At 70.7% G+C, this 55,862-nt stretch carries 55 protein-coding genes (2 of these 55 only partly in view); 34 read left to right on the forward strand and 21 right to left on the reverse strand.

Annotated features, from left to right (window positions below):
• The 4 genes from AC2D10_RS13570 to AC2D10_RS13585 form a co-directional block, all read left to right on the forward strand.
• On the forward strand, nt 1–745 hold the 3' portion of the coding sequence (locus AC2D10_RS13570) for a substrate-binding domain-containing protein (protein WP_484708421.1). Its footprint begins 257 nt before the window's first position; the window shows 745 of its 1,002 coding nt (coding positions 258–1,002); its start codon lies beyond the left edge, outside the window; its stop codon occupies nt 743–745.
• 154 nt (nt 746–899) lie between these two features.
• Nucleotides 900–1,280, forward strand: coding sequence for a hypothetical protein (locus tag AC2D10_RS13575; protein WP_484708422.1), 381 nt, complete (start codon nt 900–902; stop codon nt 1,278–1,280).
• Nucleotides 1,280–1,477 (forward strand): hypothetical protein, encoded by a 198-nt coding sequence (locus tag AC2D10_RS13580; RefSeq protein WP_484708424.1) that lies wholly within the window; start codon nt 1,280–1,282, stop codon nt 1,475–1,477. Before AC2D10_RS13575 ends, AC2D10_RS13580 begins: the two co-directional genes overlap by 1 nt.
• 77 nt (nt 1,478–1,554) lie before the next feature.
• Nucleotides 1,555–2,082, forward strand: coding sequence for an RES domain-containing protein (locus AC2D10_RS13585; RefSeq protein ID WP_484708425.1), 528 nt, complete (start codon nt 1,555–1,557; stop codon nt 2,080–2,082).
• Between the two features lie 150 nt (nt 2,083–2,232).
• Here the strand turns inward: AC2D10_RS13585 and AC2D10_RS13590 are convergent, their stop codons facing one another.
• From AC2D10_RS13590 to AC2D10_RS13620, 7 genes are all read right to left on the reverse strand, one after another.
• Nucleotides 2,233–2,529, reverse strand: coding sequence for a putative quinol monooxygenase (locus tag AC2D10_RS13590; protein WP_484708426.1), 297 nt, complete (start codon nt 2,527–2,529; stop codon nt 2,233–2,235).
• A gap of 97 nt (nt 2,530–2,626) precedes the next feature.
• Nucleotides 2,627–3,604: a phosphotriesterase family protein gene (locus tag AC2D10_RS13595; protein WP_484708427.1), complete on the reverse strand. Its 978-nt coding sequence runs from the start codon at nt 3,602–3,604 to the stop codon at nt 2,627–2,629.
• Nucleotides 3,601–4,533, reverse strand: coding sequence for a shikimate dehydrogenase family protein (locus AC2D10_RS13600; RefSeq protein WP_484708428.1), 933 nt, complete (start codon nt 4,531–4,533; stop codon nt 3,601–3,603). Before AC2D10_RS13600 ends, AC2D10_RS13595 begins: the two co-directional genes overlap by 4 nt.
• The gene (locus tag AC2D10_RS13605; RefSeq protein WP_484708429.1) at nt 4,530–5,495 is read right to left on the reverse strand and encodes a phosphoglycerate dehydrogenase; all 966 of its coding nucleotides are present in this window, start codon (nt 5,493–5,495) and stop codon (nt 4,530–4,532) included. The genes AC2D10_RS13600 and AC2D10_RS13605 overlap by 4 nt, the downstream gene beginning before the upstream one ends.
• Nucleotides 5,495–6,985 (reverse strand): xylulokinase, encoded by a 1,491-nt coding sequence (xylB, locus tag AC2D10_RS13610; RefSeq protein ID WP_484708431.1) that lies wholly within the window; start codon nt 6,983–6,985, stop codon nt 5,495–5,497. The genes AC2D10_RS13605 and xylB (AC2D10_RS13610) overlap by 1 nt, the downstream gene beginning before the upstream one ends.
• Nucleotides 6,986–6,994: 9 nt before the next feature.
• The gene (locus AC2D10_RS13615) at nt 6,995–7,573 is read right to left on the reverse strand and encodes a glucose-6-phosphate isomerase family protein (protein ID WP_484708432.1); all 579 of its coding nucleotides are present in this window, start codon (nt 7,571–7,573) and stop codon (nt 6,995–6,997) included.
• 304 nt (nt 7,574–7,877) lie between these two features.
• Nucleotides 7,878–8,414, reverse strand: coding sequence for a CGNR zinc finger domain-containing protein (locus AC2D10_RS13620; RefSeq protein WP_484708433.1), 537 nt, complete (start codon nt 8,412–8,414; stop codon nt 7,878–7,880).
• A 39-nt stretch (nt 8,415–8,453) separates the two neighbouring features.
• On the opposite strand from AC2D10_RS13620, the gene AC2D10_RS13625 reads away from it, so the two are divergent.
• From AC2D10_RS13625 to AC2D10_RS13645, 5 genes are all read left to right on the forward strand, one after another.
• The gene (locus AC2D10_RS13625) at nt 8,454–9,407 is read left to right on the forward strand and encodes an EamA family transporter (RefSeq protein WP_484708434.1); all 954 of its coding nucleotides are present in this window, start codon (nt 8,454–8,456) and stop codon (nt 9,405–9,407) included.
• 55 nt (nt 9,408–9,462) lie between these two features.
• Nucleotides 9,463–10,125 carry a GntR family transcriptional regulator gene (locus tag AC2D10_RS13630; RefSeq protein ID WP_484708435.1) on the forward strand — a complete coding sequence of 221 codons (663 nt, stop codon included), beginning with the start codon at nt 9,463–9,465 and terminating at the stop codon, nt 10,123–10,125.
• A gap of 1 nt (nt 10,126) precedes the next feature.
• The gene (locus AC2D10_RS13635) at nt 10,127–11,653 is read left to right on the forward strand and encodes an MmgE/PrpD family protein (protein WP_484708436.1); all 1,527 of its coding nucleotides are present in this window, start codon (nt 10,127–10,129) and stop codon (nt 11,651–11,653) included.
• A gap of 145 nt (nt 11,654–11,798) precedes the next feature.
• On the forward strand, nt 11,799–12,707 hold the full coding sequence (gene prpB / locus AC2D10_RS13640; RefSeq protein WP_484708437.1) for a methylisocitrate lyase: 909 nt from the start codon (nt 11,799–11,801) through the stop codon (nt 12,705–12,707).
• A gap of 77 nt (nt 12,708–12,784) precedes the next feature.
• On the forward strand, nt 12,785–13,975 hold the full coding sequence (locus tag AC2D10_RS13645) for a bifunctional 2-methylcitrate synthase/citrate synthase (protein ID WP_484708439.1): 1,191 nt from the start codon (nt 12,785–12,787) through the stop codon (nt 13,973–13,975).
• A gap of 136 nt (nt 13,976–14,111) precedes the next feature.
• Here AC2D10_RS13645 and arfA read toward each other — a convergent pair whose 3' ends face one another.
• From arfA to AC2D10_RS13670, 5 genes are all read right to left on the reverse strand, one after another.
• Entirely contained in the window at nt 14,112–15,647 is a 1,536-nt protein-coding gene (gene arfA / locus AC2D10_RS13650) for an arabinosylfuranosidase ArfA (protein WP_484708440.1), read from the reverse strand.
• A 47-nt stretch (nt 15,648–15,694) separates the two neighbouring features.
• Nucleotides 15,695–16,606, reverse strand: coding sequence for a carbohydrate ABC transporter permease (locus AC2D10_RS13655; protein ID WP_484708442.1), 912 nt, complete (start codon nt 16,604–16,606; stop codon nt 15,695–15,697).
• Nucleotides 16,606–17,565, reverse strand: coding sequence for a carbohydrate ABC transporter permease (locus tag AC2D10_RS13660; protein WP_484708443.1), 960 nt, complete (start codon nt 17,563–17,565; stop codon nt 16,606–16,608). The genes AC2D10_RS13655 and AC2D10_RS13660 overlap by 1 nt, the downstream gene beginning before the upstream one ends.
• Complete coding sequence (locus AC2D10_RS13665) at nt 17,562–18,899, reverse strand: extracellular solute-binding protein (RefSeq protein ID WP_484708444.1); 1,338 nt, start codon at nt 18,897–18,899, stop codon at nt 17,562–17,564. Before AC2D10_RS13665 ends, AC2D10_RS13660 begins: the two co-directional genes overlap by 4 nt.
• Nucleotides 18,900–19,437: 538 nt before the next feature.
• Nucleotides 19,438–20,484 (reverse strand): LacI family DNA-binding transcriptional regulator, encoded by a 1,047-nt coding sequence (locus AC2D10_RS13670; protein ID WP_484708445.1) that lies wholly within the window; start codon nt 20,482–20,484, stop codon nt 19,438–19,440.
• A 78-nt stretch (nt 20,485–20,562) separates the two neighbouring features.
• On the opposite strand from AC2D10_RS13670, the gene AC2D10_RS13675 reads away from it, so the two are divergent.
• Nucleotides 20,563–21,822, forward strand: a complete 1,260-nt coding sequence (locus AC2D10_RS13675) for an FAD-binding protein (protein ID WP_484708447.1) — start codon at nt 20,563–20,565, stop codon at nt 21,820–21,822.
• 450 nt (nt 21,823–22,272) lie between these two features.
• Here the strand turns inward: AC2D10_RS13675 and AC2D10_RS13680 are convergent, their stop codons facing one another.
• Nucleotides 22,273–23,118, reverse strand: a complete 846-nt coding sequence (locus AC2D10_RS13680; RefSeq protein ID WP_484708448.1) for an NAD-dependent epimerase/dehydratase family protein — start codon at nt 23,116–23,118, stop codon at nt 22,273–22,275.
• A gap of 57 nt (nt 23,119–23,175) precedes the next feature.
• Here AC2D10_RS13680 and AC2D10_RS13685 point away from each other — a divergent pair, with 57 nt between their 5' ends.
• The 5 genes from AC2D10_RS13685 to AC2D10_RS13705 all read left to right on the forward strand — a co-directional run bounded on the left by AC2D10_RS13685 (nt 23,176) and on the right by AC2D10_RS13705 (nt 29,283).
• Nucleotides 23,176–24,180: a LacI family DNA-binding transcriptional regulator gene (locus tag AC2D10_RS13685; protein WP_484708450.1), complete on the forward strand. Its 1,005-nt coding sequence runs from the start codon at nt 23,176–23,178 to the stop codon at nt 24,178–24,180.
• Nucleotides 24,181–24,456: 276 nt separating this feature from the next.
• On the forward strand, nt 24,457–25,176 hold the full coding sequence (locus AC2D10_RS13690; protein WP_484708451.1) for an L-ribulose-5-phosphate 4-epimerase: 720 nt from the start codon (nt 24,457–24,459) through the stop codon (nt 25,174–25,176).
• The gene (locus tag AC2D10_RS13695) at nt 25,173–26,756 is read left to right on the forward strand and encodes a xylulokinase (protein ID WP_484708452.1); all 1,584 of its coding nucleotides are present in this window, start codon (nt 25,173–25,175) and stop codon (nt 26,754–26,756) included. Before AC2D10_RS13690 ends, AC2D10_RS13695 begins: the two co-directional genes overlap by 4 nt.
• 11 nt (nt 26,757–26,767) lie before the next feature.
• Nucleotides 26,768–28,291 (forward strand): L-arabinose isomerase, encoded by a 1,524-nt coding sequence (gene araA / locus AC2D10_RS13700; RefSeq protein ID WP_484708453.1) that lies wholly within the window; start codon nt 26,768–26,770, stop codon nt 28,289–28,291.
• Nucleotides 28,291–29,283: an aldose 1-epimerase family protein gene (locus tag AC2D10_RS13705; protein ID WP_484708454.1), complete on the forward strand. Its 993-nt coding sequence runs from the start codon at nt 28,291–28,293 to the stop codon at nt 29,281–29,283. Before araA ends, AC2D10_RS13705 begins: the two co-directional genes overlap by 1 nt.
• Before the next feature lie 278 nt (nt 29,284–29,561).
• Here AC2D10_RS13705 and xylB (AC2D10_RS13710) read toward each other — a convergent pair whose 3' ends face one another.
• Nucleotides 29,562–30,872, reverse strand: a complete 1,311-nt coding sequence (xylB, locus tag AC2D10_RS13710) for a xylulokinase (RefSeq protein WP_484708455.1) — start codon at nt 30,870–30,872, stop codon at nt 29,562–29,564.
• 7 nt (nt 30,873–30,879) lie between these two features.
• Entirely contained in the window at nt 30,880–32,070 is a 1,191-nt protein-coding gene (xylA, locus tag AC2D10_RS13715; RefSeq protein ID WP_484708456.1) for a xylose isomerase, read from the reverse strand.
• Between the two features lie 127 nt (nt 32,071–32,197).
• Between xylA and AC2D10_RS13720 the strand changes: the two genes are divergently transcribed.
• Nucleotides 32,198–33,400, forward strand: coding sequence for an ROK family transcriptional regulator (locus tag AC2D10_RS13720; RefSeq protein WP_484708457.1), 1,203 nt, complete (start codon nt 32,198–32,200; stop codon nt 33,398–33,400).
• Nucleotide 33,401: 1 nt separating this feature from the next.
• On the opposite strand, the gene AC2D10_RS13725 is transcribed toward AC2D10_RS13720, so the two are convergent.
• Complete coding sequence (locus AC2D10_RS13725; protein ID WP_484708458.1) at nt 33,402–33,986, reverse strand: antibiotic biosynthesis monooxygenase; 585 nt, start codon at nt 33,984–33,986, stop codon at nt 33,402–33,404.
• A gap of 450 nt (nt 33,987–34,436) precedes the next feature.
• On the opposite strand from AC2D10_RS13725, the gene AC2D10_RS13730 reads away from it, so the two are divergent.
• From AC2D10_RS13730 to AC2D10_RS13755, 6 genes are all read left to right on the forward strand, one after another.
• The gene (locus tag AC2D10_RS13730; RefSeq protein WP_484708459.1) at nt 34,437–35,063 is read left to right on the forward strand and encodes a response regulator; all 627 of its coding nucleotides are present in this window, start codon (nt 34,437–34,439) and stop codon (nt 35,061–35,063) included.
• 723 nt (nt 35,064–35,786) lie between these two features.
• Complete coding sequence (locus tag AC2D10_RS13735; protein ID WP_484708460.1) at nt 35,787–36,971, forward strand: thiolase family protein; 1,185 nt, start codon at nt 35,787–35,789, stop codon at nt 36,969–36,971.
• A gap of 305 nt (nt 36,972–37,276) precedes the next feature.
• Nucleotides 37,277–38,776 carry a CoA-acylating methylmalonate-semialdehyde dehydrogenase gene (locus AC2D10_RS13740; RefSeq protein WP_484708461.1) on the forward strand — a complete coding sequence of 500 codons (1,500 nt, stop codon included), beginning with the start codon at nt 37,277–37,279 and terminating at the stop codon, nt 38,774–38,776.
• An 11-nt stretch (nt 38,777–38,787) separates the two neighbouring features.
• On the forward strand, nt 38,788–39,966 hold the full coding sequence (locus AC2D10_RS13745) for an acyl-CoA dehydrogenase family protein (RefSeq protein ID WP_484708462.1): 1,179 nt from the start codon (nt 38,788–38,790) through the stop codon (nt 39,964–39,966).
• A complete protein-coding gene (gene mmsB, locus AC2D10_RS13750; protein WP_484708463.1) occupies nt 39,963–40,850 on the forward strand; it encodes a 3-hydroxyisobutyrate dehydrogenase in 888 nt (295 codons plus the stop codon). The genes AC2D10_RS13745 and mmsB overlap by 4 nt, the downstream gene beginning before the upstream one ends.
• A gap of 58 nt (nt 40,851–40,908) precedes the next feature.
• Entirely contained in the window at nt 40,909–41,685 is a 777-nt protein-coding gene (locus tag AC2D10_RS13755) for an enoyl-CoA hydratase (protein ID WP_484708464.1), read from the forward strand.
• Between the two features lie 113 nt (nt 41,686–41,798).
• Here the strand turns inward: AC2D10_RS13755 and AC2D10_RS13760 are convergent, their stop codons facing one another.
• Genes AC2D10_RS13760 through AC2D10_RS13770 form a run of 3 tightly spaced genes read right to left on the reverse strand, consistent with a single transcriptional unit; the run spans nt 41,799 to nt 43,247 of the window.
• On the reverse strand, nt 41,799–42,242 hold the full coding sequence (locus AC2D10_RS13760; protein ID WP_484708465.1) for a YdeI/OmpD-associated family protein: 444 nt from the start codon (nt 42,240–42,242) through the stop codon (nt 41,799–41,801).
• Nucleotides 42,239–42,709, reverse strand: a complete 471-nt coding sequence (locus tag AC2D10_RS13765) for an SRPBCC family protein (protein ID WP_484708466.1) — start codon at nt 42,707–42,709, stop codon at nt 42,239–42,241. The genes AC2D10_RS13760 and AC2D10_RS13765 overlap by 4 nt, the downstream gene beginning before the upstream one ends.
• Nucleotide 42,710: 1 nt before the next feature.
• Nucleotides 42,711–43,247 carry a MarR family winged helix-turn-helix transcriptional regulator gene (locus AC2D10_RS13770; protein ID WP_484708467.1) on the reverse strand — a complete coding sequence of 179 codons (537 nt, stop codon included), beginning with the start codon at nt 43,245–43,247 and terminating at the stop codon, nt 42,711–42,713.
• A gap of 140 nt (nt 43,248–43,387) precedes the next feature.
• Between AC2D10_RS13770 and AC2D10_RS13775 the strand changes: the two genes are divergently transcribed.
• From AC2D10_RS13775 to AC2D10_RS13785, 3 genes are read left to right on the forward strand one after another with little or no spacing between them, the layout of a single operon-like run.
• Nucleotides 43,388–44,164 carry an electron transfer flavoprotein subunit beta/FixA family protein gene (locus tag AC2D10_RS13775; RefSeq protein ID WP_484708468.1) on the forward strand — a complete coding sequence of 259 codons (777 nt, stop codon included), beginning with the start codon at nt 43,388–43,390 and terminating at the stop codon, nt 44,162–44,164.
• Nucleotide 44,165: 1 nt separating this feature from the next.
• Nucleotides 44,166–45,137 (forward strand): electron transfer flavoprotein subunit alpha/FixB family protein, encoded by a 972-nt coding sequence (locus AC2D10_RS13780; protein WP_484708469.1) that lies wholly within the window; start codon nt 44,166–44,168, stop codon nt 45,135–45,137.
• A 2-nt stretch (nt 45,138–45,139) separates the two neighbouring features.
• Nucleotides 45,140–46,894 carry a cytochrome b/b6 domain-containing protein gene (locus AC2D10_RS13785; protein WP_484708470.1) on the forward strand — a complete coding sequence of 585 codons (1,755 nt, stop codon included), beginning with the start codon at nt 45,140–45,142 and terminating at the stop codon, nt 46,892–46,894.
• Between the two features lie 210 nt (nt 46,895–47,104).
• Here the strand turns inward: AC2D10_RS13785 and AC2D10_RS13790 are convergent, their stop codons facing one another.
• Nucleotides 47,105–47,611, reverse strand: coding sequence for a GNAT family N-acetyltransferase (locus AC2D10_RS13790; protein WP_484708471.1), 507 nt, complete (start codon nt 47,609–47,611; stop codon nt 47,105–47,107).
• 130 nt (nt 47,612–47,741) lie between these two features.
• Here AC2D10_RS13790 and AC2D10_RS13795 point away from each other — a divergent pair, with 130 nt between their 5' ends.
• Together AC2D10_RS13795 and AC2D10_RS13800 are read left to right on the forward strand one after the other, a co-directional pair.
• Nucleotides 47,742–48,302 carry an acyl-CoA thioesterase gene (locus tag AC2D10_RS13795; RefSeq protein ID WP_484708472.1) on the forward strand — a complete coding sequence of 187 codons (561 nt, stop codon included), beginning with the start codon at nt 47,742–47,744 and terminating at the stop codon, nt 48,300–48,302.
• Nucleotides 48,303–48,367: 65 nt separating this feature from the next.
• Nucleotides 48,368–52,057: a proline dehydrogenase family protein gene (locus tag AC2D10_RS13800; protein WP_484708473.1), complete on the forward strand. Its 3,690-nt coding sequence runs from the start codon at nt 48,368–48,370 to the stop codon at nt 52,055–52,057.
• On the opposite strand, the gene AC2D10_RS13805 is transcribed toward AC2D10_RS13800, so the two are convergent.
• Nucleotides 52,041–52,925, reverse strand: a complete 885-nt coding sequence (locus tag AC2D10_RS13805) for a LysR family transcriptional regulator (RefSeq protein ID WP_484708474.1) — start codon at nt 52,923–52,925, stop codon at nt 52,041–52,043. The genes AC2D10_RS13800 and AC2D10_RS13805 overlap by 17 nt on opposite strands.
• 116 nt (nt 52,926–53,041) lie before the next feature.
• Here AC2D10_RS13805 and AC2D10_RS13810 point away from each other — a divergent pair, with 116 nt between their 5' ends.
• The 7 genes from AC2D10_RS13810 to ddaH form a co-directional block, all read left to right on the forward strand.
• Nucleotides 53,042–53,368, forward strand: coding sequence for a heme-binding protein (locus tag AC2D10_RS13810; RefSeq protein WP_484708475.1), 327 nt, complete (start codon nt 53,042–53,044; stop codon nt 53,366–53,368).
• Nucleotides 53,287–53,463, forward strand: a complete 177-nt coding sequence (locus AC2D10_RS13815; protein WP_484711851.1) for a heme-binding protein — start codon at nt 53,287–53,289, stop codon at nt 53,461–53,463. The genes AC2D10_RS13810 and AC2D10_RS13815 overlap by 82 nt, the downstream gene beginning before the upstream one ends.
• Nucleotides 53,460–53,768 carry a putative quinol monooxygenase gene (locus tag AC2D10_RS13820; RefSeq protein ID WP_484708476.1) on the forward strand — a complete coding sequence of 103 codons (309 nt, stop codon included), beginning with the start codon at nt 53,460–53,462 and terminating at the stop codon, nt 53,766–53,768. Before AC2D10_RS13815 ends, AC2D10_RS13820 begins: the two co-directional genes overlap by 4 nt.
• Nucleotides 53,769–53,920: 152 nt before the next feature.
• Entirely contained in the window at nt 53,921–54,355 is a 435-nt protein-coding gene (locus tag AC2D10_RS13825) for a hypothetical protein (RefSeq protein ID WP_484708477.1), read from the forward strand.
• The gene (locus AC2D10_RS13830) at nt 54,355–54,570 is read left to right on the forward strand and encodes a helix-turn-helix transcriptional regulator (RefSeq protein ID WP_484708478.1); all 216 of its coding nucleotides are present in this window, start codon (nt 54,355–54,357) and stop codon (nt 54,568–54,570) included. Before AC2D10_RS13825 ends, AC2D10_RS13830 begins: the two co-directional genes overlap by 1 nt.
• A 1-nt stretch (nt 54,571) precedes the next feature.
• A complete protein-coding gene (locus tag AC2D10_RS13835; RefSeq protein ID WP_484708479.1) occupies nt 54,572–55,579 on the forward strand; it encodes an NAD(P)-dependent alcohol dehydrogenase in 1,008 nt (335 codons plus the stop codon).
• Between the two features lie 195 nt (nt 55,580–55,774).
• A protein-coding gene (gene ddaH / locus AC2D10_RS13840; RefSeq protein WP_484711852.1) for a dimethylargininase crosses the window boundary here: on the forward strand, nt 55,775–55,862 show its 5' portion. It continues 788 nt past the right edge of the window; the window shows 88 of its 876 coding nt (coding positions 1–88); it begins with the start codon at nt 55,775–55,777; the stop codon falls past the right edge of the window.

Raw genomic sequence — 55,862 nt, forward strand, 5'->3', positions numbered from 1 at the left:
CGAGATCGCACAGCAGCTCGAGATGCTGACGACCGCGATCGACAAGAACCCGAGCGCCATCGCCTACGCCGCCCTCGACCCCGAGGCGTGCGTCGCCCCGCTCGAGCAGGCCAAGGCGAAGGACATCCCCGTGGTCTACTTCGACGCTCCGTGCGACGGCGACGTCGGCCTGAGCCTCTCGGCGACCGACAGCAAGGTCGCCGGCGCGTTGGCTGCTGAGCACATGGCCGAGCTGATCGGCGGCGAGGGCGAGGTCGCGATCGTCGGTCACTCGAACATCAACTCGACCGGTGTCGAGCGTCGTGACGGCTTCGTCGAGAAGATCGAGGCGGACTTCCCCGACATCAAGATCGTCGACATCCAGTACGGCGACGGTGACCACCTGAAGTCGGCTGACATCGCCAAGACGCTGATCGCGGCGCACCCCGACCTCAAGGGCATCTACGGCACCAACGAGGGTTCTGCCATCGGTGTCGTGAACGCGGTGAACGAGCTCGGTCTGGAGAAGGGCAAGCTGACGATCGTCGGCTTCGACTCCGGAGCAGCGCAGATCAACGCGATCAAGGACGGCACGATGGCCGGCGCCATCACGCAGGACCCGATCGGCATCGGCGAGCAGGTCGTGCAGGCCGCGTTCGACGCCGCCAACGGCGACACCGTCGACGAGTTCTACGACACCGGTTCGTACTGGTACGACAAGACCAACATCGAAGACGAGGACATCGCCGCGGTCCTCTACGAGTGATCCGCTGACGAATCGACGAAGCCCCTCACCTCTCCGGTGGGGGGCTTCGTCATGTGCGGCGGGGTTGGGGCTGGCATCCAGGGTGGGATGGTTGACATGGTGGACATGGTCGGTGAGACTGGTTGACATTGTTGACACGGAAAGGATGCGTCTGATGAGTCTCGTCTCGCCCCGGCGACAGTCCCGCCCCGCGGTGCGCCCCGCGACGCGCCCTTCGGACCAGGAGCTCGCCGTCCATCTGATCGTGCAGGCGCTGGAACGCCGGCTGCTCACGCGCGTCGATGAAGGGGCCGAACTGACCGGTCTCGGTGATGCCGGCGAGGTCGCCGACCGGATCATCGAGCGTCTCCCCATCGCCGCGAACCCGTGGCCGCAGGTCATCGGACCCGTGTACTCGAGCGGTTCCCTGCAACGCGAACTCGGCGTCGGGCGTCAGGCGGTGTCGAAGGCCGTCGCCGAACTGCGCCTGCTGCGTCTCACCACCGCCGACGGGCACACCGTGTACCCTCGTTCCAGGTCCGGGACGGGGCCGTAGTGCCCGGCATCCGTCCTGTGCTGTCGGCGCTTCGACGGGGGATCGACGACCCGTGGACCTGGGCGCAGTGGCTCGCGGCCCCGGTGGCACGCGACGGGCACGAGTCCGCTCGGCGGAACATCGATCGACTCGCCACCGGAGACCTCGACGCCGTGGTTCGCGATGCCGAACGCACCGCGGCGAGTTGGGCGGCATGACCGCAGTGCAGGGGCCTCCCGAGCCTGGGATGTCGTATCGGTCCTTCCCTGAGAAGAGGATCGCAAGCGGCACGGAGATGTATCGTGCCCACAGCGTCGGGCGTGCCGCGTGGTGGTTCGACGGCGGGCTCCTGGGGCGCTTCAGCCTCCCCGCGCCGCGCGGCACCTGCTGCACCGCCACCCGCGTCGAGACCGCCGTCCGCGAGAAGGTACGCGACGAGGTCTGCGCGACAGGGCTCGTCTCGCGGGCCTTCGCCGACTCGTTCCGGGTGTCGGCCGTCTCCGCGCCGCAGGAGTATCGATGCGCGGCGGTCAGCTCCAGCCGCGCTGAACGATTCTCGGTCGTGCGTGCCCTCGTGACCACGGACGACTACGCGCTCACGCAGGCGTGGGCGGGGGCGTTCGCCGAAAACGGATTCGGCGGGGTCTTCCATGCGTCGGCGTGCACGACCGGCCGCCCCTCGGCGCTCGCACTGTTCGGCAATGCCGGCGCAGCGGGTGAAGGCTTCGCCGCCAGAGAGCATCTGTCGGGGGTCGCGGCCTGTGCCGCAGCGGGGATGACGGTGATCGGACCGCCGCGGCTGAGTGCTCTCACGGTGATCTGACCCGGCCTGCGAGTTCCGCGCGCAGCAGTCGATACACGGTTGCCGGGGAGAGGGGGGATCTCCCCGGCAACCGTGCTGTGCCCCGGGTTCCGACACGGAGGGGTGTGGTGACTCCGGGGCGGGGCTCGACGACGGATCGCCGTCGAGCGGTCAGATGCGCCGCAGGAAGGTGAGCTGAGAGGTCGGCTCGACGATCAGCTCCTGCAGCTCAGCGTTGAAGGGAATGCCCGCCGGCGACGACAGGTGGGCCTGGAAGGCCTCGTCGTCGCGGTACACCTCGTACACGAAGAACCGGTCGGGATCGTCGGACAGGCGGGAGGCGTCGAAGACGATGTTGCCGTCTTCCGTGCGCACCTCAGCGGCGAAGTCCCGCAGCAGCGCCACGACGCGATCGGCGGCCCCGGGGCGCGCCGTGAAGGTCGCGTGCAGGATGGTCGGCTCGGTCATGGGGCTCCTTCGGGGGCTCTCATTCAGTATGGCGCGAGAACCGGGGCAACCGGAATTCCGGCCCCGGTGATTCCCCGCGGAATCAGTGCGAGAGGAATCAGGGGGAGAGGGCGAGCAGTCGCGCGGGGTTGGCGACCAGCATCCGCTCCACGGCGGCATCGCCGACCAGCGCGCGCAGCCGAGGCAGGTAGCGCTCGCCGAGGTAGGCGAGCCCCGGCATGCCGCCGTAAGCGATGTACCGGGTACGACGGGCCACGTCGCCGCCGAGCAGGATGCGATCGCCGGCGCCGCGTGCGACGACCTCGGCGGTCAGTGCGAGCAGCTCGGCGTCGGATCGGGTGCGCGGGCGAGCCACACCGTCGTAACCGAGGTACGCCCCACGCTGGGCGAGGGAGGCATGCAGGCCCGCATCGGGATCGCGGTCGGCGTGGGCGAGCACGACCCGATCGGCGGCCACGCCCTCGGCCTCCAGCAGGTCAAGCACCTCGTGGGCGGCGGTGCAGAACTCCAGGTGCACCATGATCGGGACCGCGGTGGCGCGATGTACGGCGGCCAGTGCGAGCAGCGTCGTGCGCTCGAAGTCGCTGATGCGCCAGTAGTCGATGCCGCCCTTGAGGAGTCCGGCACGCACCGGCGAACCCGTGGGATCGAGGGCGATCGGCGCACCCGCCGCGGGCGTCTCGGCCGCGGGCGCGACATGGGCATCGTCGACCGGCATGCCCTCGACGATGTCGTGCACGAAGAGCGCGGTCAGCTGGGCGACGCCGGCCTGGCGCGTCGGATGCTCGGGGGCGTAGTGCGCCTCGCGATGCCGCCCGGTCGCGGCCACGATGCGCAGCCCGGTCGCGGTGCTGATGCGCGCGAGGGCCTCGGGGTCGCGTCCGAGGCCGAAGGGGGTCGCATCGATCATGGCCGCGAAGCCGCTGCCCCGCAGCAGGGCGGCCTCGGCGCCGGAGCGCTCCTCATCGTCGAGCTCGTCACCGGGCAGTAGCGGGCTGACCTGGAACAGATGCTCGTGGTAGTCGACCGTGCCGAGCTGGGCTGGATCGATGTCGCCGAGGACGGTGCGGATCATCGGCGTGCGAACTCCGCAGCGTCGGCGAGCTGCTCCACGATCGCAGGCGTCAGCTCGAGTTCGAACACGTCGGCGACCACCTGCGACCACCCGTGGATGAAGTAGCGCCAGCCGTCGACCACGTGCAGCGAACGCGCGGCCTCCTGCGCGCGCGCCTGGTGGAGGAACTCCAGCGATCCGCGGTAGTTGAACTCCCACACGAACGCGTCCTCGGGGAACACCACGTCGTCGGGGAGCGGCGAGCCCGGGCGGTCCTTGCCGAGCCCGGTGGCGTTCACGATGAGGGAGCCGGCGGGAGCGGCCGCGACGAGGGCGGCGGCATCGGCTGGGCTATCGGTGCGCACGTACCGGATGAGGTCGCCGGGCGTGCCGTGCTGCGCGTGCACGGCGCGCAGGTGCTCGAGCGCATCGTCGGTGAGGGCCGTGACGGTCACGCGCGCCGGTGCATCCTTCCGCTCGGCCAGTGCCCAGCTGAGGGCGGTGCCCGATCCGCCGGCGCCGAGAATCACGACCTCGGCTCCCGTGCGCCCGAAGTGGTCGGGCGGCAGGAAGTCGTTCAGGGCGAGATCGACCGTCAGCGGATCCTTCGCGCGCCCGATCAGACGGTCGCCGCGCTTCGAGATGCTCGAGACCTCGCTGCACGACACCGCGAACGGGTCGAGCTCGTCGAACAGGTCGGATGCCGCGGCGTACACGTTCATCTTGTGCGTCGTGACGAGGGCCCCGCGGTGATTCGGGTCGTCGCGGATCTGCTCGACCATCGCGCGGTACTGCTGGGGCGTGGCATCCATCGGCAGGTCATGCCCGACGAGCTCACGCGTGGGCAACCCGAGCACGTCGGCCCAGCGGGGGAACACCGGCATGATCGAGGATGACGCGGTGCTCACACCGACGAAGCCCATGTATCCGGAGGGGGGTGTCGAGGTCATCGGGTCTCCTGGGGGACGGCGACGGGGTAGGCGGGCTCGGCGCCCTTGAGCACGGCGATCACGTCGTCGAGCGACAGGGAGCCCATGTTGTCGACGGCCTGCGTGGTCTGCGCGCCGAGGTGCGGCGTCACGATCACGCGGTCGGCGAGGTCAGCGGCGAGCAGCGGACTGTCTTTCGCTGCCGTGTCGCCGTGCAGGGTGTCGGCGGCGTAGCCGGCGAGGACGCCGTCGCGCAGAGCTTCGGCCACCGCGGCCTCGTCGATCAGGTCACCCCGGGCCGTGTTGACGATGATGCCGCCGCGGGGCATCGCCGCCAGACGTGCGGCGTCGACGAGCAGCTGTCCGCCCGGGGCATGGAGCGAGATCAGATCGGCCGCCCCGAACAGTGCCTCGACGTCGACGGGTTCGGCGCCGTGTGCGCGGACGACGTCAGGAGAGAGGAAGGGGTCGGCCGCGATCACGCGTGAGCCGAATCCGCTCAGCCGCTTCGCGACGCCCTGACCGATGCGGCCGAAGCCGACGATCCCCACCGTGGCGGCGCCGAGTTCGCGCCCTCGCCGCACGGCCCAGTCGCCGTCGCGCACCCGGCGATCGCCGTCGGGCACGAACCGCAGCGCGCCGAGCATGAGCCCGATCGCGTGATCGGCCACGGCATCGGCGTTGGCGCCGGGGGTGTTCGTGACGGGGATGCCGCGGCGACGCGCGGCGTCGAGATCGACGGACTCGGTGCCCACGCCGTACCGGGCGATGACGCGCAGACGCGGGGCGGCTCCCAGATGCTCCTCGGTGATGGGGCCGGTGCCGGCGATCCACGCGTCGGCGCCGTGCAGCAGGGAGCGCAGCTCGTCGAGATCGTGGTGCGCGGGCCCGCGGAGGATGCGGTGCCCCGCCTGGCTCGCCCGGGTGACGAGGTCGAGGTCGCCGTCCGAGAACGAGCGGCTGGTGACGAGGATGACACCCATCAGCGCGGCGCTCCCGCGAACCAGGGAGCGAGCGCGGTGTACGCGTCGTCGAAGCGGGCGTGACGCTGAGCGTAGACGGCGTGCCGACCGGCATCCGGAGTGAATTCCGCCGTGACCTCGCTCAGGGCTCGCGCCGCCGAGAACTCGGCCAGCCCGAGGCCCACGGCGCCGGTGACGGCGGCGCCGAGACTGTTGGCCTCCTCGACGATCGTGCGGCACCGCACCGGGACGCCCCAGACATCGGCGAGCACAGAGAGGTACGTGTCGCTCTGCGCGCCGCCGCCGACCGCGTCGATCCGGTCGATGCTCGCGCCCGCCGCGCGGAACGCCTGGATGCAGGTGAGCAGGTTGAACGCGGTGCCCTCGAGCACGGCGCGCATGAGGTGGGCGCGGGTGTGGTGGCGTCCGAGGCCGATGAAGGCGCCGCGGGCGTCGGGGTCCCAGTGCGGGGAGCGCTCGCCCAGCAGATACGGCAGGAAGTACAGGTCCTCGGTGTCGACGTCGCCCGCGGCCTCGGCGATGAGTCGCCCGGTCTCGGGGCGGGCGGGATCGGGAGAGAGGGCTTCGGCGATCCACTGCACCGACGCGCCGCCGGCCTGCATGGTGGCGGTCGGCACGAAGGATGCCGGCACGACATTGTCGAACGTGAAGGTGCGCATCGCGGGGTCGTGCAGCGGAGCATCCGCCGCGAACGAGATCCACGACGAGGTGCCCAGGCACACGTACGCGCCGTCCTCGGGGGCGACGATGCCCGAGCCGACCGCGGCGAGCGGGCCGTCACCTCCGCCCATCACCACGCGCACTCCCGTGTGCAGGCCCAGGGCGGTGGCCGAGGCGTCGGTCAGTGCGCCGGCGATCGCGGTCGACTCGAGGATCTCGGGGAAGAGCGCAGGGTCGAGGCGCGCGGCCTGCAGCACCTCGTCGGACCACGTGCCCGTGGCCTGGTCGTAGGCGTTGGTGCCCGACGCGTCGGAGCGGTCGGTGGCGAGGCGGCCGGTGAGGCGCAGCACGATGAAGTCCTTCGCGACGCACACCCGCCGCACGCGCGACCAGACGTCGGGCTCGTTGTCGCGCACCCACATGATCTTCTCGAGCGAGTACGTGGGGTTCAGGCGGTGGCCGAGGATGCCGTACGCGTGCTTCGCACCGAGCGCCGCCTCGAGCTCGCGCTGCTGCGCGCTCGAGCGGGTGTCGGCCCAGATGATCGCCGGACGCGCCGGGATGCCGTCGGCGTCGAGCAGCACGGCGCCCATCATCTGACCGCCCACCACCACACCGGCGATCTCAGACGGCGCCGTCTCGGTCTTCGTCAGCAGGGCGCGGGTGGCCTCGACGACGGCATCCCACCAGTCCTCGGGGTTCTGCTCGGCGACGCCGCCCGCGGCGAAGTGTGCCGGGTACGGCACCGTGACGGCCGAGATGAGGCGTCCGTCGGAGTGGTGCAGCGAAGCCTTGTTGCCCGTGGTGCCGAGGTCGTGCGCGATGAGCATGGTCGGCGATCAGGCGGAGTAGGGGCGCAGATCGACCGCGCCGTCGGTGCTGCGGTACGCCCGCGAGCCCATGCCATGCTCGAGCACCCAGCCGTAGTCGTGGCCGGCGCCGCCGGGGTAGACCGCGAGGAACGCATAGGGCTCGTCACCGGTGTTGACCGAGCGGTGCGCCCAGCCCGGGGGGATGTAGCCGATCGTGCCGGGCAGCATGTCGAGCCACTCGGTGCGCTCGCCGTCGAACATCAGCAGTCCGCCGCGGCCCTTCAGAGCCAGGTAGATCTCGCCCTGGTGGTCGGGATGCTGGTGGCCCTTGGTCATCCAGAGCTCGCCGGCGGTGTCGCCGGGCATGATCGTGGTGATCGACTGGGGGAGCTCGCGGTCGACCTCCGGCACGGGGGAGCTGGTGACGGTGTAGACGATCGGGTCGTCGCCCTGCGCGGCGGTCGCCCAGGCATCCGCGTCGAGGAACAGGCCCTCGAGGTCCGACATGCGTCGCGTGAGAGTCGGGCCCTCCGGCGACAGCGTGAGCTTCTCGGCATCGAAGGCGATCGCCATCGGAGAGATCGGCGGGGTGTGGTACTCGGGCATCGGTGCTCCTCGTGCGCGGCTGTGCTCGTCGCGCGCGCCACAGCGTGCGCGCAACCTGTAATAACAAGTGAGCATACCTGTGATGACAGGTGGCGTCCAGCGGGGTCGCGCTCGTGCTTCAGCTGGTTCCGGTCGCAGTTGCTGTCGTGTCGGGTGGGCGTCGATGTGTTCCGGTCGCAGTTGCTGCCGCTGGGGTGGCGGGGAGGTGGCACGAAGTGCGACCGGAGGGGTGGGGTGGGATGCCGGGGGTGGGGTGCCGGGGCGGGTGCGGGGCGGGATGCCGGGGGCGGGCGCGAGGCGCGGGTCAGGTGGTGGCGCGGCGGGCGCGGTAGGCGGCGACCGCGTTGCGGTTCGCGCATGCGGTGGAGCAGTAGCGCTTCGAGCGGTTGCGCGAGAGGTCGAGGGCGAGCGCCTCGCAGCTGTCGTCGTCGCAGATGGTGATGCGCGAGCCCTCATCGGCGCGGATGACGTCGATCAGCGACATCGCGGTCTCGATCAGCACGCGCTCGGCGAGGGGGTTCTCGTCGGCGACGGCGTGCAGGTGCCAGTCCATCTCTCCGTGGCGGGCGAGGCGCGGGGTGAGGCGACTCTCGGCGAGGGCGCTGTTGACGTGCGCGGCCATGTCGTCGCGCGGGGCTAGCAGCATGTCGCGCAGCCGCGGGCGCAGGGTGCGGAGCGAGGCGAGCTCGGTGTCATCGCGGTCGAGGCGGCCCGTGTAGGGGAACGTCGCGAGGAAGGTGTCGAGATCGTCGAGTGTCGCCAGCGTCTCGGGGTCCTCCGCGGAGTTGACGAGCCAGACGGCGGCGCGGAGCGCGTCTTCCGTGTCATCCGTGAAGATCATGTTGACATCTTACATCGCACGCGAGTAGCGTCACATCTCATGAACGCAGTAGCCGATGACACACGCAACGTCCGCACCGTGCGGCTCGGGTTGCCGCTGGCGATCGGCGCCGCGGTCGCCTTCGGGATGTCGGGCGCCTGGGCGCGCGGACTGATCGACGCCGGATGGACGCCGGGTGCCGCCGTGACCGCGCGCATCTGGGTGGCCGCGCTCGTGCTGCTGATCCCCACGATCGTGTCGCTGCGCGGGCGGTGGGGTCTGCTCCGGCGCAACGCCGGCATGATCGCCGCCTACGGACTTCTCGCGGTGACGGCGACGCAGCTGTTCTACTTCCAGGCCGTCGCGGTGATGGACGTCGGAATCGCACTGCTGATCGAGTACACGGCACCGGTCGCGGTGATCCTGTGGCTCTGGATCCGGCGGGGCGAGCGTCCGAGCCGGCGCAGCATCCTGGGTGCGGGCATCGCGTTCGTGGGGCTGGTGCTCATGCTCGACATCCTCACCGGCGCGAGCGTGAACGGCGCCGGCATCCTCTGGGCACTCGGTGCGATGGTCGGTGCCGCGACGTATTTCGTGCTCTCGGCGCGGGCCGACACGGGGCTCCCGCCGCTCGCTCTCGCCGGAAGCGGGCTGCTGCTCGGCGCGATCGGGCTGACTGTCGCGGGCGCCGTGGGGGTCGTGCCGATCGCGTGGAACACCGATAACGTCGCCTATCGCTTCGGCACGGTGCCGTGGTTCGTGCCGGTGCTCGCGATCGGGGTGCTCGCGACAGGGCTCGCCTATGTGCTCGGCATCGCCTCGACCCGGATGCTGGGATCGCGACTGGCGTCGTTCGTCGCGCTCGCCGAGGTCGTCGCCGCGCTGATCTTCGGCTGGCTGCTGCTCGGGCAGATTCCCGGACCGCTTCAGGCGGTCGGCGGGGCGCTCGTGCTCGCGGGGGTGGTGGTGGTGAAGCTCGGGGAGCCGGTGCCGCCCGTGGTGTATACAGAATGATGCTCGTTGGGAACGAATACCCCACTTAGCGCGGTTTGTGTATACGCTAAGCAGCGTGACCCTTTCCGTCGAACGCACCACCGCGGGCGATCGCGCATACGCGGCTCTGCTCGACGGCATCCAGTCCGGGTCGCTCCAGGCCGGCACTGTGCTCGGCGAGGTCGAACAGGCCGCGCGACTCGGCGTCAGCCGCACGCCCCTGCGCGAAGCGCTCCGCCGACTCGCTTCCGACGGGCTCGTCGTGCAGCAGTCCCCCCGCGTCACCGTCGTCGCGGATCTGGATGCCGACGACATCCGCGCCCTGTTCGAGATCCGTCGCGCGCTCGAGGAGACCTCCGCGCGTCTCGCCGCGGCCCGCGGAGACGCCGCCCTGTTCGCCGCCCTCGCCGAGGAGTTCGGCCGCGTCGACCTCACCGCCCCCGCCGGGCGCGACGCCTACTACGCCCTGATCGCCCGCTTCGACGCCGCCCTCGACGCCGCCGTCGACAACGACTACATCGCCTCGGCCCTCCGCACCGTCCGCACGCACCTTGTCCGGGTGCGGCGCATGGCGCGCGATCGGCCGACGCGGCTCGCGGCATCCATCGCCGAGCACCGCACCATCGCGCAGGCGCTCGCCGCCCGCGACGGCGACCTGGCCGCCCACGCCACCCATGTGCACCTGCACAACGCCCTCATCGGCATCCTCGACACTCTGACTCCGACCCCGAAGGTGTGAAATGACCGTCACCCACCACGTCCGCGTGCACCGCAGCGACGAGAACCTCGACCGCGCTGACCAGCTCGCCTGGAAGATCGCCGAGGTCGCCGCCGACCCGGTCGAGGTGGAGCACGACGTCGTCGACATGATCATCAACCGCCTGATCGACAACGCGTCGGTCGCCGCGGCATCCCTCACGCGCGCGCCCATCAACGCGGCGCGCGCGCAGGCCTTCAGCCACGCGGTGTCGACCGGCGGCGCCGGCGCCAACCTCTTCGGCGCGGCACTCGATCACCGCACGAGCCCCGAGTGGGCGGCGTGGGCGAACGGCGTGGCCGTGCGCGAGCTCGACTACCACGACACCTTCCTCGCGGCGGAGTACTCGCACCCGGGCGACAACATCCCGCCGATCCTCGCGGTCGCCCAGCACACCGGCAAGGACGGGCGCGCGCTCGTGCGTGCCATCGCCACCGGCTACGAGATCCAGATGGACCTCGTGCGGGCGATCTGCCTGCACAAGCACAAGATCGATCACGTCGCCCACCTCGGCCCGTCGGCCGCGGCCGGCATCGGCACCTTGCTCGGCCTCGACGTCGAGACGATCTACCAGGCGGTCGGTCAGGGCCTGCACACCACGACCGCCACACGGCAGAGCCGCAAGGGCGAGATCTCGACGTGGAAGGCGCACGCCCCCGCCTTCGCCGGCAAGATGGCCGTCGAGGCGGTCGATCGGGCGATGCGCGGCCAGACCAGCCCCGCACCGATCTACGAAGGCGAAGACGGCGTGATCGCGTGGATGCTCGACGGCAAGGATGCCGCGTACGAGGTGCCGCTGCCTGCGGCCGGCGAGCCGAAGCGCGCGATCCTCGACTCGTACACGAAGGAGCACTCGGCCGAGTACCAGGCGCAGGCGTGGATCGACCTGGCCCGCAAGCTGGGCACCGCGAATCCGGCGCTCCGCGACCCCGCGAACATCGACGCGGTCGTGCTGCACACCAGCCACCACACGCATTACGTGATCGGGTCGGGAGCGAATGACCCGCAGAAGTACGACCCCACCGCCTCGCGTGAGACGCTCGACCACTCGATCCCGTACATCTTCGCGGTGGCGCTGCAGGACGGCGGCTGGCACCACGTCGACTCGTACGCGCCGTCTCGGGCCGCGCGGGAGGACACCGTGGCGCTGTGGCACAAGATCACCACGGCTGAGGACGCCGAATGGACGCGCCGCTACCACTCCGAGGACCCTGACGTGAAGGCGTTCGGCGGCCGCGTCGAGTTCCGCCTCACCGACGGCACCACCGTGGTCGATGAGATCGCGGTCGCCGACGCCCACCCGCTCGGCGCCCGTCCGTTCGCGCGCGAGAACTACATCGCGAAGTTCCGTCTGCTGGCCGAGCCCGTGCTGGAGTCGGCCGAGATCGAGCGGTTCCTGTCGCTCGTGCAGCGGCTGCCCGAGCTGACCGCCGCTGAGGTCGCGGAGCTGTCGATCGTCGCGAAGCCGGGCCTGCTCGATGGCGCCGACGCCCCCAAGGGACTGTTCTGATGCTGGCTCACCGCGCCTCGGCGTTCACAACTCAGCAAGATCTGGCGGCCCGGATGCGCGACCCGCGTGATTCCGGGGCCCGATGCCGCCAGGGTGGCCGTTCTTGCGGAGTTATGAACGCGGCCGGCGAGAGAGGACTGTTCTGATGCTGTATTCCACCGTCACGCCGGCCGAGAAGCGCCGCCTGTTCCGTGAGCGGCTCGCGAGCGGCGAGCTGCTGCGCTTCCCCGGTGCGTTCAACCCGCTGAGCGCCCGCCTGATCGAGCAGAAGGGCTTCGACGGCGTCTACATCTCGGGCGCGGTGCTGGCCGCCGACCTGGGCCTGCCCGACATCGGCCTCACCACGCTGACCGAGGTCGCCGGGCGGGCGAAGCAGATCGCCCGCATGACGGACCTGCCCGCGATCGTCGACGCCGACACCGGGTTCGGTGAGCCGATGAACGTCGCCCGCACGATCCAGGAGCTCGAGGACGCAGGTCTCGCCGGCGCCCACATCGAAGACCAGGTCAACCCGAAGCGCTGCGGACACCTCGACGGCAAGAGCGTGGTCGACGAGGACACGGCGGTCAAGCGCATTCGGGCCGCCGCCGACGCCCGCCGCGACGAGAACTTCCTCATCATGGCGCGCACCGACATCCGCGCCGTCGAGGGGATGGATGCCGCGATCGACCGCGCCAAGGCACTGGTCGACGCCGGGGCCGACGCGATCTTCCCCGAGGCCATGCGCACCCTCGAGGAGTTCGAGGCGATGGCCGCAGCCCTCGACGTGCCGATCCTGGCGAACATGACCGAGTTCGGCAAGAGCGAGCTGTTCTCGACCGCGCAGCTGCAGAGCGTCGGGGTCAGCATCGTCATCTGGCCGGTGTCGCTGCTGCGCACGGCGATGGGCGCGGCGGACCGTGCGCTCGATACGCTGAACGACGAGGGGCATCTGACCTCGAAGCTCGGCGAGATGCAGCACCGCGCCGATCTCTACGACCTGATCGACTACGAGTCGTACAACCACTTCGACTCGGGCGTCTTCAACTTCACAGTCGACAACACCGGTCGCTGAGCGCAGCGAAGCGGACATCCGACCCGGTTGCTGAGCGAGCAGCGAAGCGCCGAGTCGAAGTACACGAAGGAGTGACCATGACCGAGCCGGACATCAAGAAGGGGCTCGCGGGCGTCGTCGTCGACACGACCGCGATCTCGAAGGTCAACCCCGAGACGAACAGCCTGCTGTACCGCGGCTACCCGGTGCAGGAGCTGGCGGCGACGCAGCCGTTCGAGGCGGTCGCGTACCTGCTGTGGAACGGAGAGCTGCCGAGCGCCGACGAGCTTGCGGCGTTCCGGCTGGTCGAGCGGCAGCACCGCGCCCTCGCGCCGGCTGTCAAAGACGCGATCGACCGGTTGCCGCTCGACTCGCATCCGATGGACGAGGTGCGCACCGCCGTGAGCGTCATCGGCGCGATCGAGACCGCCGGCATCGCGAACGTCCTCGACGCCGTGGGCACGCCGGAGGAGAACCTCGAGCGCAGCCTCACGCTGTTCGCCGCCCTCCCCGCGATCGTCTCGTACGGGCAGCGCCGACGTCGGGGTCTCGATGCGCTCGAGCCGCGCGACGACCTCGACTACGCCGCCAACTTCCTCTGGCTGACCTTCGGCGAGGAGCCCGAGCCTGCGGTGGTCGATGCCTTCAACCGTTCGATGGTCCTCTACGCGGAGCACTCGTTCAACGCCTCGACGTTCACCGCCCGCGTGATCACCTCGACGCTCAGCGACCTGTATTCCGCAGTCGTCGGAGCCATCGGCGCCCTCAAGGGTCCGCTGCACGGCGGTGCGAACGAGGCCGTCATGCACATCTTCGACGAGATCGGCACGGCCGACCAGGTGGGGCCGTGGCTCGACAGGGCCCTCGCCGAGAAGCGCAAGATCATGGGCTTCGGGCACCGCGTCTACAAGCGCGGCGACTCGCGCGTGCCGACGATGAAGGCCGCGCTCGACGCGCTGGTCGAGCACTACGACAAGCCCGCCGTGGGTGAGCTGTACGAGAAGCTCGAGAGCGAGTTCGTCGAGCGGAAGGGCATCTACCCCAACCTCGACTACCCCTCGGGACCCGCCTACAACCTCATCGGGTTCGACACGCTGACCTTCACGCCGCTCTTCGTCGCTGCGCGGATCACCGGCTGGACCGCGCACATCATCGAGCAGCAGTCGTCGAACGCGCTGATCCGCCCGCTGTCGGCCTACGACGGCCCCGACGAGCGCCACATCGACGAGTACGAGCCCGACACCTCGGCGATCGAGGTGCTCGAGCGCCCGGAGGAGGCCGCCGGCTGATTGGGCTCTCCCTCCGATCGCGAAGCGCGCCGCACACGAAAGGCGCCGCACACGAAGGGCGCCGCACACGAAAGGCCCCGCACACGAAAAGCCCCGATGCTCGAGAGCATCGGGGCCTTTCTGCACTCACATCGCGTCAGGAGCGGGCGACGTCCAGCTCGATGACCGACCACGACAGCGGGGGGAGCGTCGCGCGTACGGCGCCGCCCACGACCTCGGCCGCGCCGAGCGGCACCATGTGCACACTGTCGGGCGTGGTCTCGAGGTTCGAGGTGTGCCGGTCTCCGCCCTCGGGAATCGTCAGCGTCTCGGCCTGGCGCAGGCGCACGTCGCCGAGCCCGTGCAGGTCGATCGTGAGGTCGTTCGCCTCGTCGAGTGAGCGGTTCGCCACGAAGACGACCAGGCGTCCGGTCTCCTCGTCCCACGTCGCGGCCGCGTCGACCGCGTCGACTCCGCCGTAGCGCTTCGTCTCGATCTGCGGCGCCGACACCGCCAGGCGCAGGATGCGCCCCTTCGCCAGGCGTGCCATCCGCTCGAACGGCCAGAAGCTCGTCTGGCGCCACGCGGCCCCGCCCTCCTCCGAGCGGATCGGCGCGATCACGTTCACGAGCTGCGCCTGGTTGGCGATCTTCACCCGGTCGCCGTGGCGCAGCAGGCTGTTCAGCAGCGTGCCGACGACGACGGCATCGGTCACGTTATAGGTGTCCTCGATCAGACGCGGATGCTGTCGCCACCCGGCCCTCTCGATCTCCTTCGCCTCGACGTCGTTGTACTTCACCTGGTCCCAGACGTTCCACTCGTCGAACGAGAGATCGATCTGCTTGGTGTGCTTGCCGGCCGCCTTGACCGCGTCGACCGTGGCGATCACGCCGTCGATGAACGCGTCCATGTCGGTGGACTCGGCGAGGAACGACTCGGCGTCGCCGTCGTGCTCCTGGTAGTACGCGTGCATCGAGACGAAGTCGACCTCGTCGTACGCATGCGTGAGCACGGTGTGCTCCCACGACCCGAACGTCGGCATCGAGCGGCTCGACGAGCCGACGGCCACGAGCTCGATCGACGGGTCGACCAGCTTCATCGCCTTCGCGGACTCCTGCGCCAGGCGTCCGTACTCGGCCGCCGTCTTGCCGCCGATCTGCCACGGGCCGTCGAGCTCGTTGCCCAGGCACCACAGCTTGATGTCGAAGGGCTGCTCGGCGCCGTTCTTGCGGCGCAGGTCCGACCAGTAGGTGCCACTGGGGTGGTTGGCGTACTCGACGAGGGCGCGGGCCTCCTCGACGCCGCGGGTGCCGAGGTTGATCGCCTCCATCACCTCGACGTCGGCCTCCTTCGACCACTCCATGAACTCGTGCAGACCGAAGGCGTTGGTCTCGATCGTGTGCCAGGCGCCGTCGATGCGCACCGGGCGGTCCTCGGCCGGACCCACGCCGTCCTCCCACCGATACCCCGAGACGAAGTTGCCGCCGGGGTAGCGGATCACGGTCGGACCCATCTCCTTCACCAGGGCGAGTACGTCCTGACGGAAGCCGCGCTCGTCGGCCTGCGGGTGCCCCGGCTCGTAGATGCCGGTGTACACGCAGCGCCCCATGTGCTCGACGAATGACCCGAAGAGTCTGCGGGGGACGTCGGCGATGGTGAAGTCGCGGTCGATGGTGATGCGGGCCTGAGACATTGCTCTCCTCATGAGTGGGCCGTGGGGTGGGGGAAGGATGCTGCGGATCACTGACCGCCGAAGCCGCTCGTCGCGACTCCCTTGACGATCTGCTTCTGGAAGATCATGAACACGACGATCAGCGGCAGCGCCGCGAGCACGGCCTGCGCCATGACCTGGGCGTACTGCACGCCGTACGCGCTGATCACCGTCTGGAGTCCGACCGGCAGCGTCATCAGGGTGGTGTCGTTGATGACGAGGAACGGCCAGAGGAAGTTGTTCCACGCGCTGATGAACACGAAGATCGCCACCGACGCGAGGATCGGGCGCGACAGCGGCAGCACGATCGACCAGAAGATGCGCAGACGCCCGGCGCCGTCGACGCGGGCGGCGTCTTCGAGCTCGATCGGGACCGCGTCGAAGAACCGCTTCAAAATGAACACCATCGCCGGCGCGACGACCTGCGGCAGGATCAGACCCCAGTAGGTGTCGATCATGTTGAAGGCGAGCATCTCGTAGAACAGCGGGATGATCAGCACCTGCGGCGGCACCACGATCGAGGCGATGATGACGACGAACAGCCACTTGCGTCCGCGGAATTCGAGACGCGAGAAGGCGTAGGCCGCGAGTGCCGAGATCGTCAGCGTGATCAGTGTGACGGCGACCGAGGTCCACAGGCTGTTGAACGCCCACGTGTAGACGTTGCCCTGCGAGAGGATCGCGGTGAACGCGTCGGTCGTCGGACCGCTCGCACCGATCCAGCCCGGGTCGCCGGACGCGGCATCCGTCTCGGTCTTGAAGGCGGTCGCGATCGCCCAGAGGAACGGCAGCAACCAGCCGAGAGCGAGGAGCGCCAGCACGACGAACGCGACGACGCGCAGGGGGCCGAACGGCTTCTGGCCGGGGAGGTGGGTGCGGCGCGGAGCCCGCGTCTTCGCGGTGGTGACCGTCTCGGTGTGGGTGAGGGTGGCGGAGGACATCAGTGCTGCTCCTTCCGGCGACGCGACACCAGGGCCTGCGTCACGCCGATGACGACGATGAGAGCGAAGAAGACGTACGAGATGGCGGCCGAGTATCCGAAGCGGTAGCTCACGAATCCGGCCTCGTAGATGTACTGCACGATCGAGCGGGTGGTGTCGCTCGCGACGCCCCCGAGCATCTGGTACGCCTGATCGAACAGCTTCAGAGAGGCGAGGATCTGCAGGATCAGGATCAGCACGGTCGCCGGTCCGAGCTGCGGAAGGGTGATCGACCAGAACTGGCGCCAGGCGCTCGCGCCGTCGAGCGATGCCGCCTCGTACTGCTGCGGCGGGATGTTCTGCATCGCGGCGAGGTAGAGCAGGAAGTTGAACCCGACCGTCCACCAGACCGTCGCGATGACGATCGACAGCATGTTGGTCTCGGGGTTCTGCAGCCAGGCCAGGGGCTCGAGGCCGAAGAACGCGAGGATGTTGTTGGCGGCGCCGACCTGCGGGTTGAAGATCCAGACCCAGATCTGCGAGATCACGGTCGAGGCGAGCAGGTACGGCATGAAGAACGACAGCCGCCAGAGCCACTGCCCGGGAAGACCGCGGTCGACGAGTGCCGCCATGATCAGCGCGATCGCGACGAGCGGGACGGTGGAGAGCAGCGTGAACCAGACCGTGTTCCACATCGATCGCCACATGACCGGATCGCCGAGCGCCTCGGCGTAGTTCGCAAAGCCGATGAACGATCCGCCGGCGCCGGTGAGGGACTGGTCGGTGAAGCTGAGGTAGATGCCGTGGATGATCGGCCAGGCCAGGAACAGCACGAAGGCGATCAGGAACGGGGCGAGGAACGCCCAGCTCACGAGCTGGTCGCGGCCGCTGCCTGCGATGCGGCGGTCGCGGAAGTCACCCGGCTTGCCGGTGACGATGGTACGCGTGGCGTCGGCGTCGCGCGTCGGTGCGGTGGTCATGAGGCGAACGTCCCCTCGGGGTCGGCCGGATTCGGCTGGGAGAGCAGCGTGTTGATGCGGGCTTCGAAGCGATCGATCGCCTCGGCCGGGTCGGCGCCGTTCAGCAGCACGCCCTGCACGGCGGCTCCGAACTCGCTCTGGAAGCTCGACCCGGATCCGGTGAACCACGCGGTGGGGTCGTAGACGACGTACTCGGCGGCTTCGGCGTAGTGCGCCTGGGGGACGAGGTCGTCGTACTCGGGGGAGGAGGTGACGGGCAGGAACGCCGGCACGTGTCCGGCCTCGGCCCACGGGAACGATCCCTTGAGCATGTCGGCCACGAACTGATAGGTCAGATCGCGCCGTGCGGGGTCGGCGTTCATCTGGTGCGGCAGCACGAACGAGTGCGAGTCGGCGTACACGGCGGGAGTGCCGTAGAGCGTCGGGATCATCGTCGCGTCGAACGGGAGCTCGGCGCCCTGCATGGTGCGCAGCTCCCACACGCCGGTCATGAGCATGCCGCTCTTGCCGGTCGCGAACTCGGCGATCGCGCTGCCGTAGTCGTTCTGGGCGGCGGCGATCTCGCCGTCGAGCAGCGTCTGCATGAAGGTGAGCGACTCGACCGCCGCCTCCTTGTCGATCACGGCCTTGCCGCCGATCGGCAGTTCGATGGCGAGTCCGTGCTGGGCGTACAGCCCGTAGAAGAGCCGCCACATCTGCGCGCCGTCGCCGAGGTATCCGAACGAGAGTGCGTGATCGGGGGCCGCGCCGCCGACGGCTCGCAGCTGCTCGAGGAACTCTTCGGGCGAGGTGGTCTCCTGCAGGCGGCCGTCGGAGTCGAGCACGCCCGCCGCGTCGCAGATGTCGGTGTTGAACATGAGGACGAACGGGTGGGCGTCGAGGGCGACGCTGTACATGTTCTCGCCGACGAAGCCCTTCTCCCAGATGGGCTTCGGGAAGGTCGACTCATCCACGCCGAGTTCGGCGAGGCGGTCGACGTCCCACGGGTCGAGCAGGCCGCCGGGTGCCCAGCCCACCGTGCGGGTGGCGTGCATGATCGCCACATCGGGCGCGCGGCCTCCGGCACCCGCCATCGCAAGCTTCGTGTAGTACGGGGTTCCCCACGCGAGCACCGTGGGGCGGATGGCGAACGCCGACTGGGCGCCGTTCACCTCGTCGAGCAGCGCCGACATGGTGACGCCGTCACCGCCGGAGAGCAGATGCCAGAACTGCAGGGTCTCGGTGCGGGAGCCGAGGACGGCTCCGGGGGCGCAGCCGGCGAGGAAAGCCGTGCCGGCGGCGAGTGATGCGGCAGTCAGGAACTGCCTGCGGGACAGATCGAGCGGGGGCGTCATCGTCACTCCTTCGTGACCGTGAGGTGGATGACCTCATCATTACATCGATGTAATCGGTGCGCAAGAGGTGGGGTGCGGCATCCGGGTCCCGGGGTTCCTGGTTCCGGTCGCAGTTCCTGCCGCCCGGCATCCGCCCTCCGGGGTTCCGGGTTCCGGTCGCAGTTCCTGCCGTCCGGCATCCGCCCTCCGGGGTTCCGGTCGCAGTTCCTGCCGCCGGGCATCCGCCCTCCGGGGTTCCGGTCGCAGTTGCTGCCGCCCGTCGCCCCCGGGGACGGCACGAAGTGCGACCGCAAGCGGCGGGGGATGGGCGGCGGATGCTGCCCGCTGCGCGCGCAGCATCCGCCGCCGAGTGCACGGGATACTGCCCGCCCCCAGAATCTGCTCGCCGAGTGCACGGGATGCTGTCGACTGCACGGGGTATTCGCGCCAGGAAGCCGTGCACTCGACGGGATGCCGTGCACTCGGCGAAGGTTGGGGGGCGGAGGTTGGGGGTACGGCGCGGGACGGGGGGCGTGCGGGGCGGACGCGGGGACGCGCGTCAGGGGCGATAGCCGGCGGGGCGGCCGCGGGTGCTCGCACGCTCGAGCAGGCGATGCGAGAGCGTGAGGGAGCGCGGCGGTGCGGCGCGGTCGTCCATCCGCGTCTCGAGCAGGCCGAGGGCGGCGACCGCGAACGCCTGTCGATCGAACGCGATCGAGGTGAGCGCGGGGGACGTGTACTTCGAGAACTCGACGTCGTCGAAGCCGGTGACGATCACGTCGTCGGGCACGCGGATGCCGTTGTCGTGCAGCGTGTGCATGGCACCCAGCGCCAGCGAGTCGGTGAACGCCACGATCGCATCGAACGCCACGCGCCGTGCCAGCAGGGCGCGCACCGCATCGGCCCCGCCGGCCATTGACCACGGCAGGCGGTTGATCTCGAGCGCGGGATCACGGGCGATGCCGGCCTCGCGGAGTGCATCGTGCACGCCCTCGAGACGCAGCCGGCTCGTGGCCGTCGCGACGGCGGGATCATCGTCGGCGCCGACCACCGCGATGCGCGTCGCTCCGCGCGAGAGCACGTGCCGGGTCGCGTCAGCCGCCGCCATCCGGCTGTCGATGCGCACGTGGTCGGCGCGATTCTGCTCGACCTCGCCGATGACCACCAGGGGCGGCAGGCGGTCGGCGTACTTCAGCACGCTGTCCTCGAGGCGGATCGGGTTCAGGATCAGCCCGTCGACGAGGTGTGCGCGTGCGCGGGAGACCAGTTCCTTCTCGCGTTCGGGATCGGATGCCGTCTCCTCCACCTGCACGGCGAGGCCCCGGTCGTGTGCGGCCTCGACGATGCGGTGCACGAGTTCGGCCGAGAAGGCGGTGGCGAGATCGGGCAGGGCGACGGCGATGATGCCCGAGCGTCCCTTGCGGAGTCCGCGGGCGCTGAGATTGGGCACGAAGTCGAGCTGAGCCATCGCCGCGTCGACCTTGAGGCGGGTCGCCTCGTTCACCGGGACGGAGCGGGTCACGACGTTCGAGACGGTCTTCGGCGACACCCCGGCGAGCGCGGCGACATCCTTCATCGTCGCGCGGCGCGGCGGCATCGTCGTCATCCGGTCAGCCTAGCTCGCAGGCCCGTCACGGCAGGACTGCCACGATGTAGAGCCGCGGCCCGTGGCTATCATGGCGCCATGGGCATCGAACGCAATTGGGCGGGCAACCTCGCATACCGGGCAGCACGGGTCGAGCATCCGTCATCGATCGATGAGCTGCAGACGCAGCTCGCCATCCGAGGCCCGGTGCGGATGCTGGGGTCGCGGCACTGCTTCAACGACATCGCCGACACCGAGGGCGTGCTCATCGCGCTGGATCGGATGCCGGCGACGTTCGAGGTCGGCCGGAACCGTGACTCCGTGCGGGTGGCGGGCGGGCTCCGCTACGGCGACATCGCTCCTCTGCTCGAGGCCGAGGGGCTCGCGCTGGCGAACCTCGCCTCGCTGCCGCACATCTCGGTGGCCGGCGCGGTGGCCACCGGCACCCATGGCTCCGGCGACGCGATCGGCTCGCTCGCGAGCGCGGTTCGGGCGCTCACTATCATCACCCCTTCCGGCGAGACCCGTGAACTGACGCGGGGCGACGACGACTTCGACGGTGCGGTCGTCAGCCTCGGCGCGCTGGGCGCGGTCGTCGACGTGACCCTCGACGTGGAGCCGACCTACACGGTCGCGCAGCACGTGTTCGAGCATCCGGACTGGGACTCGATCCTCGCCGACCTCGATGCGGTGACCGGGATCGGCACGAGCGTCAGCATCTTCTCGACCTGGCAGCGCACCGACATCGCCGACCAGATCTGGGTCAAGCAGCGGCAGCCGGAAGCGCGGGAGGCGGCGCGCGAATCGCTGTTCGAGAGTCTCGGCGCCGAAGCGGCGGTGAGCAAGCGGCATCCGATCCTCGGCGTCGACCCGATCGCCTGCACGGATCAGGGCGGCGTCCCGGGGCCGTGGTTCGAGCGACTCCCGCACTTCCAACTCGCGTTCACGCCGTCCGCCGGCGCCGAGATCCAGAGCGAATACCTCGTTCCGCGCGCCGACGCGGTCGCGGCGATCCAGGCCGTGCGCACGCTCGCCGGCCAGATCGCCCCGCTGCTGCTCGTGAACGAGATCCGCACCGTGCGCGCCGACGACCTGTGGCTGAGCTCGTCGTTCGAGACCGACGCCGTCGGCATCCACTTCACCTGGAAGCCCGACGAGGCCGCGGTGCGCGCCCTGCTCCCCACGATCGAGGCGGCTCTGCCGCCCACCGCCCGCCCGCACTGGGGCAAGGTGTCGACGCTCGACGCCGCCGAGACGCGCTCGCGGTATGCGCGGTTCGACGACTTCGCCGCTCTCGCCGCGCGCTTCGACCCCGAGCGCCGGCTGGTGAACCCGTACCTGGAGCGTCTCGGCCTGTAGCCCCGGCCGGGCTTCCGGTCGCAGTTCGCGCCGCCCTGCCGCGGCTCCGCCCGTTCCGGTCGCAGTTCGCGCCGCCCCGCCGCCCGCGAGGCGGCAGAAACTGCGACCGGAACGCCGGGCACTGCGCTGGCACGGGCGGGATGTTCTCGGTAACATCGCTGCAGGCGGCCGACGGAGGTGCACATGGTGAATGTGCGCTCGCTCGGCGCGCGATCTCGGACGCACGGTGCCCGACGACCTCGCGGTGATCGGCTACGACAACTCCATCGCCCGGCGGTGAGGGGTTCGGGGCTTCCCGAGCGTTTCGAGGGTCTTCCGGTCGCAGTTCGTGCCGCCCGTGCCGCCCGCCGGGCGTTCCGGTCGCAGTTCCTGCCGCCCCTCCGTACCTCGGGCGGCGTCGACTGCGACCGGAACGGCCGGCGCTGACGCAGCCGCGCCCGGCGCGGCGGGTCAGACGTGGTCGCGCCAGGAGTGCTGCGGGTCGAAGCCGAGCACGCGGCGGGCCTTGTCGATCGACAGCAGTGTCTCGTTCGGGCCGAACTCGCCCTTCACGGGCACGTCCGGGAAGACCTCGGCGAGGAGCTCGGTGTTCGGACGCGTCATGACCGTGTCGGCGGCCGCGATGATGAAGCGGTCGAACCCGGGGGCGGCGACCTCGAGTGCGCGCTGCACGGCCTGGGCTCCGTCGCGGGCGTCGATGTAGCCCCAGAGGTTCCACTTGCGGCGCAGGGCATCGGCATCGAACGACGGGAACTCGGCGTAGTCCTCGGGATTCATCACGTTCGAGAAGCGCAGGGCCGTGATCGACACCTCGGGATGCCAGCGCACCAGTTCTGTGGCCAGCTGCTCCTCGAGCGTCTTCACCAGCGAGTACACCGACTCGGGGCGGGCGGGGTAGTCCTCGTCGACCGGCACGTAGGGCGGCGGCACGTCGAAGGGCAGGCCCAGCACCGTCTCGCTCGATGCGTAGACGATGCGACGGATGCCGAGGCGCACGGCGGCCCAGAACACGTTGAACGTGGCGGGCATGTTGTTGTGGAAGGTGGCGACGTCGCTGCGGATGCCGGGGGCGGGGATCGCGCCCAGGTGCACCACCGCGTCGATGCCGTCGTGCCGGTCGCCGACCGCCGAGAACGCGTCGATCACCTGGCCGTAGTCGGTGAGGTCGACCTGCACGAAGTCCGGTCCGCGGGCGCCGGTGACGTCCATCCCGATGACCTCGTACCCCTGTGCCCGCAGTTCGCGTGCGACGACGCGGCCGAGCTTGCCCGATGAACCAGTGAGAGCGATGCGCATGTCTCCAGAGTGGCACGGCGGCGGGCCCGTGGCATCCGTCGTCGTACACTCGTCGGCGTGACCGACACCAGCAGCGCCCCCCGCCGACCGATCGGCGTGCGCGATGTCGCCGCCCTCGCCGGGGTGTCGCGGCAGACCGTGTCGCGGGTGCTCAACGATCACCCCGATGTCGCCACCGAGACGCAACTGCGCGTGCGCGCCGCGATGGCCGAGCTCGGGTACCGCATGAACAACGCCGCCCGCGCGCTGGGTACGCGGCGCTCCCGCACGCTCGGCGTGCTCGCCTCGGACGCGCTGCAGTACGGACCATCGCGCAGCATCGCCGCGCTCGAGGCGTCGGCGCGCGAGGCCGGGTACTGGGTCAGCGCGGCGTTCGCCGATGCGGGGGATGCCGCGGCGGTCGTCTCGGCGGTGGATCACCTGGTGGCGCAGGGGGTGGAGGGGATCGTGGTGGTCGCGCCGCACGCGCGCACACTGTCGGCGCTGGACGACCTGCGGATCGAGGTGCCCGTCGTCACGCTGCACTCGGCCGGACGCGGGGCCCGCGGTCTGTCGGTCGACCAGGCCGCGGGTGCTCGACTCGCCGTCGCGGCGCTGGCCGACGCGGGGCACACCCGCATCGCGCATCTCGCCGGCCCATCGGACTGGCTCGAGGCCGAGTCGCGCGCCGAGGGGTTCGCGGCCGAACTGGCCGCGCGCGGGCTTACTCCGGGGCCGGTGATCCCGGGCGACTGGTCGGCCGGGTCGGGGCATGCGGCCGTCGACGCGGTGCGGGCGTCGGGGGCGACTGCGGTGTTCGCGGCGAACGACCAGATGGCGCTGGGGCTGCTCGGTGGACTGCACGAGGCCGGTCTCGCGGTGCCCGGTGACGTGAGCGTGGTGGGGTTCGACGACATCCCCGATGCCGCGTTCTACTGGCCGCGGCTAACGACCATCCGGCAGGACTTCGACGAGCTCGCCCGCCGCGCGGTCGCCGCGGTGATCGGCGACCCCGCAGCATCCCCCCTCGCCCCCGTCGCCCCGGTCCTGGTCTCCCGCGCCTCGGTCGCCCCGCCCCGCTGACCCTCGCCGCAGCATCCCCTCGCCTCCGGCATCCCCTCGCCCCGCGGCATCCCCGCGCCCCTCCCGCCGCCGAGTGCACGGCTTCCTGCCGAGTGCACGGCTTGTTCGCGCGAACTCCCCGTGCACTCGGCAGCATCCCGTGCACTCGGCGAAAACCTGTCGAGCGCACGGGGCGCACCGCGCACAACGCACCGCCCGCGAACCTTGACGCGCGCGACCGCCCGTGACACACTTCTGTGACCGGTCACAGTGGCCGGATGCGACCCTGAGGCAGCTGTGAGCAACGACGCCCCCACCTTCGATCCCGCCGTCGAGCGTGCGATCTCCTCCGTCCGTGCCGACGTCGCGCGCCTGCACGGCGAACTCGTCCGCTACGGCCTCATCGTCTGGACCGGCGGCAACGTCTCGGGCCGCGTGCCCGGCGCCGACCTGTTCGTGATCAAGCCCAGCGGCGTGAGCTACGACGACCTGACGCCCGAGAACATGATCCTCTGCGACCTCGACGGGGCCGTCATCCCGGGCACCGCGGGCAGCGACCGCTCACCCTCGAGCGACACCGCCGCGCACGCCTACGTCTACCGGAACATGCCCGAGGTCGGCGGGGTGGTGCACACGCACTCGACCTACGCGGTGGCCTGGGCCGCCCGCGGCGAGGAGATCCCCTGCGTGATCACCGCCATGGCCGACGAGTTCGGCGGCCCGATCCCGGTCGGCCCGTTCGCGATCATCGGCGACGACTCGATCGGCCGCGGCATCGTCGAGACCCTCAGCGGGCATCGCTCACGGGCGGTCCTGATGCAGAACCATGGACCGTTCACGATCGGCACCGACGCGAAGGATGCCGTGAAGGCGGCCGTCATGGTCGAAGATGTCGCCCGCACGGTGCATCTCGCTCGCGAGGCGGGGCCGTTGATCCCGATCCCGCAGGAGGCGATCGACAGCCTCTACGACCGCTATCAGAACGTGTACGGCCAGAGTCAGGATGCCCGCCGATGACCGCCCTCGACGACCTCCGCGACGGACGCACCAGCCTCGGCATCGAGCTCGGCTCCACGCGCATCAAGGCGTGCCTGATCGGCTCGAACGCGACTGAGGTCCTCGCGACCGGATCCTTCTCGTGGGAGAACCGGCTCGAGGACGGCCGCTGGACCTACGCGATCGACGAGGTCTGGGCGGGGTTGCAGGCCGCCTACGCCGCACTGCTCGACGACGCCGAGAAGCGTCATGGCATCCGCCCCACCACGTTCGGGGCCATCGGCGTCTCGGCGATGATGCACGGCTACCTCGCCTTCGACGCGGCGGGCGAGCTGCTCGTGCCGTTCCGCACCTGGCGCAACACCAGCACCGGCGCGGCATCCACCGAGCTGGGGGAGCTGTTCGGGGTGAACATCCCGCTGCGCTGGTCGATCGCACACCTGCACCAGGCGGTGCTCGACGCCGAGCCGCACGTGCCGCAGATCGCCAGCGTCAACACCCTCGCCGGCTACGTGCACCACAAGCTCACGGGCGAGCGGGTGCTCGGTGTGGGAGATGCCTCGGGCATGTTCCCGATCGACTCCGCCACGGGTGACTACGATGCGCGGATGCTGCAGGCCTACGACGCCCTCGTCGGCGACCGCCTTCCCGCCCCGGTGGCCGAACTCCTGCCGTCGGTGCGCCGCGCGGGCGCCGCGGCCGGAGTCCTCACGACCGAGGGCGCCGCGCTGCTCGATCCGACCGGCGCGCTGCCCGCCGGCATCCCGCTCTGCCCGCCCGAGGGTGATGCGGGCACGGGTATGGTCGCGACGAACTCCGTCGCCCCGCGCACCGGCAACGTCAGCGCCGGCACCAGCATCTTCGCGATGGTCGTGCTGGAGCATCCGCTGGCCGAGGTGCACCACGAACTCGACCTGGTCACCACGCCCGCGGGCGACGCGGTCGCCATGGTGCACTGCAACAACGGCGCGAGCGAACTGGCCGCGTGGGCCGGGCTCTTCACCCGTTTCGCGGCGGTCGCCGGTCAGCCGATCGACGACGATGCCGCCTTCGACGCTCTGTTCCGCGAGGCGCTGCAGGGCGAGGCGGATGCGGGCGGGCTGATCGCCTACAACCACCTCGCGGGCGAGCCGATCGCCGGGCTCATCGAGGGGCGTCCGCTGTTCGTGCGCACGCCCGACAGCGCGTTCACGCTCGCGAACTTCATGCGCGCCCAGGTGTACGGCGTGTTCGGCACGCTCGCGCTGGGCATGCAGGTGCTCGCGGCCGAGGGCGTGCACCTCGACCGGATGTTCGCGCACGGGGGCATGTTCCGCACCGCCGGGGTCGCACAGCGCTTCCTCGCCGGCGCGCTCGACGCCCCGGTCGCGGTCGGCGAGCTGGCATCCGAGGGCGGAGCCTGGGGCATCGCCGTGCTCGCGTCGTACCTGGCGCACGCCGACGACCTGTCGCTGCCCGCCTATCTCGACGAGCACGTGTTCGCCGCGGCATCCCTCTCCACCGCCGATCCCGACCCGGCCGACGTGGCCGGCTTCGCCTCATACCTCGACCGCTACCGGGCGGGACTGGCCATCGAGGCCGCCGCCGTCGCATCTCTGTGAAGGACCGCACGATGACCCGCACCCCGCTCACCACCTCGCTCGACGGCTACGAGGTCTGGTTCCTCACCGGCAGCCAGCATCTCTACGGCCCCGAGACCCTCGCGCAGGTCGCGACGCAGTCGCAGGAGATCGCGCGCCTGCTCGACGAGTCGTCGGAGGTGCCGGTCAGAATCGTCTGGAAGCCGGTGCTGACCGATGCCGCCGCCATCAAGCGCACCGCCCTCGAAGCGAACGCCGACGACCGCGTGATCGGCCTGATCGCGTGGATGCACACCTTCAGCCCCGCCAAGATGTGGATCGCCGGACTCGACGCGCTGCAGAAGCCGCTCGCGCACCTGCACACGCAGGCGAACGTCGAGCTGCCGTGGGCCGACATCGACTTCGACTTCATGAACCTCAACCAGGCCGCGCACGGCGACCGGGAGTTCGGGTACATCCAGACGCGCCTCGGCGTGCCGCGCAAGACGATCGTCGGGCACGCGTCCGATCCGCGTCTGCGTCAGGAGCTCGGCACCTGGCAGCGTGCCGCCGCCGGGCTCGCTGCCTCGCGCGACCTCAAGCTCGCCCGCTTCGGCGACAACATGCGCTTCGTCGCGGTGACCGAGGGCGACAAGACCGAGGCCGAGCTGCGCTTCGGCGTGCAGGTGAACACGTGGGGTGTGAACGAGTTGGCGGATGCCGTCGCCGCGGCATCCGACGCCGAGATCGACGCGCTCGTGGCCGAGTACGAAGAGCTGTACGAGGTCGTGCCCGAGCTGCGGCGCGACGGCGAGCGGCACCAGTCGCTGCGCGACGGCGCGGCGATCGAGATCGGGCTGCGGTCGTTCCTCGAGGAGGGCGGCTTCGGCGCCTTCACGACGTCGTTCGAGGACCTCGGCGCGCTGAAGCAGCTGCCCGGTCTCGCCGTGCAGCGGCTGATGGCCGAGGGCTACGGCTTCGGCGCGGAGGGCGATTGGAAGACGGCCGTGCTCGTGCGCATCGCGAACGTGATGGGTTCGGGGCTCCCCGGCGGCGCGAGCCTGATGGAGGACTACACCTACGACATGACGCCGGGCGACGAGCTGATTCTCGGCGCACACATGCTCGAGGTGTCGCCGTCGCTGACCACCGCGAAGCCCACGCTCGAGATCCACCCGCTGGGCATCGGCGGCAAGGACGACCCGGTGCGCCTGGTCTTCACCGCCGACCCCGGGCCTGCCGTCGTCGTGGCGCTGAGCGACATGCGCGACCGGTTCCGCCTCACCGCGAACGTGGTCGAGAACGTGCCGCCGCGAGCGTCGCTGCCCAAGCTGCCCGTCGGCCGCGCGGTCTGGAAGCCGCAGCCCGACTTCACGACCTCGGCTGCCGCGTGGCTGACCGCCGGGGCGGCACACCACACCGTGATGTCGACCGCGGTCGGCATCGAGGCGTTCCGCGACTTCGCCGACATGGCCGAGGTGGAGCTGCTCGTGATCGACGACGACACCACGCTGCCCGAGTTCCAGAAGCAGGTCCGCTGGAACCAGGCGTACTACCGCCTCGCGCAGGGGCTCTGATGCCCGCCGAGACCGCTGCGGTCGCAGTTTCTGCCGCTTCAGGGGGCGCGCAGGCGGCGCCGAATGCGACCGGAACGCGGCCGCCGCGCTCGGGCCGGCAGCTGCGCATCGCGGCGCACGGGTACGTGGCCGACATCGCCAGCATCGGGGCGACCCTGCGGACGCTGACCTTCGACGGGCGCGATCTGGTGGTGCCGTTCGAGGCTGACGAGGTGCGACCGGGCTATCGCGGCACGACCCTGGCGCCGTGGCCCAACCGCATCGTCGACGGCCGCTACTCCTTCGGCGGGGTCGAGCACCAGCTGCCGCTGACCGAACCCGAGCGCGGGCAGGCCCTGCACGGGCTGCTCGCGTGGGCGGAGTTCTCGGATCGCCTCGTGCTCGACGATCGGGTCGTGCTCGCGGCCGTGATCGAGCCGCAGACCGGGTACCCGTTCCGCGTCGAGGTCGAGAGCGAGTACCGTCTCGCGGCGGACGGGCTGCATCAGACCGTCACCGCGCACAACATCGGGGCGGATGCTGCGCCCTGGGGCACCGGCCCGCACCCGTATCTCGTGGCCGGCCCCGGCGGCGTCGACGACTGGACCCTCACGCTCCCGGCATCCGAGGTGCTGACCGTCACACCCGATCGGCTCAGCCCGATCGCGGTCGAATCCGTCGACGCGCACCCCGAGTGGGACTTCCGCGAGCCGCGCCGCATCGAGGACGTGTTCATCGACCACGCCTTCACCGAGCTCGCGCGCACCGACGGCGTGGCCGAGGTGCGGGTCACGACCGATGCCGGCACCGGCGTCGCCCTCGCGTGGGACGAACGCTGCCCGTGGGTGCAGGTGCACACCGCCGACACCCCGGAGGTCGCCGCGACGCACCGCATCGGCCTCGCGGTGGAGCCCATGACCTGCCCGCCCGACGCCTTCAACTCCGGCGTCGACCTGATCACGCTCGAGCCCGGCGCGACGCACGCGGCGTCCTGGCGGATCTTCGCGCTGTAGGCGCGGCAGGGCTGTCGGCCTGTGGCTCGCGCCTCCGGCCGGTTCCGGTCGCACTTCCCGCCGCCTCGCGACGCGCGGTCCGGCAGCAACTGCGACCGGAACGGCCGGGCGGATGCCGACGCGGCAGCAACTGCGACCGAAAGGGCCCGGGCGGATGCCGGCCGGTTCCGGTCGCACTTCCCGCCGCCTCGCGACGCGCGGTCCGGCAGCAACTGCGACCAGAACGCCCGGGCGGATGCCGGCGCGGCAGCAACTGCGACCGGAACCGCCGGCCGCGCCTAACCCGCCAGCACCGCGGCGGCCTGCCGGGCGGCGCCGAGCGCCACGTACTCCCCGGCGGGCGGCACCTCGACCGGCATGCCGAGCACCAGCGGGGCGATCTCCCGCACGGCGGCGGACTGCGCGCCGCCGCCGATCAGCAGCGCCCGCCGCAGCGGCACCCCGGCTTCGCGCAGGGCATCGAGTCCCGCGCCGAGTCCGGACAGCATCCCCTCGACCGCGGCACGCGCCAGGTTCTCGCGCGTGGTCGAGGCGAGGGTCATGCCGCTGAGCGTCGCCGTCGCATCGGGCAGATTCGGGGTGCGCTCGCCCTCGAAGTAGGGGATGAGTGACAACCCCGCCGACCCCGCAGGAGCCGCCAGCGCGAGACGACTCAGCTCCGCGTGATCGACGCCGAGCAGCGCGGCCGTCACGTCGAGCACGCGCGCCGCGTTCAGCGTGCACACCAGCGGCAGAAAGTGCCCGTCGGCCGACGCGAAGCCCGCGATGATCCCCGACGGATCCGCCGAGGCCTCATCGCTCACCGCGAACACGGTTCCGCTGGTGCCGATCGACACGACGACGTCACCGAGGCCTGCGCCCACCCCGAGCGCGGCCGCCGCGTTGTCGCCGGCGCCGGGCGCGACGCGTCGGCCCGCGGCATCCGTCACCGACTCGTCGGGTCCGAGCACTCGCGGCAGCACCGCATCGTGACCGAGCGCGGCGATGAACAGCTCCCGGTCGTACTCGCCGGTCGCGGCGCTCCAGTATCCGGTGCCCGAGGCGTCGGAGCGGTCGGTGACGAGCTCGTCGAGCACCGGCCCGAGCGGGGCGCCCTCGGCGCCGACAGGGCCGTACCCGCGCAGCCGCCAGGTCAGCCAGTCGTGCGGCAGTGCGACGGCGGCGACCCTGGCGGCGTTCTCGGGCTCGTGGTCGCGCAGCCAGCGCACCTTCGAGATGGTGAAGGATGCCACGGGCACCAGCCCCGTGCGCTCGGCGAGCTGCTGCGCGCCGAACTCTGCGATGAGGGCGGCCGCGGCATCCGCCGACCGGGTGTCGTTCCACAGCAGCGCATCGCGGATGACCGCGCCCGACGCATCGAGCGCGACCATCCCGTGCTGCTGTCCGCCGATGGCCCACGCCTCGATGTCGTCGAGCCCGCCCGCCTCGTGGATCGCCGACTGCACGGCCACCCACCAGGCGTCCGGATCCACCGACGTGCCGTCCGGGTGCGACGCGCGACCGGTACGCACCACGGCACCGGTCGTCGCATCCGTCACCACGACCTTGCAGGACTGCGTCGAAGAGTCGACGCCGAGAACGAGAGCCATCAGCGGGTCAGCGGGCGCCGAGCAGGTGCTCGGTGGCGAGCTGCTGCAGGCGCACGAAGCCGAAGCCCTTGCCGCCGAGGTACGCGTCGGCGTCGAAGTCCTCGTAGGCGCTGCGGTCGGCGAGGAACGCGTCGTAGCTCTCGCCCTCGTCGAGCGTCGGGATCGAGAGCTCGGCGACCTTGGCGGCCTCAAGTGCCTCCTGCACCTCGGGGTCGGCGCGGAAGGCCGCGGCGCGCTCCTTCAGCAGCAGGTAGGTGCGCATGTTGGCGGCAGCCGACTCCCACACGCCGGTCTCGTCTTCGGTGCGGCTGGGCTTGTAGTCGAAGTGGCGGGGTCCCTCGTAGGCGGGGATGCCGTTGGGGCCGCCGTTCTCGAGCAGGTCGACGAGCGAGAACGCGTTGTGCAGGTCGCCGTGACCGAACACGAGGTCCTGGTCGTACTTGATGCCGCGCTGACCGTTGAGGTCGATGTGGAAGAGCTTGCCGTGGTACAGCGCCTGGGCGATGCCGGCGGTGAAGTTGAGTCCGGCCATCTGCTCGTGTCCGACCTCGGGGTTCACGCCCACGAGCTCGGGGCGCTCGAGCGAGTCGATGAACGCGATCGCGTGTCCGAGCGTCGGCAGCAGGATGTCGCCGCGGGGCTCGTTGGGCTTCGGCTCGATCGCGAAGCGGATGTCGTAGCCCTTGTCGGTGACGTAGTCGCCGAGCAGATTCACGGCCTCGCGGTAGCGCTCGAGCGCTGCCCGCACGTCTTTCGCGGAGTCGTACTCGGCACCTTCGCGGCCGCCCCACATGACGAACGTCTTCGCGCCCAGCTCGGCGCCGAGGTCGAGCTGACGGAAGACCTTGCGCAGCGCGAAGCGGCGCACCTGGCGGTCGTTCGACGTGAAGCCGCCGTCCTTGAACACGGGAGCGCTGAAGAGGTTCGTGGTGACCATCGGCACGATCAGGCCGGTGTCGTCGAGGGCACCCTTGAGGCGGTCGATCTGGGTCTGACGCTCGGCGTCGGTGGAGCCGAAGGCGAACAGGTCATCGTCGTGGAAGGTCAGTCCGTACGCGCCGAGTTCGGCGAGCTTCTCGACGGCGTGCACCACGTCGAGGGCCGGTCGGGTGGGGCCGCCGAACGGGTCGGAGCCGTTGTAGCCGACGGTCCAGAGTCCGAATGAGAACTTGTCGTCGCGGGTCGGGGTGAGGCTCATGATGCTCCTTCGCATGGGCGACGCCGTGCATCGCAATTGTTGTGAGCAACAACATATAGGCTGAGGGCGGCGATGTCCAGCCTCCTAGACTGAGGCGTCGACCAGACCGATGCGAGAGGGAGATCAGGTGGCGGACGCTTCGACGGAGCTCGGCGGGATCGCAGCGCCCAAGGAGACCGGCGACGGCGTGCGCGCGCGCAACCTCGCGCGGATCCTGCGCCGCGTGCACCTCGAGGGACCGCAGTCCCGGGCGCAGCTCACCGCCGCCACCGGGCTGAATCGCTCCACCGTCGCCGACCTCGTCGGCTCGCTCGTCGACGAGGGATGGGTGACCGAGCGCGACCCCGACCCCGCGGGCCGCGTCGGCCGCCCCTCGCCGGTCGTCGAGGCATCCCCGCACGCGGTCGTCATCGCGGTGAACCCCGAGGTGGATGCCGTCGAGATCGCTGCGATCGACCTCGCCCGCGGGATTCCCGTCCGCGAGCGCATCGAGTGCACGCTGCCGTCGGCCGAGGCGGTCGCCGCGCTGGTCGCCGAGGTGATCGCGCGCTGGCGACGGGGTCCGCTGCGCGCGATGCGCGTGGTCGGCATCGGCGTCGCGGTGCCGGGACTCGTGCGTCAGGCCGACGGGCTGGTCCGCAACGCTCCGCACCTGGGCTGGCGCGACGCCCCTGTGCGCGCGCTGATCGCCGGTTCGAGCGGGCTTGCCGTCGCGGTGGGCAACGACGCGAGCCTCGGTGCGCTCGCAGAGCACCTGTTCGGCGCGGCGCGCGGCGCCGACGACGTCGTGTACCTGAACGGCGGACCCTCCGGCATCGGTGGCGGGATCATCGTGCACGGCATGCCCGTCGGCGGGGTCGGCGGCTACGCGGGCGAGTTCGGACAGAACCGCGTGCGCGTCGGGACGGATGCGGCGCTGCCGCGCGACGCCGCCCTCGAGGACGAGGTGAGCCGGGCGCGTCTGCTGGCCGCGCTCGGCATGGGGGCGGCGGACGACAGCGCGCTCGCGGCGGCGCTGTCGGGGGCGCTGTCGGGCACGCTCTCGGGGGACGTCGAGGAGGGTGTCGATGCGGAATCGCGGCGCCAGCGCGGCATCCTGGCCCGAGCGATCGCCGACGCGGTCAACGTGCTCAACCCCTCCGTCGTGGTGCTGGGCGGGTTCCTGGCGATGCTGGTCGACCTCGACCCCGAGGGCTTCGCCGATGCCGTTCGCTCTGCCGCGATGACCGAGAACGCCGAGGGACTGCGCATCCTGCCCGCATCCCTCGCCGGCGACCGTCTGCTGCTCGGAGCAGCCGAGCTGGCGTTCACCGCTGCCGGCGTGATCTGACTCAGCGCGCCAGCCAGTTCCGCAGCGTGCGGGTGACCCACGGCAGCACCCAGTAGGTCATGATCGGCGTCAGCACGAGCGTCGTCACGAGCACGCGCAACCAGATCGGCAGCGCATCCCACCCCGGCACCGGGCTGACGGCATAGGTGAAGGCGACGTTCACCGGGAAGAACCCCAGCCAGATCGTCACGGCCTGCTTCCAGCGCGGGGGTGCGTTCGTGACGGGAACCGTCGTGGTGCCGGTCGTGGTCGGGATCGTGATGGACCCCGTCGCCGGCTCATCGAACCAGCCCTCGATACCGCTCCGGCGCCGGGAGCGCTCGCTGAGCACCAGCCCCTCTCCGGTCGCGAGCCACGAGGCGCGCTCGGCCGAGTCCTCCCAGGCCACCAGGGTGTCCTCGTCCGCGAAGCGGTACAGCATGTGCCACACCTGCGAGTCGGCGCCGGCGCGCACCCACCCCGAGCCCAGGAAGCCCGGGTAGCGGTTCGCCTTGTTGACGCCCGTCTGCACCCACGAGGTCACCTCGTCGATGCGGTCGGGATCGACTTCGCGGCGGATGGAGACGGTGATGGGAGCGCTGGTCATGGCGGGTCCTCGGGAACGGGGCGGCCGGATCACGGACACGCCGACAGGGGGCTGCGCCAAGGGTCGCGGCGCGTCGTCGATTCTATGCGGCGCGGACGACATCGAGCCTGCCGGAGGCCACCGGGGCCCCGGACGTGCACTCGGAACCGGAGAACCGCGTCACGAATGCGCACGCATGTGGTCTGGTCCGTTGGGTGCCGCTGTGCGCACCTCTGACCGAGGAAGGAATCACATGCTCGCGCTGACCGTCGATCCGACGCCGCCGACGTCCTCCTCCGTCTCCCTCCGACGCCGGGGCGGGCCCACCCATTCCCGCCCGCCCCGGTCCCTCCTTCTGCGACGCTTCGGCCTTCGGTGCCGTTCGGGCACGGGCTGAGCGGCGAGCGCCGCATCGACAGCTGGGGGAATCGGGAAGCAGGACCGGGGGAAGGGCAGCACATGGTGGTGTGCGTGGGAATCATCGACGATCATCGGGCGATGCTGGTGGGAGCCGCGGCGATCATCGAGAGTCATCCGGGATATCACGTGGTCGCGACCGGCCGCACGGTGGCCGAACTGGTTGCCTTCCGTCAGCGGGTGGATGTGGTCGTGCTCGACCTCACCCTGTCTGACGGATCGACGACGCCGCAGAATGTCCGCGAGCTGCAGGTGCTGTGCGCGCCGGTGCTCGTGCACGTGGCCGACGAGCCGCTCGCGCTCGTGCACGCGGCGGCGCGGGCCGGAGCGGTCGGAATGATCAGCAAGGCCGACGAGATGCCGCACATGATGGCGACCATCGCGGCCGCGGCCCGGGGCCAGCTCGTCGAGGGCGCGGACTGGACGTCGGCGATCCGGCATCGCAATCCGTCCTCGAAACGGGTGATCCTTTCGGAGCGCGAGGTCGAGGTGTTCTCCCGCTACGCCGCCGGCGAGACGGCCGAGCAGGTCGCGCAGGAGCTGTACGTCTCGCGCGAGACGGTGCTCGATCATGTGCGCCGCATCCGTCGTAAGTACACCGCGGTCGGGCGGCCAGCCGTCACGAAGGTCGACCTGTTCCGGCGCGCGCTCGAGGACGGCTACGTGCATCCGCACAGCTGACCCGCGCTGCGCTGCCGCGCGTCAGGGGTCACATGTGGCTGATCAGGTGTCACGAATGGCCTGATCCCGGCGCGTGATGCGGCCATTCGCGTCCCCTCGGCGCTGATCTCACCGCGCAACTCTGGCTGGGGTGTCACAGATGGCCTGATCCCGAGGCGCTATGCGGCCATTCGTGACCCCTGCGCCGGACCTCGCCCCGCGAGGCCTCTTCAGGTGTCACAGATGGTCGCTTCGCGACGTGGGATGCGGCCACTTGCGACCCCTGCGCCGGACCCCGCCACACGAGCCCCACTTCAGGTGTCACATGTGGCCGCTTCGCGGCGCGGGATGCGGCCATCCGTGACCCCTGCGCCGGACTCCGCCCCGCGAGGCCACTTCAGGTGTCACAGATGGTCGCTTCGCGACGCGGGATGCGGCCATTCGTGCCCCCTGCGCCGGACTCCGTCCCGCGAGGCCTCTCCAGGTGTCACAGATGGTCGCATCGCGGCGCGTGATGCGGCCATTTGTGACCCCTGCGCACGACCCCGACTCGCGAGCCTCACTTTAGGTGTCACAGATGGTCGCTTCGCGACGTGGGATGCGGCCACTTGCGACCCCTGCGCCGGACCCCGCCACACGAGCCCCACATGCGTTGTCACAGATGGCCGCATCGCGGCGTGGGATGCGGCCATTCGTGACCCCTGCGCCGGACCCCACCCCGCGCGAAGGCGCAGAATAGGACGCATGAGCACACGCAACGAAGCGGTTCTGGTCGACGTGGTCCGCACTCCGGTCGGACGCGGCAAGCCCGGGGGAGCGCTCTCGGGCGTGCATCCCGTCGACCTCGCCGCGGGCGCCCTCGCGGCACTGCTCGAGCGCAGCGGCCTCGACTCGCGCGAGATCGACGACGTGCTGCTCGGCTGCGTCAGCCAGGTCGGCGAGCAGTCGACGAACATCGCGCGACAGGCGGTGCTGGCGGCCGGCTTCGACGAACGGGTCCCGGCGGCGACGATCGACCGGCAGTGCGGATCGAGCCAGCAGGCGGTGCACGCCGCCGCGCAGGGGATCATCGCCGGCGCGTATGACGTGGTGATCGCGGGCGGCGTCGAGTCGATGAGCCGCGTGCCTCTGGGGTCGTCGGCGCAGCAGGGATCGCCGTGGTCGCCGCGGCTGCGGGCCCGCTACCCAGACGGTCTCGTGAATCAGGGTGTGTCCGCCGAGCTCATCGCCCAGCGGTGGGGACTCTCACGGGCCGAGCTCGACGCCTACGCCGCAGAGTCGCACCGTCGTGCGGCAGAGGCCGCGGCATCCGGATTCTTCACCCGCAGCGTGATCGCGGTCGACGAGGCACCCGACGCAGTCGCCGACGAGACCGTCCGCACCGGCACGACGGCCGAAGGCCTGGCGTCCCTCCCTCCCGCGTTCCGCACCGACGACCTCGCCGCCCGGTTCCCCGACCTCGACTGGCGCATCACGGCGGGCAACTCCTCGCCGCTCACCGACGGCGCCTCGGCGGCACTGCTCATGAGCGCCGACCGCGCGGAGAAGCTCGGCCTCACGCCCCGCGCCCGCTTCCACTCCTTCGCGGTCGTCGGCGATGATCCGCTGATGATGCTCACGGGCCCGATCCCCGCCACTCGGCGCATCCTCGAACGCAGCGGCCTCACGATCGACGACCTCGACGCGTACGAGGTGAACGAGGCATTCGCGTCGGTGCCGCTGGCCTGGGCGGCGGAGCTCGGGGCGGATGCCGCGAAGCTGAACCCTCGCGGCGGCGCGATCGCCCTCGGCCATGCGCTGGGCTCGTCGGGCACGCGTCTGTTGAGCACACTGGTCGACCACCTCGATGCGACCGGTGGACGTCTCGGGCTGCAGGTCATGTGCGAGGGCGGCGGAATGGCGAACGCCATGATCGTCGAGCGCCTCTGATCCGCCGACCACCCGCGCCGAGACGAAGAAGACCCCCGCCGACCCGATTCGGCGGGGGTCCTGCGGTGTGGGCACCGCGGCGGGAGCGAGATCCGCTCTCCGCGGCGCGGAAATCCTTGACTACCCGTTCCGGTCTGAGTCTCCGCGCATCTGCAGTTGTAATCGACCGATGTGACCGCGCGGTGAACGCGCGACGAACATCGATCGGATGCCGCGCAGAAATCTACATGGACGTCCTAGTAAATCCACGGCTCCCGAAGTAAACTCTCCAATGTGCCAACGGTGGCACGGAGGGAAGTCACATAATGACTCGTACCATCCCGCACTTCGTGGGCGGATCGCATCTCACTCGCGACACGGGCCGCTTCGCGGATGTCTTCGACCCGAGCTCCGGCGCGGTGCAGGCACACGTGCCGCTTGCCACGGCCGACGAGGTGCGCGCGGTCATCGCGAACGCCGCCGAGGCCCAGACCGCGTGGGCCGCCACGAATCCGCAGAAGCGCGCCCGCGTGCTGCTGCGTTTCCTCGATCTGGTGCAGCGCGAGATGACCTCGCTCGCCGAACTGCTCGCGAGCGAACACGGCAAGACGGTCGACGACGCGAAGGGCGACATCCAGCGGGGACTCGAGGTGATCGAGTTCTCGGCCGGCGCCCCGCACCTGCTCAAGGGCGAGTACTCCACCGGAGCGGGAGCCGGCATCGACGTGTACTCGATGCGCCAGCCGCTCGGGGTGGTCGCCGCGATCACCCCGTTCAACTTCCCCGCCATGATCCCCCTGTGGAAGGCGGGTCCGGCGCTCGCCGCGGGCAACGCCGTCGTCCTCAAGCCGAGTGAACGCGATCCCTCGGTGCCGGTGCGCCTCGCCGAGCTCTTCCTCGAGGCAGGCCTCCCGGCTGGCGTGCTCAACGTCGTGCACGGCGACAAGGAGGCGGTCGACGCGCTCCTCGAAGACGACCGCATCCGCGCCGTCGGCTTCGTCGGCTCCACTCCCATCGCCGAGTACATCTACGCGACGGCGGCTGCGCACGGCAAGCGGGCGCAGTGCTTCGGCGGAGCGAAGAACCACATGATCGTGATGCCCGGCGCCGATCTCGACCAGGCCGTCGACGCACTGATCGGTGCAGGCTACGGATCGGCGGGGGAGCGGTGCATGGCGATCTCGGTCGCCGTCCCGGTGGGGCAGCAGACCGCCGACGCGCTGGCCGCGAAGCTCGTCGAGCGCGTCGCCCAGCTGCGCATCGGTCCGTCGCTCTCACCCGACGTCGACTACGGTCCGCTCGTCACCCGGGCGGCGGTCGAGCGCGTCGAGGGGTACATCCAGCAGGGCATCGACGAAGGCGCGACCCTCCTCGCCGACGGCCGCGGCTTCTCGGTCCCCGGGTTCGAGGAGGGCTTCTACCTCGGCCCGACCCTGTTCGACCACGTCACGACCGACATGGCGATCTACCGCGAAGAGATCTTCGGCCCCGTGCTCGTGATCGCGCGCGCCGCCGACTACGAGGAGGCGCTGCGGATGGCGTCGGAGCACGAGTACGGCAACGGCGTGGCGATCTTCACGCGTGACGGCGATGCCGCCCGTGACTTCGCCGCCCGCGTCGAGGTGGGCATGGTCGGGGTGAACGTGCCGATCCCGGTGCCGATCGCGTATTACACGTTCGGCGGATGGAAGCGCAGCGGATTCGGCGACCTGAACCAGCACGGCGCCGACGCGTTCCGGTTCTACACGAAGACCAAGACCGTCACGAGCCGATGGCCGCAGGGCACCCGCGAGGGCGCCAGCTTCGTCATCCCGACCATGCACTGAGGGAGCGAGACATGACCACCGTCACGACCGTCACCACCGAGGAGCGCGAGGCGATCCTCGACGCCGTCCGCGAGTTCGCCGACACCGAGCTCGCGCCCTTCGCCGCCGAACGCGACGAGAAGCACCTCTTCCCGCGCGAATCCCTCGGGAAGGCGGGTCAGCTCGGGCTCGGCGGCATCTACGTGCGCGAAGAGTCCGGCGGCACCGCGCTCTCGCGCGTCGACACGGTCGCGATCTTCGAAGAGCTCGCGAAGGGCGACCCGGCCGTCGCCGCGTACATCTCCATCCACAACATGGTGGTCTGGATGATCGACAGCTACGGCACCGACGGGCAGATCGCGCGCTGGCTGCCCGACCTGAGCGTGATGGCGGAGTTCGGCGGCTACTGCCTCACCGAACCGGGTGCGGGGTCGGATGCCGCGAACATCGCCACCAGCGCCGTGCGCGACGGCGACGAGTACGTGCTGACGGGCGTCAAGCAGTTCATCTCCGGTGCCGGCGAGGCCGCCGTGTACGTCGTGATGGCGCGCACCGGCGAGGCGGGAGCCCGCGGCATCAGCGCCTTCCTGGTTCCGGCGGATGCTGCGGGGCTGAGCTTCGGCGCCCCCGAGAAGAAGATGGGCTGGCACGCCCAGCCCACCCGCCAGGTGGTGTTCGACGGAGTGCGGGTGCCGGCATCCGCTCTGCTGGGCGACGAGGGCAAGGGCTTCGCGATCGCGATGTCGGCCCTCAACGGCGGGCGTCTGAACATCGCCGCCTGCTCGCTGGGCGGCGCGCAGTGGGCGCTCGATCGGGCCGTGCAGTACGTGCACGAGCGGGTCGCGTTCGGTGAGCCACTGGCCGAGAAGCAGTCGATCCTGTTCGCGATCGCCGACATGCGCACCGAACTGCAGGCCGCGCGACTGATGGTGCGCGACGGAGCCGAGGCCGTCGATGCGCACGCCCCCGACGCCACCATGCGCTGCGCGATGGCCAAGCGCTTCGCGACCGATGCCGGCTTCGACGTCGCCAACCGGGCGCTGCAGTTGCACGGCGGCTACGGCTACCTGCAGGACTACGGCATCGAACGCGTGGTCCGTGACCTGCGCGTGCACCAGATCCTCGAGGGCACCAACGAGATCATGCGTCTGATCGTCGGTCGCGAGATGCTGCGGCCGGCGGGATCCACGTCGATGCGGAGCGCGTCATGACCCGCATCGCGTTCCTGGGCCTCGGCCACATGGGACTCCCCATGGCGAAGAACCTCGCGGCGGCCGGTCATGAGGTGCACGGCTTCGACCTCGTGCCGGCGGCGATCGAGGCGGCGCGCATCGCCGGGATCCCGGTCGCGGCGAACGGGGCAGATGCCGTGGCCGATGCCGAGGTCGTGATCACGATGTTTCCCGCGGGGAAGCACGTGATCGAGGCCTATCGGTCCGAGCTGCTGGCCGCCGCCCGACCGGGCACTCTGTTCATCGAGTCGTCGACGATCGCCGTCCACGAGGCGCAGACGGCCCACGAGCTCGCGCTCGCCGCCGGTCATCGCCACATCGATGCTCCGGTGTCGGGCGGGGTGGTGGGTGCCGAGAAGGGCACGCTGGCGTTCATGGTCGGCGGGGCGGATGACGACGTCGCCGCCGCGATGCCGGTGCTGGAGGTCATGGGTGCGCGCATCGTGCACTGCGGCGGGCCGGGACTCGGCCAGGCGGCGAAGGTGTGCAACAACATGGTCCTCGCGGTGTCGCAGATCGCGGTCGCCGAGGCGTTCGTGCTCGGTGAGCGGCTGGGACTCGAGCATCAGGCACTGTACGACGTGGTGTCACAGGCGTCGGGTCAGTGCTGGGCGATCACGACGAACTGCCCTGTGCCGGGGCCGGTACCCACGAGCCCGGCGAATCGCGACTATCAGCCGGGATTCGCGGGCGCGCTGATGGCGAAGGACCTGGGACTCGCGCTGCAGGCCATCGAGCAGACCTCGACCGACGCGCAGATGGGACGGCTGGCGCAGCAGATCTATGCCGCCTTCGCCGCGGGCGACGGGGCCGGGCGCGACTTCAGCGGCATCATTACCGACATCCGCGACGACCGCGTGTGAGGCAGGGGAAGATACTGGACTCACGACGGCACGGACACCGCACGAACAAGGAGACGGCATGACCGAGTACGAGACGATCCTGGTCGAGCAGCGCGGGCGCGTGGGCTGGATCACCCTGAACCGCCCCGAGGCGCTCAACGCGCTGAACAGTCGGCTCGCCGATGAGGTCACCGCTGCGGCCGTGGCCTTCGACGCCGATGAGGGCGTGGGCGCGATCGTGGTCACCGGATCCGAGAAGGCGTTCGCGGCGGGGGCCGACATCAAGGAGATGGAGGCGATGTCGAGCGCCGAGATGCTCGCGACCGATCACTTCGGCGTGTGGCACGAGTTCGCGGCGGTGCGCACACCGGTGATCGCCGCCGTGTCGGGGTTCGCTCTCGGCGGCGGATGCGAGCTCGCGATGATGTGCGACATCATCCTCGCCGCCGACACCGCGAAGTTCGGCCAGCCCGAGATCAACCTCGGTGTGATCCCCGGCATGGGCGGCACGCAGCGCCTGATCCGCGCGGTCGGCTACTACAAGGCCGCGGAACTCGTGCTCTCCGGGCGCTTCATGGGCGCGGAGGAAGCGGAGAGATCGGGACTCGTCTCGCGGGTCGTGCCGGCCGCCGATCTGCTGACCGAGGCCACGGCACTCGCCGAGACGATCGCGGCGCGCTCCCTGCCGTCGGTCTACGCCGCCAAGGCCGCGCTCGACGCGGCGATGGAGACCACGCTGGCCGAGGGACTGGCGCATGAGAAGCAGGCGTTCGCCGCGCTGTTCGACACCGCGGATCAGAAGGAGGGCATGTCTGCCTTCCGCGAGAAGCGCACTCCCGACTTCCAGAACCGCTGAACCGCGGTCGGTCTCGGTCAGGACGTGTTCACAATTCAGCAGAAACGGGCGCGGAACGGGTTCCGCGGCCCGATCGAGCCGCCGAACGCCCGATCGTGCTGAGTTGTGAACGGCTACGCGCCGAGAGAGTCGACGATGGCGGCGATCCGCCGCTCGCGCGTCGCATCCTGCTTGGCGTCGGCGACCTTGCGTACGTGCTCCTTGCGGACGGTGTACGACAGGGCGTCGAAGGTTGCGCGTCGGGCGGGGTCGGCGTCGAGGGCAGCGGCCAGCGCCGGTGGGATCTCGACCGTGCGCTCGGCGGCATCCACGCGGATGACGGCGTCGACCTCCTGATCGATCTCGACCGCGAGCTCGGCACGCGCGGCCTTGCTCAGGCCGATCATGTTCTCGCCTCCCATGCGGGCCAGCCGCAGCCGGGCGGTGCGCCCGCCGATGGTGACCACGACCGGGAACGCCTTGCCCCCGCCGAGCGCGGCGACCTGGTCGTCGCTCAGCAGGATCGCCGCGGCAGGACCGCGACCGGAGAGGACGGTATGCAGGCGCAGTTCACTCATGCCGACAGAGTACGCCCGGGGCCTTCGAGTTCTGCAGCGAGCACGGCGTTGCGCTGCGCGATCATCCGCCGCATGTACGCCCGCAGGAACAGAGCGTCGACGGCCCGACCGAGCAGTCCGAACGGTGAGTGGAAGGTCACGGTGTCGCGCATCAGCGTTCCGCGTGGATGCTCCTCGATGACGTGCTCGTGCAGGAAGGCGCCGAACGGCCCGGCGATCTGCCGGTCGCGGAACCCGCGCGGCGGGTCGATGTCGAACACCATCGTGCGCAGTCGGAACGGGATGCCGAAATGCCGCGCCCGCCAGGTGACGGTCGATCCTTCGGTGAAACGCCCGCCCGCGGGCGCCTCGATCATCGTCTCGCCGTACTGCGCCATGGTGCGCACATGCAGGTCGGGGTCGAGGGATGCCGCGAACACCGCCTCGGGCGGAGCCGCGATCAGCGTCTCGAGCGTGAACGTCGCCATGTCAGAGCGGCTCGGGGTGCGGGCGCGGGTCGGTGAAGTCGCCGGCGTCCTTGCGCAGGCGGGCGACGATCGCGACGAGCTCGGCCGCATCGTCGCGGCTCACGCCCGGGTCGGCGAACACGTCGGCGTTGAGAGCAGTCGTCGCGCGCTCGACCAGATCGCGGCCGGCGTCGGTCAGCGCGAGCATCGCGGCTCGTCCGTCGTGCGGGTGGGGTTCGCGCACGACCAGGCCGTCGCGGACGAGTCGTTCGGCGGTGCTGGTGACGGTGGTCGCGTGCACCTGCAGTCGCGCGACCGCACTCGACAGGGGCAGACGGCCCGCGCGGCTGAAGGCCAGCAGCCGCAGCATCTCATAGCGGGCGAAGCTGAGCGCGAAGGGTTTCAGCGCGGCATCCACTCGCGCGAGCAGCAGCTGCTGCGCCCGCATCACCGAGGTCACCACCGCCATGCCGTCCGCGGCATCCGTCCATCCGTGCGCGAGCCACTGCCGCTTCGCCTCGGCGAGCGGATCCACGGGGAGCGGGCGGGGTCGGACCACGTCTCTACGGTAGCCGTGGCGGCGCACGGCAGGATGACGCCGCGCGTGCGCCCGCCCGGAGGCTGGATGATTCTGGGTCGCGCACCACGTGGTACTCAGTCCCGCAGGGGTAGAATCGACGCAGTCGTGAGGAGCAATCGATGAAGATCTTCGTCCTGGTCAAAGAGGTGCCGGACACCTACGGCGACCGCACCCTGAACCTCGAGACGGGCCTCGCCGAACGAGCGGTGGGTGATCTCGTGCTCGATGAGATCACCGAGCGCGCGCTCGAGGTCGCGCTGAGTCACGCGGACAAGAACGAGGGCACCGAGGTGGTGGCCCTCTCGATGGCCCCCGAGACGTCGACGGCGTCGATCCGCCGCGCGCTCGCGATAGGCGCGGCATCGGCGGTGCATATCGCCGATGCCGAACTCGCCGGCGCCGACCTGGGCCTGACCGCCGAGACCCTGGCGGCCGCGATCCGCCGGGGCGCGCCTGATCTGGTGATCACGGGCAACCTGTCGACCGACGGCTCGGGCGGCGTCATGGCGGCGATGCTCGCCGAGCACCTCGGCTTCGCGCAGGCGACCGCGCTGACGACGGTCGAGATCAGCGCCGACACGGTCACGGGAACCCGTGCCGCGGACTTCGGCGCACAGCCGGTGTCGGCTCCGCTCCCCGCCGTGATCTCGATCACCGAGGCCCTGCCCGACGCACGGTTCCCGAACTTCAAGGGAATCATGGCCGCCAAGAAGAAGCCGCTCGAGGTGGTGAGCCTGGCCGACCTGGGCGTCTCGGCCGATCCCGCCGCGGCCCCACGCACCATCATGACCTCGGTCGCCGCCAAGCCCGCGCGCGCGGCCGGCGTCAAGATCACGGACGAGGGCGATGCCGCCGCGCAACTGGTCGATTTCCTCGTGCAGAACAGGCTGGTGTGAGATGACCTCGTCCGAGAACCCGATCCTCGTCCTCGTCGACGTCGACCCCGCCGGCAACGTCGCCAGCAGCACTGCCGCGCTCATCGGCGCGGCATCCGGCATCGGATCCCCGGTGGCGGTCATCGTCGGAGGCGGGGCGGATGCCGCGGCCCAGGCAGCGGCCGCAGGAGCTGCGATCGTGCTGACCGCCGACGGCGACGCCGCACAGCTCACGGTTCCGATCGTCGATGCGCTGCAGGCGGCATACGAGCGTGTGCGCCCCGACGCGGTGCTCATCTCGAACTCGATCGTGGGGCGCGACGTCGCCGGGCGCTTCGCCGTGCGCACGAAGAATGCGCTCGCGGTCGATGTCGTCGGTGTTTCGCGTGATGACGAGGGCGTCGTCGCCCACCACTCGGTCTACGGCGGCTCGTACCTCGTCGACGCGGCCGCCACCTTCGGCACGCTCGTCATCACGGTGCGCCAGGGTGCGGTCGAGGCACGCGCCGAAGCCGTCGCGTCGCCCGAGGTGTCGGCGCTCGAGGTCGCTCCCTCCGGGGCCGTCGCAGCCACGGCGGGCGAGGTCGAGGCGGTCGAGGTCACCTCGTCGCGTCCTGAGTTGCGCGGTGCGACGCGGGTTGTCTCGGGCGGTCGCGGGCTCGCCTCGAAGGAGAAGTTCGTCCTGGTCGAAGAGCTCGCCGATGCGCTCGGCGCGGCTGTCGGCGCATCGCGCGCCGCGGTGGATGCCGGATACATCCCGCAGTCGCATCAGGTCGGCCAGACCGGGGTCTCGGTGTCGCCGCAGCTGTACGTCGCGCTCGGCATCTCGGGCGCGATCCAGCATCGCGCCGGCATGCAGACCGCGAAGAACATCGTCGCCATCAACAAGGACGCCGATGCGCCGATCTTCGACGTCGCGGACTTCGGCATCGTCGGCGACCTGTTCACCGTGGTCCCGCAGGTCATCGCCGCGCTCGAGGCGCGGAAGAAGTAGCCATGGCGACACGGATGCTGCGGCGGGGTCTGCCCCGCGTACCCGGCGGCGAGCCGTGGCCGCCCGCGGCAGAGGTCGAGGCGGGAGTCGTCGGCGCTGTCGAGGACGATCTCTCGACCGTGCAGGTGCCGGCTCCGCGAGCGGTGTCGGGCGCGGGCGGCGAGGCGGATGGTGAGGCGGATGCCGTGGCATCCGTAGCATCCGAGATCCCCGCTTCGATGGCGGATGCGAGCGAGCCTGTCGGTGCGGCTGCGGCGTCCGTCGCCGCTTCTGGGATGGCATCGCAGGTTCTGCGCCGAGGTCTGCCGCGCGTCGTCGGCGGCGAGCCCTGGCCGCCCGCGACAGTCGCGCCGGGGGCCGCCGACACGGGGTCGGCCCCGACTGCTCAGGCTCCGAATGCTCAGGCTCCGACTGCTCAGGCTCCGACTGCTCAGGCCCGGCGCGTCGCGGCGCCGCATGCCGACACGTTGAGCCTCGATCCGACGAGCGCCGTACCCGCAGCGTCGGTCTCGTCCCCCGCCCCGCAGGCGTCCATGTCACCCGTCGCCGATGCGCCCGAGTCCGCGGTGCGCCGAGGCCTTCCGCGCGTGGTGGGCGGCGAGCCGTGGCCTCCCGCCGGAACGCGTCCGATCGTGTCGTCGGATGCTTCGCCGACACCATCGATCGAGACCCCGGCAGCCGCGCAGACCGCCCCCGCTGCCACCCCCGGCGAGACCCCGTCGACTGAGGTCGCGCGCCCCGCGGCATCCACCCCCGCCCTTCTCGCCCCGAGCCTCGACACCCCGCTGCCGTGGACGCCCACCGTGTGGCAGGGTCGCGCGCCGCGTACCCTGCCGCCCGCGTCGGTCGCGGCATCCGCTCGACCGCGTCCGTCGTGGCCGCAGGCCATCGCCACCCTGTTCGGAGCGGCGGCCCTGGGTGTGCTCGCCGCCGCCGCGGTCGCACTCGTCCGCGCGCTGCTGAGCGCGCCGTTCATGCAGGACTTCCTCACCGCCTTCCCGGGCGAATACGAGTCGCCGATCGAGGTCGCCCCCGGCTTCGCCCCCTGGGTCGGGTGGCAGCACTTCTTCAACGCGTTCCTGATCGTGCTGATCATCCGCTCCGGACTCCGTGTGCGCACCGAGAAGCGGCCGACCGCGTTCTGGACCCCGCGGAACAACTCCAAGGGCAAGATCAGCCTCACCCTGTGGTTCCACCAGGCGCTCGACCTGCTGTGGATCCTGAACGGCGTCGCCTTCGTGGTGCTGCTCGTCGTGACCGGGCACTGGGTGCGGATCGTGCCCACCAGCTGGGAGGTCTTCCCGAACGCGCTCTCGGCCGCGCTGCAATACGTCTCGTTCGACTGGCCGCATGAGAACGGCTGGAACAACTACAACAGCCTGCAGCAGCTGGCCTACTTCGCGACCGTGTTCATCGCGGCCCCGCTCGCCGTCGTGACCGGATTCCGCATGTCGGGGCTGTGGCCGAAGAGGGCCGAACGGCTGTCGAAGGCGTACCCGGTGGAGTGGGCGCGCGCGCTGCACTTCCCGGTGATGCTCTACTTCGTGGTGTTCATCGTCGCGCACGTGGCGCTGGTCATGCTGACCGGATTCCTGCGCAACCTGAACCACATGTACGCCTCGCAGGATGCCGTCACCTGGACCGGCTTCTGGGTGTTCATCGCGTCGCTGGTCGTGATGGCGGGCGGCTGGTTCGCCGCGCGTCCGCTCGTGCTCGCCCCGATCGCGAAGCTGTTCGGCAGCGTGTCGAGCCGCTGACGCGGCATCCGCCGACGCGGCATCCGCCGGCGCGGCATCCGCCGGCGCGGCATCCGGTCGTCGAGTGCACGGCCTATCGCCGACTGCACGGCCTATTCACGTCAAGAGCCCGTGCACTCGACGCGAACCCGTGCAATCGGCGGATGGCAGGGGCGCACAGGGGTGCGCGGCGCCGGTGCGTGGCGCCGGGCGCGGCCGCGCGGCGCCGGGTCAGCGGACGAAGCGGACTTCGGTCAGGGTCTCGCCGAGGAAGGGCTCGGTGTGGGTGGCGCCGTCGAGCGAGAAGCCGTTGCGCGTGTAGAAGCGGTGCGCGCGGGGATTGTCCTCGGCGACCCAGAGGTACACGGGCTCGTCCTTCTCGATCGTGGCGTCGAAGAGCTTCTGGCCGGTGCCGGTGGAGTGCCAGGCGTCGAGCAGGTAGATGAAGTACAGCTCGCGGAACGCGGGGGCATCCTTGTCGCGGGCCGGGCCGGAGCCGGCGAACCCGACGATCTCGCCGTCGACGAGGGCGGCGTTCATCTTGAAGTCGGGCCCCTGAGACGCCCAATGCGTCCACAGCTCCGCCATGCGGCGGGGCGAGACCTTCTCGAGTGCGGCCTTGCTGATCAGGTGATCGTAGGTCTCGTGCCAGCACTGGGCATGCACGCGACCGAGGGCTTCCGCATCGACATCGCGGACCGGACGGACGATGACTTCAGACTGGGCTTCGGCGCTCATGCGGCGACTCTACGCGCGGCATACTGGATCCGGAAATCGAGCGGATGCCGTGCGCACACGCCGCGCAGGTGATGGAGGATTCGCACAACGAAGTTCGCGGTTCATACACCTCTGGCTACGATCGATCCTCGTGAACGTGATCTGGCGCACCCTCCTCGTGATCCTCCGTGCCCGACTCCGCGTGCGGCGGGCCAAGACCCTCGATCCGACCGCGGTCGGCCGCATCCGACTGACCACCCTGCCGACCGACATCGACGTGCTGCGGCACATGAACAACGGCCGCTACCTCTCGCTGTTCGACCTCGGCCGATGGGACCTGCTCATCCGCACCGGGCTGTTCGACGCGATGAACGCGCAGGGCTGGTACGCGGTCGTGTCGAGCGAGACGGTGACCTTCCGCAAGTCGCTGCAACTGTGGCAGCGGTTCGAGGTGCAGTCGCGCTTCATCGGTCACGACGAGAAGGCGCTGTTCCTCGAGCATCGCGCCGTCGTGAAAGGCCAGGTCTACGCGCGGGCCATCGTGCGGGCACGGATGCTGCGCCGCACCGGCGGCACCGTCAGCAATGAAGAGCTGTTCGCCGCGGTCGGCAAGCCCGACGGCGTGCCCGAGATCGACGCCTGGGTGCACGACTGGGCCGCGGCCTCTGCCCTGCCGCCCGTGCGCGAGTCCGCGCCGAGCGACTGGAGCTGACGGCCGCCCCGGAAACACGGGCGAGGCTCCGGCCGCGAGGGGTGCGCGCGACCTAGGCTGAGGCCATGGCCGAGTCGACGTCATTCCCGACGGATGCCGTGGCATCCGCCCCTCTCGCCGAACAGGCTGTCGCGCTCGCCCGCCGCTGGGTGACCGAGGCCGCCGCGGTCGAGGTGGACCCTGCCGCGCGGCGCCTCGCCGACGTGCTGCAGGATGCGAACGGGCTGCCGTTCACGCTCGGCTTCGTCGACGGGGTCATGCGTCCCGAGAGCCTCAGCGCCGCGGCATCGCAGCTGCATCGGATCGCCCCGATCGTGCCCGAGTTCCTCCCCTGGTACCTGCGGGGCGCCGTGCGTCTGGGCGGAGGGATGGCGCCGATCCTGCCCACCCCGGTCGTGCCGATCGCGCGGCGGGTGCTGCGTGAGATGGTCGGGCATCTCGTGGTCGACGCGCGTCCGGCGAAGCTGGGTCCGGCGATCGCGAAGATCCGCGAGTCCGGGTCTCGTCTCAATCTCAATCTGCTGGGCGAGGCCGTGCTGGGTGAGGCCGAGGCGCGGCGTCGGCTCGACGGCATCCATGATCTGATCCGACGCGACGACGTCGACTACGTCTCGGTCAAAGTCTCGGCGATCATCAGCCACATCTCGATGTGGGCCTTCGACGAGGTCGTCGATCGCGTCGTCGAGCGGCTGCTTCCGCTGTACCTGACCGCGGCAGGGACGGTGGGGGAGACCGACAGTCAGACCTTCATCAACCTCGACATGGAGGAGTACCGCGACCTCGACCTCACGATCGCGGTGTTCACGCGCCTGCTCGAGGACCCGCGCCTGCACGGGCTGCACGCCGGCATCGTGCTGCAGGCGTACCTGCCCGACGCGCTGCCGGCTCTGCAGGTGCTGACCGCCTGGGCGCGCGAGCGGGTGGCGCACGGCGGCGCCCCCATCAAGGTGCGCCTGGTGAAGGGCGCCAACCTCGCCATGGAGCACGTCGAGGCACGCATGCACGGGTGGACCCCGGCGACCTACGACACGAAGCTCGACACCGATGCCAACTATCTGCGCTGCCTCGACTGGGCGCTGCAGCCCGAGAACACCGCGGCGGTGCGGCTCGGCGTCGCCGGGCACAACCTGTTCGGCATCGCGCACGCGTGGCTGCTGGCCGGCGAGCGGGGCGTGCGCGACGCGGTCGAGTTCGAGATGCTGCTCGGGATGGCGCAGGGGCAGGTGCAGGCCGTCGCCCGCGAGGTCGGTCCGGTGCTGCTGTATGTGCCGGTCGTGGCCCCCGCGGAGTTCGACGTGGCGATCAGCTATCTGGTGCGTCGGCTCGAGGAGAACGCGTCGTCTGACAACTTCCTCTCCGCCGCGTTCCGGCTCGACGCCGATGAGTCGCTGTTCGTGCGCGAGCGCGACCGGTTCCTCGCGGCGCTGGACCGATCGACCGACACGTCGCTGTGGCGGGGTCCGCGTCGCGCGCAGAACCGGCTCGCGCCGACCCACGAGGCGATGCGTCCGATCCCGGTCGCCCCCGCGGCAGAGGTCGACCTCACGAAGACCGTGCTCGGCATCTCGCGCGGGTCCGACGGCGCAGACGAGACCGTCGGCGAGGCCTTCCTCGAGACCGCGGTGTACTCGGCACGCGAGCTCGATGCGGGCACCGGCGGTGCCCCCGGCTTCGTCAACGCGGTCGACAGCGACCCCGCCCTGCCCGCGAACCGCGAGTGGGCGGCCTCCGTGCGCGCCCGGATCGACGGGTCGACCGCGGGCGACGACACCGTCGCGGCGGCACGTATCACCGACGCCGACACCCTCGAGCAGCGGGTGCGCGAGGTGCAGTCCGCGGCATCGGCGTGGGGCTCCCGCCCGGCCGCGGAGCGCGCCGAGGTACTGCTGCGCGCGGCGGCCGCACTCGAGTCCCGGCGCGGTGAGCTGATCGAGGTCGCGGCGTCGGAGACCGGCAAGATCTTCGCCGAAGCCGACGTCGAAGTCAGCGAGGCGGTCGACTTCGCGCGCTACTACGCGGCCCAGGCGCGCGAACTCGACGCGATCGCGGGCGCTGCCTTCGTTCCCGCACGGGTGACCGTGGTGACGCCGCCGTGGAACTTCCCCCTCGCGATTCCCGCGGGCGGAGTGCTCGCGGCGCTCGCCGCCGGATCGGGAGTCGTGTTCAAGCCCGCCCCGCAGGCACGCCGGTGTGCGGCCGTGATCGCCGAGGCGCTGTGGCAGGCGGGCGTGCCCCGCGACGTGCTGGCGCTGGTCGACGTCGAGGAGGGCGAGCTCGGGCAGGCGCTCATCGCGCACGAGGCCGTGGACCGCGTCATCCTCACCGGCTCGTGGGACACCGCGGCGCTGTTCCGGTCCTGGCGGCCCGACCTGCCGCTGCTCGCCGAGACCAGCGGCAAGAACGCGATCGTGATCATGCCGTCGGCAGACCTCGACCTCGCCGTCGCCGACCTCGTGAAGAGCGCGTTCGGGCACGCGGGGCAGAAGTGCTCTGCGGCGTCACTGGCGATCCTGGTGGGCCCCGTCGGACGCTCGCAGCGCTTCGCCCGGCAGCTGAGCGACGCCGTGCGCTCGCTGCACGTGGGCTGGCCGACCGATCCGCTGGCCGAGGTGGGGCCGGTGATCGAGAAGCCGCAGGGCAAGCTCGCCTGGGCGCTCACCGAGCTCGAGGGCGACGAGCGGTGGCTCATCGAACCGGCGGTCGCGGCCGACGACGCGAGCGGGCGGCTGTGGCGGCCCGGTGTGCGCGTGGGCGTGCAGCCCGGGTCGCGCTTTCATCGCGAGGAGTTCTTCGGGCCGGTGCTCGGCGTGATGCACGCGCCCACCCTGGCCCGCGCGATCGAGCTGCAGAACGCCGTCGCCTATGGATTGACCGCAGGTCTGCACACGCAGAATCCCGACGATCTCGAACTCTGGCTCGATCGGGTCCAGGCCGGCAACCTGTACGTCAACCGAGGCATCACGGGCGCGATCGTGCAGCGCCAGCCCTTCGGCGGATGGAAGCGCTCGTCGGTCGGACCGGGAGCGAAGGCCGGCGGACCGAACTATCTGATCGGGCTGGGCTCCTGGCGCTCCCACGCGCGGGGCGCGGCATCGAGCACGCTGCACCTGCGCGGTCTGGACTCGCGCATCACCGCGGTGATCGAGTCGGCGCAGCCGTCGCTCGACTTCGAGTCGTTCGAGTGGCTGCGGCGGTCGGCGCTCTCGGACGCGATCGCCTGGGACCGCGAGTTCGGGCGGGTGCGCGACGTCTCGCGCCTCGAGGTCGAGCGCAACCTGTTCCGCTATCGCCCGCTGCCCGTCGAGATCCGCGCGACGGCGGATGCCGCGCTGCAGGACCTGCTGCGCGTCGTGATCGCCGCGGTGCGGGCGGGGGCCGGGTTCACGCTGTCGTCACCCGTCGGGCTGCCCGCGGCGGTCCGGCACGCGCTCGGAGAGCTGGATGCCGCGGTGTTCCTCGAGAGCGACGAGGAATGGATCGAGCGGATGCAGCCGCGCCCCGCATCGTCCGACGGCGGAGAAGCTCCGGCCGCTCGGGCCGGACGCGTGCGTCTGGTGGGTCCGCCGACAGCCGTGCAGGCGCTCGGTCGGGCTCTCGCGGTGGCGGTCGACGGGGATCCGGACCTGGCGGTCTACGCCGGGGAGGTCACTTCTGCCGGACGCATCGAGCTGCTGCCGTTCGTGCACGAGCAGTCGATCAGCATCACCGCGCACCGCTTCGGCAACTCCGACTCCACGTTCAGCGATGTGATCTGAGGTCCGCCAGGCCGCTCTCGACCAGCGAGCGCATCAGCGGATCGCTCGCGCCGCGCCAGTACACGCAGATGTCGCGCTCCACCGGGTGGCGCAACGGATGCGTGGGGACGTCGGCGGGCACGACGTTGCTCGGGACGAGGGCGTGGCCGATGCCGTGCAGCGCGTACTCGACCGCGGCGCGTGCCTGCTCGGTGCGCAGGGCCGCGCGCGGCACGAACCCCGCGCGCAGGCAGGCGGCGTCGAGCATGTCGCCGAGCCCGTTTCCGGGGGTGAAATGCACCCAGTCGTCGTCGCGGAGCAGGGCGAGATCGACGGGTTCGTCAGCCGCGAGACCCGGAAGGGACGCGCCGTCGGCGAGCACCACCACGAACTCCTCGGTGGCCAGGCGGTTCCAGCCGCCGGTCCATCCGTGGGGGAGCGGCCCGATCGCCAGATCGAACGACCCGGCGAGCAGGCCGGCGACGAGATCCTCCTGATGCCGGTGCTCGTGCAGGCTGGCCTGAGCGAGGGGGTGACGCGCGCGCCACGAGGAGAGCAACGCCGGCAGCACCCCGAGGCTGAGGGAGAAGAGGGTGCCGATGCGCAGCTCGCCCACCGCCCCGCTGGTGGCGTACCGCGCGGCGCGGGCGAGATCTTCGTGCGCGGTGATGACGGCCCGCGCGCTGTCGATCAGGCTGCGCCCGGCACCGGTCGGGCGCACCGATCGCGGCAATCGCTCGATCAGCGGGGTGCCCACGGCCTGCTCGAGAGCGGCGAGCTGGCGCGACAGCGTGGGCTGGCTCAGGAAGAGGCGAGCCGCAGCTCGGGTGATCGATCCCTCTTCGCAGACGGTGACGAAGGCGCGCAGCTGCCGCTCGGTGACATCCATGCACCGACTGTATGCAAACTTCTTTTGTGTTGCATCCGATGTGGGGTATGGCGCCATGGCTGGGCCGGTTGCATCTGTCGGACGCCGCAACCGACGTCTCTGAGAAAGGAAACGCCATGACTGTCATCACCCTCGAATCCGCCCAGCGTGCCGCCGCCGCCGCACTCGATGTCGCCGCCGAGCACGGCGTCGCCGTGGTCGTCACGATCGTGGACGCCGGTGTGCAGCCGGTGGTCGTCGCCCGTGCGGACGGAGCGCCGATCGCTGCGATCGACGGCGGCCTGAGCAAGGCCCGCACGACCCTGTACTTCGGGGAGCGTCGACCGCGGACCTCGCCGGCGCGACCGCTCCGGGCGGACCGCTGTTCGGGTTCGAGCACGCGATCTCGGCACCGGTCGCCTTCATCGGCGGTGGAGTGGCCGTGCGTGACGCGGACGGCGTGATCATCGGCGCCGTGGGGGTCGGCGGCGGCTCGGCGGAGCAGGACCACGTCATCGCGAGCGCTGCCGTGGCAGCTGTCACAGGCGCCTCCGCATGAGCGCGCGGGGGCCGGTGGTCGTGTCGCTGGCGACGCTCGTCGCACGGGAGGGGCGGCGATACGACCTGCTCACGGCGCTGCTGCCGCTCATCGAGCCGACCAGGGCCGAGGAGGGGAACCTCGACTATGTGCTGTTCGAGGTGGCGGACGAGCCGGGGACGTTCGTCATGCGCGAGGCGTTCACGTCGATGGAGGCGCTGCGCGTGCATCAGGGCACCGCGCACTACCTGGCGTTCGGCGAGCAGGCTGGGGAGCTGCTCGCGGAGCCGCTGACGCTCACCTTCCTCACGCAGGTGTCGGACTGACCCACCGGCTCCCACGGCGAGCGAGCACCCATCCCGCACGGGGTGGGTGCTTTCTCGCGTCCGGCGACGGTGGTATGTAAATAATTCTTGACACGCGCGTGCGGCGGGTCTACCGTCAGAGTGTCAAGAATCTTTTACAACGGGAGGCTGTCGTGGTCTACGAGGAGCGCAACGTCTGGACGGGACTGGTCGTCAGCATCATCGCGATCAGCATCTACGCGGTGATCATCCTGCAGCAGGCGACATCGACTCCGGTCGCCGACATCGACTGGTTCCCGTTGATGCTGTGGACGATCGGTCTCAGCATCGGAGTGACGATCGCCCTCAGCATCGTCTGGGGAATGATCGCCCACACCCGTGATCCCGAGGGGACCGGGCGCTCCGACATCCGCGACCGCGACATCAGCCGCATGGGATCCCGGGTCGAGCAGGCGTTCGTCGTGATCGCCGGGATCGGGGTCATCGTGCTGTGCGCGGTGGGTGCCGACGTGTTCTGGATCGCGCACACGATGTTCGCCGGCTTCGCGGTGTCGGCGGTGGTGGGCAGCATCGCCCGCGCGGTCGCCTACCGGCGGGGGCTCGTCTGATGGTGAAGCCCACACGCGTCTCCAACAGCATCCGCACGCATCGTGAAGCCGCCGGTCTCACGCAGGCCGAACTCGCCCGCACCATCGGTGTGACGCGACAGACGCTCATCGCGATCGAGCAGGAGAAGTACTCGCCCACGCTCGAACTCGCCTTCCAGATCGCCCGTGCCTTCGGCGTGGGTCTCGACGACCTCTTCACCTACCCGGAGCAGTGACATGTCCACGCAGACGACACAGACCATGACCGCCTGGCAGAACGCGCACTACGGCCCGGCCGCCGGAACCGCACTCGCCGATATTCCGGTGCCGATCCCCGGTGCGGGAGAGGTGCTGCTGCAGGTGCATGCCACCGCGCTGAACGCCGGCGACGTGCGGCTCATGCTGGGCGACCCCCTTCTCGTGCGTCCTGTGTTCGGGCTCACCAAGCCGAAGCAGCCGGTGCGGGGAATGGACGTCGCCGGACGCGTGGTCGCGCTGGGCCCGGGAGTGACGGATGCCGCGGTCGGCGACGAAGTCGTGGTGGAGCTGCCCAGTGGTGGCGGCCTCGCGCCCTTCGCCGTCGCTCCCGTCGCCCGGCTCACGACACGTCCGCCCGCACTCTCGGTGGTCGAGGCAGCCTGTCTTCCCATCGCCGGCGGCACCGCGTGGCAGGCGCTCGACCTCGCCCGCATTGCGCCCGGCGACCGCGCTCAACGCGTGCTCGTGCTCGGCGCCTCGGGCGGAGTCGGCACCTTCACCGTGCAGCTCGCGGCCCTCCGTGGAGCCGAGGTGTGGGCCACCTGCGGGGAGCGCAACCGCGCCCTCGTCGAGGAGCTCGGCGCCGTGCGCGTGCACGATCACCGGACGACCCCGCTGGCCGATCTCCCGGCCGGGCACTTCGACGCCGTGATCGACGTGGTTGGCGGGCTGCCGCTGCGGCCGCTGCAGCGTCTGCTCGCCCCCGGTGGCGCGGTGATCATGATCTCGGGTGACGGCGGGGCCGTTCTCGGCCCCGTGCCGCGCATGCTGAAGGCCGCGTTCCTCTCCATCGGCTCGTCGCGGCGCATCCGCCCACTCGCCGCCGCGCCGAAGCCCGCGATCCTCGCGCAGCTGCTGGCGCTCGCCGCCGCCGGCACCGTCCGGCCGGTCATCGAGCGCGAGTTCGCCTTCGCCGAGGCATCCGCCGCCCTGGCCCACATCGCCGCGGGGCACACGGTCGGCAAGGTCGTGGTCGTGGACGCCTGAGGCTGCGTTTTCGACAGCCGATCTCGCACCCTGGCGAGGCACAGGCGGCGGGTGACACAATGGGGTCTGGCGTGCCCGAGTCGCATCTTCCCCGCCCCGTGCCCTTCGCGGGCAGCGGGTCGAAGGACCGCCGGGCCCCTGGACAGCGTCCGCCGCATATCGTTCCGAGGAGCCTCCTTGTCTTTCGACAACACGCTGTCCACGTCTGAGGCCGCCGTGGCCACCCCCACCCGCACCGCGCACCACCGGCACTACCTGATGTGCAGCCCGTCGCACTTCACGG

It is taken from the genome of Microbacterium sp. PI-SA-G (assembly GCF_057215335.1).

Coding starts and splice junctions, on each gene's coding strand:
- AC2D10_RS13575 (WP_484708422.1), top strand. CDS start 900: ATGAGTCTCGTCTCGCCCCGGCGACAGTCCCGCCCCGCGGTGCGCCCC.
- AC2D10_RS13585 (WP_484708425.1), top strand. CDS start 1,555: ATGTATCGTGCCCACAGCGTCGGGCGTGCCGCGTGGTGGTTCGACGGC.
- AC2D10_RS13590 (WP_484708426.1), bottom strand. CDS start 2,529: ATGACCGAGCCGACCATCCTGCACGCGACCTTCACGGCGCGCCCCGGG.
- AC2D10_RS13595 (WP_484708427.1), bottom strand. CDS start 3,604: ATGATCCGCACCGTCCTCGGCGACATCGATCCAGCCCAGCTCGGCACG.
- AC2D10_RS13600 (WP_484708428.1), bottom strand. CDS start 4,533: ATGACCTCGACACCCCCCTCCGGATACATGGGCTTCGTCGGTGTGAGC.
- AC2D10_RS13605 (WP_484708429.1), bottom strand. CDS start 5,495: ATGGGTGTCATCCTCGTCACCAGCCGCTCGTTCTCGGACGGCGACCTC.
- xylB (WP_484708431.1), bottom strand. CDS start 6,985: ATGCTCATCGCGCACGACCTCGGCACCACGGGCAACAAGGCTTCGCTG.
- AC2D10_RS13615 (WP_484708432.1), bottom strand. CDS start 7,573: ATGCCCGAGTACCACACCCCGCCGATCTCTCCGATGGCGATCGCCTTC.
- AC2D10_RS13620 (WP_484708433.1), bottom strand. CDS start 8,414: ATGATCTTCACGGATGACACGGAAGACGCGCTCCGCGCCGCCGTCTGG.
- AC2D10_RS13625 (WP_484708434.1), top strand. CDS start 8,454: ATGAACGCAGTAGCCGATGACACACGCAACGTCCGCACCGTGCGGCTC.
- AC2D10_RS13635 (WP_484708436.1), top strand. CDS start 10,127: ATGACCGTCACCCACCACGTCCGCGTGCACCGCAGCGACGAGAACCTC.
- prpB (WP_484708437.1), top strand. CDS start 11,799: ATGCTGTATTCCACCGTCACGCCGGCCGAGAAGCGCCGCCTGTTCCGT.
- AC2D10_RS13645 (WP_484708439.1), top strand. CDS start 12,785: ATGACCGAGCCGGACATCAAGAAGGGGCTCGCGGGCGTCGTCGTCGAC.
- arfA (WP_484708440.1), bottom strand. CDS start 15,647: ATGTCTCAGGCCCGCATCACCATCGACCGCGACTTCACCATCGCCGAC.
- AC2D10_RS13655 (WP_484708442.1), bottom strand. CDS start 16,606: ATGTCCTCCGCCACCCTCACCCACACCGAGACGGTCACCACCGCGAAG.
- AC2D10_RS13660 (WP_484708443.1), bottom strand. CDS start 17,565: ATGACCACCGCACCGACGCGCGACGCCGACGCCACGCGTACCATCGTC.
- AC2D10_RS13665 (WP_484708444.1), bottom strand. CDS start 18,899: ATGACGCCCCCGCTCGATCTGTCCCGCAGGCAGTTCCTGACTGCCGCA.
- AC2D10_RS13670 (WP_484708445.1), bottom strand. CDS start 20,484: ATGACGACGATGCCGCCGCGCCGCGCGACGATGAAGGATGTCGCCGCG.
- AC2D10_RS13675 (WP_484708447.1), top strand. CDS start 20,563: ATGGGCATCGAACGCAATTGGGCGGGCAACCTCGCATACCGGGCAGCA.
- AC2D10_RS13680 (WP_484708448.1), bottom strand. CDS start 23,118: ATGCGCATCGCTCTCACTGGTTCATCGGGCAAGCTCGGCCGCGTCGTC.
- AC2D10_RS13695 (WP_484708452.1), top strand. CDS start 25,173: ATGACCGCCCTCGACGACCTCCGCGACGGACGCACCAGCCTCGGCATC.
- araA (WP_484708453.1), top strand. CDS start 26,768: ATGACCCGCACCCCGCTCACCACCTCGCTCGACGGCTACGAGGTCTGG.
- AC2D10_RS13705 (WP_484708454.1), top strand. CDS start 28,291: ATGCCCGCCGAGACCGCTGCGGTCGCAGTTTCTGCCGCTTCAGGGGGC.
- xylB (WP_484708455.1), bottom strand. CDS start 30,872: ATGGCTCTCGTTCTCGGCGTCGACTCTTCGACGCAGTCCTGCAAGGTC.
- xylA (WP_484708456.1), bottom strand. CDS start 32,070: ATGAGCCTCACCCCGACCCGCGACGACAAGTTCTCATTCGGACTCTGG.
- AC2D10_RS13725 (WP_484708458.1), bottom strand. CDS start 33,986: ATGACCAGCGCTCCCATCACCGTCTCCATCCGCCGCGAAGTCGATCCC.
- AC2D10_RS13735 (WP_484708460.1), top strand. CDS start 35,787: ATGAGCACACGCAACGAAGCGGTTCTGGTCGACGTGGTCCGCACTCCG.
- AC2D10_RS13740 (WP_484708461.1), top strand. CDS start 37,277: ATGACTCGTACCATCCCGCACTTCGTGGGCGGATCGCATCTCACTCGC.
- AC2D10_RS13745 (WP_484708462.1), top strand. CDS start 38,788: ATGACCACCGTCACGACCGTCACCACCGAGGAGCGCGAGGCGATCCTC.
- mmsB (WP_484708463.1), top strand. CDS start 39,963: ATGACCCGCATCGCGTTCCTGGGCCTCGGCCACATGGGACTCCCCATG.
- AC2D10_RS13755 (WP_484708464.1), top strand. CDS start 40,909: ATGACCGAGTACGAGACGATCCTGGTCGAGCAGCGCGGGCGCGTGGGC.
- AC2D10_RS13760 (WP_484708465.1), bottom strand. CDS start 42,242: ATGAGTGAACTGCGCCTGCATACCGTCCTCTCCGGTCGCGGTCCTGCC.
- AC2D10_RS13765 (WP_484708466.1), bottom strand. CDS start 42,709: ATGGCGACGTTCACGCTCGAGACGCTGATCGCGGCTCCGCCCGAGGCG.
- AC2D10_RS13775 (WP_484708468.1), top strand. CDS start 43,388: ATGAAGATCTTCGTCCTGGTCAAAGAGGTGCCGGACACCTACGGCGAC.
- AC2D10_RS13780 (WP_484708469.1), top strand. CDS start 44,166: ATGACCTCGTCCGAGAACCCGATCCTCGTCCTCGTCGACGTCGACCCC.
- AC2D10_RS13785 (WP_484708470.1), top strand. CDS start 45,140: ATGGCGACACGGATGCTGCGGCGGGGTCTGCCCCGCGTACCCGGCGGC.
- AC2D10_RS13790 (WP_484708471.1), bottom strand. CDS start 47,611: ATGAGCGCCGAAGCCCAGTCTGAAGTCATCGTCCGTCCGGTCCGCGAT.
- AC2D10_RS13800 (WP_484708473.1), top strand. CDS start 48,368: ATGGCCGAGTCGACGTCATTCCCGACGGATGCCGTGGCATCCGCCCCT.
- AC2D10_RS13805 (WP_484708474.1), bottom strand. CDS start 52,925: ATGGATGTCACCGAGCGGCAGCTGCGCGCCTTCGTCACCGTCTGCGAA.
- AC2D10_RS13810 (WP_484708475.1), top strand. CDS start 53,042: ATGACTGTCATCACCCTCGAATCCGCCCAGCGTGCCGCCGCCGCCGCA.
- AC2D10_RS13820 (WP_484708476.1), top strand. CDS start 53,460: ATGAGCGCGCGGGGGCCGGTGGTCGTGTCGCTGGCGACGCTCGTCGCA.
- AC2D10_RS13830 (WP_484708478.1), top strand. CDS start 54,355: ATGGTGAAGCCCACACGCGTCTCCAACAGCATCCGCACGCATCGTGAA.
- AC2D10_RS13835 (WP_484708479.1), top strand. CDS start 54,572: ATGTCCACGCAGACGACACAGACCATGACCGCCTGGCAGAACGCGCAC.